At 67.4% G+C, this 45,627-nt stretch carries 50 protein-coding genes and 1 tRNA gene; 34 read left to right on the top strand and 17 right to left on the bottom strand.

Annotated features, from left to right (window positions below; translation table 11 throughout):
* Positions 1-197 precede the first annotated feature (197 nt).
* On the top strand, positions 198-881 hold the full coding sequence (locus AC3WTD_RS15830; RefSeq protein ID WP_492614353.1) for a rhomboid family intramembrane serine protease: 684 nt from the start codon (positions 198-200) through the stop codon (positions 879-881).
* A 3-nt stretch (positions 882-884) separates the two neighbouring features.
* Here AC3WTD_RS15830 and AC3WTD_RS15825 read toward each other — a convergent pair whose 3' ends face one another.
* Both AC3WTD_RS15825 and tfpB read right to left on the bottom strand, forming a co-directional pair.
* Positions 885-1,613 (bottom strand): glutamine amidotransferase, encoded by a 729-nt coding sequence (locus AC3WTD_RS15825; protein ID WP_027491099.1) that lies wholly within the window; start codon positions 1,611-1,613, stop codon positions 885-887.
* A gap of 31 nt (positions 1,614-1,644) precedes the next feature.
* Entirely contained in the window at positions 1,645-3,465 is a 1,821-nt protein-coding gene (gene tfpB, locus AC3WTD_RS15820; protein ID WP_492614352.1) for a type IV pilus assembly ATPase TfpB, read from the bottom strand.
* Positions 3,466-3,561: 96 nt separating this feature from the next.
* Here tfpB and glyQ point away from each other — a divergent pair, with 96 nt between their 5' ends.
* Positions 3,562-4,473 (top strand): glycine--tRNA ligase subunit alpha, encoded by a 912-nt coding sequence (gene glyQ / locus AC3WTD_RS15815; protein WP_027491101.1) that lies wholly within the window; start codon positions 3,562-3,564, stop codon positions 4,471-4,473.
* Positions 4,470-6,617, top strand: a complete 2,148-nt coding sequence (gene glyS, locus AC3WTD_RS15810; RefSeq protein WP_492614351.1) for a glycine--tRNA ligase subunit beta — start codon at positions 4,470-4,472, stop codon at positions 6,615-6,617. The genes glyQ and glyS overlap by 4 nt, the downstream gene beginning before the upstream one ends.
* Positions 6,618-6,692: 75 nt before the next feature.
* Here glyS and AC3WTD_RS15805 read toward each other — a convergent pair whose 3' ends face one another.
* On the bottom strand, positions 6,693-7,241 hold the full coding sequence (locus AC3WTD_RS15805; protein ID WP_081666502.1) for a helix-turn-helix domain-containing protein: 549 nt from the start codon (positions 7,239-7,241) through the stop codon (positions 6,693-6,695).
* 301 nt (positions 7,242-7,542) lie between these two features.
* On the opposite strand from AC3WTD_RS15805, the gene AC3WTD_RS15800 reads away from it, so the two are divergent.
* On the top strand, positions 7,543-10,563 hold the full coding sequence (locus AC3WTD_RS15800; protein ID WP_425504546.1) for a TonB-dependent receptor domain-containing protein: 3,021 nt from the start codon (positions 7,543-7,545) through the stop codon (positions 10,561-10,563).
* Positions 10,564-10,746: 183 nt separating this feature from the next.
* The gene (locus tag AC3WTD_RS15795) at positions 10,747-12,621 is read left to right on the top strand and encodes an MFS transporter (RefSeq protein ID WP_492614350.1); all 1,875 of its coding nucleotides are present in this window, start codon (positions 10,747-10,749) and stop codon (positions 12,619-12,621) included.
* Between the two features lie 9 nt (positions 12,622-12,630).
* Here AC3WTD_RS15795 and AC3WTD_RS15790 read toward each other — a convergent pair whose 3' ends face one another.
* From AC3WTD_RS15790 to AC3WTD_RS15750, 9 genes are all read right to left on the bottom strand, one after another.
* On the bottom strand, positions 12,631-13,500 hold the full coding sequence (locus tag AC3WTD_RS15790) for a regulatory signaling modulator protein AmpE (protein WP_027491106.1): 870 nt from the start codon (positions 13,498-13,500) through the stop codon (positions 12,631-12,633).
* 139 nt (positions 13,501-13,639) lie between these two features.
* Positions 13,640-13,957: a hypothetical protein gene (locus AC3WTD_RS15785; protein ID WP_492614349.1), complete on the bottom strand. Its 318-nt coding sequence runs from the start codon at positions 13,955-13,957 to the stop codon at positions 13,640-13,642.
* Positions 13,958-14,342: 385 nt separating this feature from the next.
* Positions 14,343-15,314, bottom strand: a complete 972-nt coding sequence (nudC, locus tag AC3WTD_RS15780; RefSeq protein ID WP_492614348.1) for an NAD(+) diphosphatase — start codon at positions 15,312-15,314, stop codon at positions 14,343-14,345.
* An 11-nt stretch (positions 15,315-15,325) separates the two neighbouring features.
* Positions 15,326-15,700, bottom strand: a complete 375-nt coding sequence (gene erpA, locus AC3WTD_RS15775; RefSeq protein ID WP_492614355.1) for an iron-sulfur cluster insertion protein ErpA — start codon at positions 15,698-15,700, stop codon at positions 15,326-15,328.
* 40 nt (positions 15,701-15,740) lie between these two features.
* Complete coding sequence (locus AC3WTD_RS15770) at positions 15,741-16,169, bottom strand: bactofilin family protein (protein ID WP_492614347.1); 429 nt, start codon at positions 16,167-16,169, stop codon at positions 15,741-15,743.
* Entirely contained in the window at positions 16,156-16,911 is a 756-nt protein-coding gene (locus AC3WTD_RS15765; protein ID WP_492614346.1) for a DUF6776 family protein, read from the bottom strand. The genes AC3WTD_RS15770 and AC3WTD_RS15765 overlap by 14 nt, the downstream gene beginning before the upstream one ends.
* Positions 16,912-17,028: 117 nt before the next feature.
* A complete protein-coding gene (gene bfr / locus AC3WTD_RS15760; protein ID WP_027491112.1) occupies positions 17,029-17,499 on the bottom strand; it encodes a bacterioferritin in 471 nt (156 codons plus the stop codon).
* Between the two features lie 125 nt (positions 17,500-17,624).
* Positions 17,625-17,831 carry a (2Fe-2S)-binding protein gene (locus tag AC3WTD_RS15755; protein WP_492614345.1) on the bottom strand — a complete coding sequence of 69 codons (207 nt, stop codon included), beginning with the start codon at positions 17,829-17,831 and terminating at the stop codon, positions 17,625-17,627.
* 56 nt (positions 17,832-17,887) lie between these two features.
* The gene (locus tag AC3WTD_RS15750) at positions 17,888-18,448 is read right to left on the bottom strand and encodes an RNA pyrophosphohydrolase (protein ID WP_027491113.1); all 561 of its coding nucleotides are present in this window, start codon (positions 18,446-18,448) and stop codon (positions 17,888-17,890) included.
* Positions 18,449-18,629: 181 nt separating this feature from the next.
* Between AC3WTD_RS15750 and AC3WTD_RS15745 the strand changes: the two genes are divergently transcribed.
* The 3 genes from AC3WTD_RS15745 to AC3WTD_RS15735 all read left to right on the top strand — a co-directional run bounded on the left by AC3WTD_RS15745 (position 18,630) and on the right by AC3WTD_RS15735 (position 20,509).
* Positions 18,630-18,706: transfer RNA gene (locus AC3WTD_RS15745), tRNA-Met, on the top strand.
* 205 nt (positions 18,707-18,911) lie between these two features.
* Entirely contained in the window at positions 18,912-20,156 is a 1,245-nt protein-coding gene (locus tag AC3WTD_RS15740) for a tyrosine-type recombinase/integrase (RefSeq protein ID WP_492614344.1), read from the top strand.
* A 134-nt stretch (positions 20,157-20,290) separates the two neighbouring features.
* On the top strand, positions 20,291-20,509 hold the full coding sequence (locus tag AC3WTD_RS15735) for a hypothetical protein (RefSeq protein WP_492614343.1): 219 nt from the start codon (positions 20,291-20,293) through the stop codon (positions 20,507-20,509).
* 255 nt (positions 20,510-20,764) lie between these two features.
* Here AC3WTD_RS15735 and AC3WTD_RS15730 read toward each other — a convergent pair whose 3' ends face one another.
* Entirely contained in the window at positions 20,765-20,920 is a 156-nt protein-coding gene (locus AC3WTD_RS15730; RefSeq protein ID WP_492614354.1) for a M48 metallopeptidase family protein, read from the bottom strand.
* A gap of 230 nt (positions 20,921-21,150) precedes the next feature.
* On the opposite strand from AC3WTD_RS15730, the gene AC3WTD_RS15725 reads away from it, so the two are divergent.
* The 15 genes from AC3WTD_RS15725 (at position 21,151) to glmU (ending at position 32,720) form a co-directional block, all read left to right on the top strand.
* Positions 21,151-21,411 carry a YlcI/YnfO family protein gene (locus AC3WTD_RS15725; protein WP_492614342.1) on the top strand — a complete coding sequence of 87 codons (261 nt, stop codon included), beginning with the start codon at positions 21,151-21,153 and terminating at the stop codon, positions 21,409-21,411.
* A complete protein-coding gene (locus AC3WTD_RS15720; RefSeq protein WP_492614341.1) occupies positions 21,408-21,707 on the top strand; it encodes a type II toxin-antitoxin system RelE/ParE family toxin in 300 nt (99 codons plus the stop codon). Before AC3WTD_RS15725 ends, AC3WTD_RS15720 begins: the two co-directional genes overlap by 4 nt.
* Before the next feature lie 227 nt (positions 21,708-21,934).
* The gene (queD, locus tag AC3WTD_RS15715) at positions 21,935-22,297 is read left to right on the top strand and encodes a 6-carboxytetrahydropterin synthase QueD (RefSeq protein WP_027491146.1); all 363 of its coding nucleotides are present in this window, start codon (positions 21,935-21,937) and stop codon (positions 22,295-22,297) included.
* Between the two features lie 152 nt (positions 22,298-22,449).
* Positions 22,450-22,839: a phasin family protein gene (locus tag AC3WTD_RS15710; protein ID WP_492614340.1), complete on the top strand. Its 390-nt coding sequence runs from the start codon at positions 22,450-22,452 to the stop codon at positions 22,837-22,839.
* Between the two features lie 246 nt (positions 22,840-23,085).
* Positions 23,086-23,451 carry a hypothetical protein gene (locus tag AC3WTD_RS15705; protein WP_027491148.1) on the top strand — a complete coding sequence of 122 codons (366 nt, stop codon included), beginning with the start codon at positions 23,086-23,088 and terminating at the stop codon, positions 23,449-23,451.
* A gap of 3 nt (positions 23,452-23,454) precedes the next feature.
* A complete protein-coding gene (gene atpB / locus AC3WTD_RS15700) occupies positions 23,455-24,273 on the top strand; it encodes a F0F1 ATP synthase subunit A (protein ID WP_027491149.1) in 819 nt (272 codons plus the stop codon).
* A 68-nt stretch (positions 24,274-24,341) separates the two neighbouring features.
* Positions 24,342-24,620: a F0F1 ATP synthase subunit C gene (gene atpE / locus AC3WTD_RS15695; protein WP_027491150.1), complete on the top strand. Its 279-nt coding sequence runs from the start codon at positions 24,342-24,344 to the stop codon at positions 24,618-24,620.
* A gap of 93 nt (positions 24,621-24,713) precedes the next feature.
* Positions 24,714-25,184 (top strand): F0F1 ATP synthase subunit B, encoded by a 471-nt coding sequence (locus tag AC3WTD_RS15690; protein ID WP_027491151.1) that lies wholly within the window; start codon positions 24,714-24,716, stop codon positions 25,182-25,184.
* A gap of 3 nt (positions 25,185-25,187) precedes the next feature.
* Complete coding sequence (locus tag AC3WTD_RS15685; protein ID WP_027491152.1) at positions 25,188-25,721, top strand: F0F1 ATP synthase subunit delta; 534 nt, start codon at positions 25,188-25,190, stop codon at positions 25,719-25,721.
* 148 nt (positions 25,722-25,869) lie between these two features.
* Positions 25,870-27,420 (top strand): F0F1 ATP synthase subunit alpha, encoded by a 1,551-nt coding sequence (gene atpA, locus AC3WTD_RS15680; RefSeq protein ID WP_027491153.1) that lies wholly within the window; start codon positions 25,870-25,872, stop codon positions 27,418-27,420.
* 105 nt (positions 27,421-27,525) lie between these two features.
* Complete coding sequence (gene atpG, locus AC3WTD_RS15675; protein WP_027491154.1) at positions 27,526-28,443, top strand: F0F1 ATP synthase subunit gamma; 918 nt, start codon at positions 27,526-27,528, stop codon at positions 28,441-28,443.
* Between the two features lie 81 nt (positions 28,444-28,524).
* Positions 28,525-29,937: a F0F1 ATP synthase subunit beta gene (gene atpD, locus AC3WTD_RS15670; RefSeq protein WP_027491155.1), complete on the top strand. Its 1,413-nt coding sequence runs from the start codon at positions 28,525-28,527 to the stop codon at positions 29,935-29,937.
* A 121-nt stretch (positions 29,938-30,058) separates the two neighbouring features.
* On the top strand, positions 30,059-30,484 hold the full coding sequence (locus AC3WTD_RS15665; protein ID WP_027491156.1) for a F0F1 ATP synthase subunit epsilon: 426 nt from the start codon (positions 30,059-30,061) through the stop codon (positions 30,482-30,484).
* A 227-nt stretch (positions 30,485-30,711) separates the two neighbouring features.
* Positions 30,712-31,248, top strand: a complete 537-nt coding sequence (locus tag AC3WTD_RS15660) for a hypothetical protein (protein ID WP_492614339.1) — start codon at positions 30,712-30,714, stop codon at positions 31,246-31,248.
* Between the two features lie 77 nt (positions 31,249-31,325).
* Complete coding sequence (gene glmU / locus AC3WTD_RS15655) at positions 31,326-32,720, top strand: bifunctional UDP-N-acetylglucosamine diphosphorylase/glucosamine-1-phosphate N-acetyltransferase GlmU (RefSeq protein ID WP_492614338.1); 1,395 nt, start codon at positions 31,326-31,328, stop codon at positions 32,718-32,720.
* A 91-nt stretch (positions 32,721-32,811) separates the two neighbouring features.
* Here the strand turns inward: glmU and AC3WTD_RS15650 are convergent, their stop codons facing one another.
* Complete coding sequence (locus AC3WTD_RS15650; protein WP_492614337.1) at positions 32,812-33,801, bottom strand: chorismate transformation FkbO/Hyg5 family protein; 990 nt, start codon at positions 33,799-33,801, stop codon at positions 32,812-32,814.
* A gap of 94 nt (positions 33,802-33,895) precedes the next feature.
* On the opposite strand from AC3WTD_RS15650, the gene AC3WTD_RS15645 reads away from it, so the two are divergent.
* The 8 genes from AC3WTD_RS15645 to fabG all read left to right on the top strand — a co-directional run bounded on the left by AC3WTD_RS15645 (position 33,896) and on the right by fabG (position 40,319).
* Positions 33,896-34,165: a phosphopantetheine-binding protein gene (locus AC3WTD_RS15645; RefSeq protein ID WP_027491160.1), complete on the top strand. Its 270-nt coding sequence runs from the start codon at positions 33,896-33,898 to the stop codon at positions 34,163-34,165.
* Positions 34,166-34,268: 103 nt separating this feature from the next.
* Positions 34,269-34,988: a COG4648 family protein gene (locus tag AC3WTD_RS15640; RefSeq protein ID WP_492614336.1), complete on the top strand. Its 720-nt coding sequence runs from the start codon at positions 34,269-34,271 to the stop codon at positions 34,986-34,988.
* A complete protein-coding gene (locus AC3WTD_RS15635; RefSeq protein WP_492614335.1) occupies positions 34,985-35,284 on the top strand; it encodes an ApeI family dehydratase in 300 nt (99 codons plus the stop codon). The genes AC3WTD_RS15640 and AC3WTD_RS15635 overlap by 4 nt, the downstream gene beginning before the upstream one ends.
* The gene (locus AC3WTD_RS15630) at positions 35,281-36,243 is read left to right on the top strand and encodes a lysophospholipid acyltransferase family protein (RefSeq protein WP_235642469.1); all 963 of its coding nucleotides are present in this window, start codon (positions 35,281-35,283) and stop codon (positions 36,241-36,243) included. The genes AC3WTD_RS15635 and AC3WTD_RS15630 overlap by 4 nt, the downstream gene beginning before the upstream one ends.
* Positions 36,164-36,823 carry a LolA-related protein gene (locus AC3WTD_RS15625; protein ID WP_027491643.1) on the top strand — a complete coding sequence of 220 codons (660 nt, stop codon included), beginning with the start codon at positions 36,164-36,166 and terminating at the stop codon, positions 36,821-36,823. The genes AC3WTD_RS15630 and AC3WTD_RS15625 overlap by 80 nt, the downstream gene beginning before the upstream one ends.
* A 2-nt stretch (positions 36,824-36,825) precedes the next feature.
* The gene (locus AC3WTD_RS15620; protein WP_492614334.1) at positions 36,826-39,144 is read left to right on the top strand and encodes an MMPL family transporter; all 2,319 of its coding nucleotides are present in this window, start codon (positions 36,826-36,828) and stop codon (positions 39,142-39,144) included.
* Positions 39,128-39,562, top strand: a complete 435-nt coding sequence (locus tag AC3WTD_RS15615) for a hotdog family protein (RefSeq protein WP_027491645.1) — start codon at positions 39,128-39,130, stop codon at positions 39,560-39,562. Before AC3WTD_RS15620 ends, AC3WTD_RS15615 begins: the two co-directional genes overlap by 17 nt.
* Positions 39,563-39,581: 19 nt before the next feature.
* A complete protein-coding gene (fabG, locus tag AC3WTD_RS15610; protein WP_492614333.1) occupies positions 39,582-40,319 on the top strand; it encodes a 3-oxoacyl-ACP reductase FabG in 738 nt (245 codons plus the stop codon).
* A 148-nt stretch (positions 40,320-40,467) separates the two neighbouring features.
* Here fabG and AC3WTD_RS15605 read toward each other — a convergent pair whose 3' ends face one another.
* Genes AC3WTD_RS15605 through AC3WTD_RS15595 form a run of 3 tightly spaced genes read right to left on the bottom strand, consistent with a single transcriptional unit; the run spans position 40,468 to position 43,234 of the window.
* Positions 40,468-41,253, bottom strand: a complete 786-nt coding sequence (locus AC3WTD_RS15605) for a glycosyltransferase family 2 protein (RefSeq protein WP_492614332.1) — start codon at positions 41,251-41,253, stop codon at positions 40,468-40,470.
* Complete coding sequence (locus tag AC3WTD_RS15600) at positions 41,250-42,044, bottom strand: beta-ketoacyl synthase chain length factor (RefSeq protein ID WP_027491648.1); 795 nt, start codon at positions 42,042-42,044, stop codon at positions 41,250-41,252. The genes AC3WTD_RS15605 and AC3WTD_RS15600 overlap by 4 nt, the downstream gene beginning before the upstream one ends.
* The gene (locus tag AC3WTD_RS15595; RefSeq protein ID WP_492614331.1) at positions 42,041-43,234 is read right to left on the bottom strand and encodes a beta-ketoacyl-[acyl-carrier-protein] synthase family protein; all 1,194 of its coding nucleotides are present in this window, start codon (positions 43,232-43,234) and stop codon (positions 42,041-42,043) included. Before AC3WTD_RS15595 ends, AC3WTD_RS15600 begins: the two co-directional genes overlap by 4 nt.
* 103 nt (positions 43,235-43,337) lie before the next feature.
* Between AC3WTD_RS15595 and AC3WTD_RS15590 the strand changes: the two genes are divergently transcribed.
* The 3 genes from AC3WTD_RS15590 (at position 43,338) to hemF (ending at position 45,555) form a co-directional block, all read left to right on the top strand.
* Positions 43,338-44,075: a YdcF family protein gene (locus AC3WTD_RS15590; protein ID WP_235642470.1), complete on the top strand. Its 738-nt coding sequence runs from the start codon at positions 43,338-43,340 to the stop codon at positions 44,073-44,075.
* Positions 44,076-44,188: 113 nt separating this feature from the next.
* Entirely contained in the window at positions 44,189-44,656 is a 468-nt protein-coding gene (locus AC3WTD_RS15585; protein WP_492614330.1) for a hypothetical protein, read from the top strand.
* On the top strand, positions 44,653-45,555 hold the full coding sequence (gene hemF / locus AC3WTD_RS15580; RefSeq protein WP_027491651.1) for an oxygen-dependent coproporphyrinogen oxidase: 903 nt from the start codon (positions 44,653-44,655) through the stop codon (positions 45,553-45,555). Before AC3WTD_RS15585 ends, hemF begins: the two co-directional genes overlap by 4 nt.
* Positions 45,556-45,627: the final 72 nt, after the last annotated feature.

The following is a 45,627-nucleotide window of genomic DNA, read 5'->3' as shown; positions in this document are numbered from 1 at the left end:
TGCGACCTGCAACAGCTCGCTGCCTGGGGCTTTTTCCTGGAAGGCCTCCCCCTCCGGGGTGGCCTTCGCTTTTTGGGCGGGCGGTGAACCTTCGACGCCTCAGCTTCACCGTGTCTTGATTGCCGACCATGGGCGCATTCCCTTATCGCCTATGATGTCGGAACGCCGCGATCCGGCGCATGCCTGGGGAGCGGCCCTTGTTTGTCCACGTCGAAACGCGTCGCCGACCCCGATGGCACTGGGCAACCCTGTTGGTGGTGACGGTCTGCGTGGCCTGCTTCGTGGGCCTGGCGCTGATACCGGTCACGCAGCGGGTTTCCCTGTTGCTGGAATGGGGCACGGTGCCGGCGAATATTTTCGATCCGCATGAGGCGCTGTTGCCGCAGCTGACTGATCCGGCCCTGCTGCGTCTGTTCACGGCGCTGTTCATCCACGTGACCTGGCTGCATCTGCTGAGCAACCTGCTGTTCCTGGTGATTTTTGGCCTGCCGGGCGAGCGCGCGCTGGGGTCGTTGCGGTTCCTGCTGCTGTTTGTGGTCGGCGGGGTCGTGGCGAACCTGATCGGCGCGTTGTCCCTGACGGGCGTGCGCCTGCCCATCATCGGCTGCAGCGGCGCGGTATCGGCGGTGGTCGGTACGTACGTGGCGTTGTTTCCGCGTGCACGGCTCGGCCTGGTGCTGCCGCTGGGGCTTTACCTGGAATTCGTGCGGGTGCCGGCCTTCCTGCTGATCGGGCTGTGGGTACTGCTGCAGTTGCTGTTCAGTTATGCAGGGCCGAGCTACGGCGCCTATGTGTGGTGGGCACACATCGGCGGCTTTCTGTTCGGCGTGGTGTTCGCGCTGTTTTCTCGCGATGCGATTGCCCGGCGCCTGAGCGGTTGAAGCTCAGCCCGCGATAGTGGTCCAGCGGTGGTCGCGCGAGAAGTGGCGCAGCAGCCGGCGGGCGGTGGGCGTGGCGGCAACCGCGCCGAAGATTTCCTGCGGGTTCGCGCCTTCGCGCTGCAGGTCGGCATGCTTGCGCCGGATGTAGGCGCGCATCACCTCGGCGTTGAACTCCGGGTGGAACTGTGCGCTGACTGCATGCGGCCCGTAGCGCAGCAGCTGGTGCGGATCCCGCGCCGAGCGGGCCAGTACCGTGGCCTCCGCCGGCGGTTCGATCACGCTTTGCTCGTGGGTGGTGTGCGCGCGAAAACTGGCTGACAGTGCGGGCGCTAGCGGGTCGTGTGCGGCGAGGGCCGTCAGCGCAATCGTCTGGGTGCCGATCTCGCGCCCGCCCGGCAGGTAGTCGACGCGCCCGCCAAGCGCATGAGCCATCAGCTGGTGGCCGTAGCAGACGCCGAAAAGCGGCAGCTCCGCATCCATCGCATCGCGGATCCACCCGGCCGTGTGCTCGCTCCACGACTCGCGCGCGGTGACCATGGCGGCCGAACCGGTGATGATGGCGCCGGCCACTTCGTGGGGCGGCGGCAGCGCTTCACCGACCGCGACGTCGACGATCCGCAGCTGCTGCGGATGCAGCCCGGCACCGAGGCGGAACCAGTGCGGGAAATCGCCATGGCGGGCGCGGATGGGTTCCGGCGCACGGCCGGTGCGGATGATCAGGACGGGTTTCATGCGGAGGGTCAATGGCGGCATCGGGACGTCTTTACGGCTGTGCATCGTCGAGCGCGTCGATCGGTGGAAGCACGGTGAGGACTTCCTGTGCGGTGGTCAGTCCGGCGGCGACCTGGTCGGCAGCCGAGATGCGCAGCGGGCGCATGCCTTCGGACAGCGCTGCCTGCCCGAACCGGCCGAGGTCGAGCTGGGCCGAAACCATGCCGCGCAGGCGTGGCGAGAGCTTCAGCATCTCGTAGATGCCGGTGCGTCCGAGAAAGCCGGTATGGCGGCACTCCAGGCAGCCGACCGGCTGGAATACCTTCTGTGGCACCGGCACGTCCCAGCCATGGGTGAGTACGGTCCAGGCCTGCGGATCCTGCCTGGCCACCTGCTTGCAGTGCGGGCACAGCGTGCGCACCAGCCGCTGCGCCACCACGCCGGTCAGGGTGGACTGGATCAGGTAGTGCGGCACGCCAAGGTCGAGCAGGCGGGTGACCGCACTCGGGGCATCGTTGGTATGCAGCGTCGACAGCACCAGGTGGCCGGTGAGCGAGGCTTGCACCGCCACCTGCGCGGTTTCCAGGTCGCGGATCTCGCCGATCATGATGATGTCCGGGTCCTGCCGCAGCAACGTGCGCACGCCGGCGGCGAAATCCAGCTCGATCGCTGCGTGCACCTGCATCTGGTTGAACTCCGGTGAGACCATCTCGATCGGGTCTTCCACCGTGCACACGTTGAGCTCCGGCGTGGCCAGGTGCTTCAGCGTGGAGTACAGCGTGGTGGTCTTGCCTGAGCCGGTGGGCCCGGTAACCAGCACGATGCCGTGCGGGCGCTCGACCATGCCGCGCCAGTGGGCGGCTTCGTTGGCGGAGAAGCCGAGCTGGGCGAAATCCTTCACCACCAGGTCGGGGTCGAAGATACGCATCACCACCTTCTCGCCGAACGCGGTGGGCATGTTGGAGATGCGCAGTTCCACCTCGCGCCCGCCGGAGGAGCGGGTCTTGATGCGGCCGTCCTGCGGGCGACGTTTCTCGGCCACGTCCATGCGGGCGAGGATCTTGATGCGCGCGGTCACCGCCGTCATCACCGGCGAGGGCAGTTCGAACACCTTCTGCATGGCGCCGTCGATGCGGAAGCGGATGTGCCCGGTCTCGCGGCGTGGCTCCAGGTGGATGTCCGAGGCGCGCTGCTCGAATGCGTACTGCAGCAGCCAGTCGACGATGTGCACCACGTGGCGATCGTCGGCGCCTACCTCGCCGCTCTTGCCCAGTTCGACCAGCTGCTCGAAGTTGAGGATGGCAGAAGACGTGTCGCCGCCGCTCTTGGCGTCCTGCGCCAGCTGGATCGAGCGCTGGACGCCGTAGAACTCCTGCAGGTAGCGGTTGATGTCGATCGGGCTGGCCACCACGCGCTTGACGTCCCGCCGCAGCATCTGCGCCAGGTCGGGCGCCCAGCCGGCCTCGAACGGCTCGCAGGTGGCGAACGTCACCTCGCCCGGGGCAGCCGCGATTGGCAGGATGCGGTGGCGCTTCGCGTAAGCATGGCTCACCACCTGGGTTGCGGCGGCCACGTTGATCTTCATCGGATCGATCTTCAGATACGGCAACCCGGCGTGGCCGGCCAGCCACTCGGTCAGGCCTTCCAGGCTCAGTGGCCGGCCCGGATCGTGCTGGTTCGCCAGCCTCGCGTTCGCGATCAGCACTAGCGGGTGCAGTTCGACCGTACTGCGGCCGGCTGGGACGCCCATGCGCACCTGCTTGGCGTCGTCGGCCAGCAGATAACCATCGACCACCAGCGTGGCCAGCAGTTCATCCAGCCCGAGCCGGCCGCGGCGGCCGAGCAGGGATGCGATTTGCGGTGAAGCGGCCATCCGGGTGTGTCCCTTCAATGCGCATTCCAGCCGGAATCCGGCGGAAAAGCACGCTGCAGCTATACTAACGCGCTTTACCCAAGGTCACGGAAAACCATGTCCGCACGCACCTTCCAGGATGTGATCCAGACCCTCAACCGCTACTGGGCGGCGCAGGGCTGTGTGCTGCTGCAGCCGCTCGACACCGAGGTCGGCGCCGGCACCTTCCACCCCGCCACCTTCCTGCGCGCGCTCGGCCCCGAGCCCTGGGCCGCCGCCTACGTGCAGCCCTCGCGCCGGCCCACCGACGGTCGCTACGGCGAGAACCCGAACCGCCTGCAGCATTACTACCAATACCAGGTGGTGATGAAGCCCAATCCCGAGAACATCCTCGATCTCTACATCGATTCGCTGAAGGAATTGGGCCTCGATCCGCTGGTGCACGACCTGCGTTTCGTCGAGGACAACTGGGAGTCGCCCACGCTCGGCGCTTGGGGTCTCGGCTGGGAGGTCTGGTTGAACGGCATGGAAGTCACCCAGTTCACCTACTTCCAGCAGGCCGGCGGCCTCGAATGCCGCCCGGTGACCGGCGAGATCACCTATGGCCTGGAGCGCCTGGCGATGTACCTGCAGAATGTGGACAACGTCTACGACCTGGTCTGGACCGAAGGCCCGTACGGCACCGTCACCTACGGCGACGTGTACCACCAGAACGAGGTGGAGCAGAGCACCTACAACTTCGAGCATGCCAACGTGCCCGAGCTGCTGCACTGGTTCGACGTGTGCGAGGCCACGGCCAACCAGTTGGTCGCGGCGAATCTGCCGCTGCCGGCGTACGAGCAGGTGATGAAGGCCAGCCATACCTTCAACCTGCTCGACGCGCGCCGCGCGATCAGCGTCACCGAGCGTCAGCGCTACATCCTGCGCGTGCGTACGCTGTCGCGCAGCGTGGCCGAGACCTACGTGGCGCAGCGCGAGAAGCTCGGTTTCCCGGGGTTGAGGAACGTTTTCAGGGAGCGGGCCGCATGAGCGCCGCCAAGTCACTGCTAGTCGAACTGGGCACCGAGGAACTACCGCCGAAGGCACTGGACGAGCTGTCCGCGGCCTTCCTGCGCGGCATCTGCGACGGCCTGGCCAAACGCGGTATCGAGGCCGGACTCGACCTGGCCCAGGCTTACGCCTCGCCGCGTCGTCTGGCCGCCTACATCCCGGCCGTGGCCGCTGCGCAGCCGCCGCAGTCGCTGGAGCGGCGAGGGCCGGCGCTGAACGCCGCGCTCGATGCCGAGGGCCGGCCGTCGAAGGCGCTGCTCGGCTTCGCGCAGTCCTGCGGCGTCAGCGTCGAACAGCTGGAGAAGCTGGAGACCGACAAGGGCGGCTGGTATGTCTGGCGCGCGGTCAAGCCGGGCCAGCCGGTGGCGGCGCTGCTACCGGAAATCGTCGACGAGGCGCTGAAGACGCTGCCGATCCCGCGGCCGATGCGCTGGGCCGACCACGACTACAGCTTCGTGCGCCCGGCGCACTGGCTGGTGATCCTGCACGGCGCCGACATCATCGACGGCAGCGTGCTGGGCCTGACCAGCGGCCGCAAGTCGCGCGGCCACCGCTTCATGCACCCGCAACCGGTGCACCTGGCCGACGCCGACGGCTGGCTGGATGCGATGCGCGCCTGCAACGTGCTGGCCGATCCGCGCGAGCGACGCCAGCGCATCCGCGAGCAGATCGGCCTGGCCGCGGCGGTCACCGGCGGCGTGCCGCGGTTCGACGAGGCGCTGCTCGACGAGCTGGCCAACCTCACCGAGTGGCCGGTGGCGATCGCCTGCACGTTCGAGCGCGAGTTCCTCGGCGTGCCGCCGGAAGCGCTGGTGACCACCATGGTGGCGAACCAGAAGTTCGTGCCGGTGTTCGACGCCGAGGGCAAGCTGACCGAGCATTTCATCGGCATCGCCAATATCGAGAGCCGGAACCCGGCCGAGATCCGCAAGGGTTACGAGCGGGTGATCCGGCCGCGCTTCGCCGACGCCAAGTTCTTCTGGGATGAAGACCTGAAGACGCCGCTGGCGAGTTATCAGGAGCAGCTCAAGGGCGTCACTTACCAGCAGGCGCTAGGCAGTCTGTGGGACAAGAGCGTGCGCGTCGCCGAACTGGCGCGGGTGGCCGCGAACCGGGTCGGCGTCGATGCCGCTGCCGCCACCCGCGCGGCGAGCCTGAGCAAGTGCGACCTGCTGACCCGCATGGTGGGCGAGTTTCCCGAATTGCAGGGCGTGATGGGCCGCTACTACGCCAGCCACGACGGCGAGATGGCGGCAGTGGCCGAGGCGTTGGACAGCTACTACCAGCCGCGCTTCGGCGGCGACGCGATCGCCGCCGACCGGCTTGGCCAGGTACTGGCCGTGGCCGAACGGCTCGACACCCTGGCCGGCATCTTCGCCGTCGGCATGAAGCCCGGCGGCAACAAGGACCCGTTCGCCCTGCGCCGTGCCGCGCTGGGCCTGGCGCGGACCCTGATCGAGGGCGGTCTGGAACTGGACTTGCGCGCCAGCTTCATCGAAGCGCTCGAGCTGCTGCCGGATACGGCACTGGCCGCGGGACTGAAGCCGGGCAAGGACGGCAAGCCGCCGGCCTTGAACGCAGGCCAGCGCCGCGCGATCCTGACCGACGAGCTGTATGACTTCGTGTTCGACCGCCTACGCGGATACTACGCCGAGCAGGGTTTCGACAACGCCCAGTTCGAGGCGGTGCTGGCGGTGCAGCCGGTCAGCCTGGCCGATTTCGACCGCCGTCTGCGCGCAGTGGCCGAATTCGGCCGCCGTCCGGAAGCCACCAGCCTGGCGGCGGCCAACAAGCGGGTCGCCAACATCCTGCGCAAGCAGGCCGAGGAGGCCGACGCGCCTCCGGTCGGGCGAACCGTCGACCCGACGCATTTCGAGGCGGATGCGGAGCGCGACCTGGCCGACGCACTGGTCTCGGCTCGGCAGGACAATGCCGCCGCGCTGGTCGCCGGCGATTACACCGCGGTGCTGGCGCGGCTGTCACAACTGCAGGCCGTGGTGGATGCCTTCTTCGACAGCGTGCTGGTGAACGCCGCCGATCCGGCCGTGCGGGCCAACCGGCTGGCCCTGCTGGGCCAGTTGAAAGCCCAGTTCGGAGCCGTCGCCGACATCGCCCTGCTTTGACTACCGGCACAAGAAAACGTGGCAACCCCGCACGGGCTGCCACGCTTTCATTGTCGCCACCGGGCGTTGGACCGGTCAGGCCGTATTGCGTTGCTGGCGGATCCGCTCGGCGAGACGCTGGTTGAAAGTCACCATGGCCAGCGGGTCCACGTGGGAGCCGCCGGGGCCGAGCATTTCGTAGAGCTGGCTGAGCAGGTCGGTGTTGTCGGACAACGAAAGGCGGCTGTCGGCCAGGCTCAGTTCCGACTGCAGCATGCGTACGGCAGTATCCAGCCGCTGTGCATCCACCGTGGTGGCGGCAGCCAGGTGGCGGTGCACCGGGGCCGGATGGGCGTGGTGGCGGTGCGGTGTAGCTTCTTCCGAGCTGTACTGCTCATCCATGCCGGTGGGCGTGGGGTCCACCTGCAGCGTGCCCTCCCCGGCCACCAGCCAGACCAGCGAGATGCCCAGCGTCTTGGCCAGTGTCACGCATCGTGCGCGCGACGGATCGGTGTTGCCATCGCGCCAGCTGCGTACCACGCCTTCCGAGAAGCCGCACATTCGGGCGATCTCGGTGGCGCTTCCCACACGCTGGATCAGCAACTTGATGCGTTCGGCGAAGGTTTCTGCGGTTTGCGGAGCCATGGGGGTTTGCATGTCCATAGGAAGTACCGCCGTGGGTGAGGGCTAGCGTAAGTTTATGCCGCAAGTCAAGCGAAGAACACCGAAACAGAATGTTAGGGAAGTGTTGACCCACGCGTTTTCTTGAACTAACGTCGCAACAACTTACGTGAGCCGTCTGCGTAGGAAACCTAGTCTAAATCATGTGTGTCGGCACGGGCTTGCATAGTTTCCTGGATGCCGCCTTTGGATGCCACGAACACACAAAAAGTTTCTTGTGCCCGGATGACTCGGGCCAAACCATGGGGAGTCACTACTGATGAATTTGCGTAGAAATTCCAAGACGGGGCAACTGCAGCGCACTGCACTCGCTCTGGCGCTGGGCTTGGGCTTCAGCGGTCTGGCCTTCGGTCAGGCGACCACCGGCAGCATCTTCGGCCAGGCGCCAGCTGCATCCGGTGAGACCGTCACGGTAAGTGGCTCCACCGGTATTACCCGCGAGGTTGCTGTTGACAGCAGCGGACGCTACCGCATCACGAATCTTCCGCTCGGCACCTACACGGTCACCCTCAAGAAGGACGGCGTGGCGGTCGACTCGCGTGACAATGTCAACCTTGTGGTTGGCGCTGGTACGGCGGTGTCCTTTGCAAGTGCGGAAAACGCTCAGAACCTGGGCGCGGTGACGGTTCAGGCCAATGCGCTTCCCGTGATCGATGTCTCCTCGGTTGATTCGCGCACGGTCATCACCGCCCAGGAACTGGCCAAGCTGCCGCTCGGCCGCACCGCCGAGTCGATCGCCCTGCTGGCTCCGGGCGCGGTCGCCGGTAACGGTGCCTTTGGTCGGACGGTTTCGTTCGGCGGTGCCGGCGTCACCGAAAATGCGTACTACATCAACGGCTTCAACACGACCGATCCGTTGAAGGCTCTGGGTGGCGTTGGCCTGCCGTATGGCTCGATCGACCAGCAGGAAACCTACACCGGTGGCTACAGCGCCATGTATGGTCGTTCGGACGGCGGCGTGATCAGCCAGGTCGGCAAGCGCGGTACCAACGAGTGGCATTTCGGTGCGCAGGTGACTTGGTCGCCCAAGTCGCTGGCCAATGATCCGGAAAGCATCTACTACCCGAACAACCAGCTGCCGTCGGGCTATGTCTATAACAACCCGAACCTGCCGGGCACGATCTACCGCAACCGCAAGAACAATACCAGCTGGGATACCACCTATTCGGTCTATGCCGGTGGTCCGCTGATCCGCGATCGCCTGTACATGTTCGTGTCGGCCGAGTCCGAAAAGCAGCAGGGTACGAGCACCTCGACCTCCGACGCTGGCGCGCCAGCGGTCAACAAGTACAAATACAGCCTGCCCAAGCTGTACACCAAGTTCGACTGGAACATCAACGACAGCAACATCCTGGAATACACCCACATCAAGAGCAACACGTCCTACAGCGGCGACCTGTATAGCTACAGCTATGCCACGGGCATGCACAGCGCCGGGATCACGGGCCATCCGACCTCGACCAAGGATGCCAACAGGTACGATATCGCCAAGTACACCGGTTACATCACCGATGACCTGACGCTGTCGGTGACTTACGGCAAGAGCAAGACCGAGAACTACACCGTCATCCCGGGGCTCAGCGCCACACTGCCGTTCCTCTCGGGCGTGACCAACCAGAATCCGGCCATCACCGGCGGTACCCCGATCCGCAACGGTGTTACGAGTTACGCGACCACCACCCCGGATGCGGGCAGCAAGACGCGCGGCCTGCGCGCCGACTTGGAATACCAGTTGGGTGATCACCACCTTGCCCTTGGTATCGACAACCAGTCTTACTTCGCCCACAACCAGGGCCGGGACATGGGTGGTCCGGGTTATATCTGGATCTACAGCAAGACCGGCAAGCCCACCAGGGCGATCAACCCAACCCTCGGCGTCGGTGCTCCGGGCGGCAATGGCTACTACGTCCAGAAGTACATCTTCAAGACCACCACCAGCATGTCGGTCAAGCAGAAGGCGTTCTATCTGGAAGATCGCTGGCAGATCAGCGACAACGTGATGCTCAGCCTGGGCGTGCGCAACGACCACTTCACCAACTACAACAGCGCAGCCAAGCCGTACGTCGATCAGAAGAACCAGTGGGCACCGCGTCTGGGCGCCAGCTGGGACGTGTTCGGGGACTCCTCGTTCAAGGTTTACGGCAATCTTGGTCGCTACTTCCTCGCGTTGCCCAACAGTGTGGCCATTCGTGGCGCCTCTGCCTCCACTTACACGCGTGAGTATTCCACCTACACCGGTATCGACCCGGTGACTGGCGCCCCGACCGGCCTGACCGCACTGGGTCCGGGCCCGGTGTCTGCCAATGGCGAATACGGTATCGCACCGGACAACAAGACCTTCGCCCCGACCGATCTGAAGTCGCAGTACCAGGATGAAGCCATTCTCGGTTTCGACAAGACGCTGGGCTCGGATTGGGCCTATGGCGCGAAGGCAACCTACCGCGAGCTGCAGTCCGCGATCGATGACATCTGCGACGGTGGCAAGATCGAAAGCAAGCTGATCGCGCAGGGCGTCAACACCTCCACGCTCGACATCCACAGCTGCTACATCTTCAACCCGGGCCGCACCAACAACTTCCTGCTCAACGACTCGAACGGCGGCTACAAGAGCGTCCAGATGTCGCAGGCTGACTGGGGCTTCAACCAGGGTGCCAAGCGCAAGTACTACGCGCTCGACATGTACCTGGAACATCCGTTCAACGGCAAGTGGCAGGCGCGTGTGGACTACACGTTCTCGCGCAGCTGGGGCAACACCGAGGGTCAGGTGCGTTCCGATCTGGGCCAGGATGACGTGTCCAAGACGGAAGACTGGGATGCAGCTGAGCTGATGATTGCCAGCGGTGGCCTGATGGCGAACAACCGTCGGCACCAGTTGAAGATCCGCGGCAGCTACCAGATCACGCCGGAATGGCTGGTCTCCGCTGCAGCGCGGATCCAGTCGGGTACGCCGAAGAACTGCCTGGGTTATTTCGGTCCGAACCAGACCGATCCGATCGGCTACGGTGGTGATTACCACTTCTGCTTCGGCAAGGCCAGCGGTCCGGGAGCTGCGGGTAATACGCCGTGGACGGAGAAGGTCGATCTGGCGGTGACTTATCGTCCGGCGTTCGCCGACCACAAGCTGGGCTTCTCGCTCAACGCCTTCAACGTGCTCAATCAGCGTCGGGTAACCAATACGGTCCCGCGGTCGCAGACCAATGTGGGCACGGTCTCGAACACCTATGGTATCGGCACCTACTTCCAGGAGCCGCGTTACGTGCGTCTCTCCATGACGTATGACTACTAAGCAATACGTACAAAGGGATGAGCATGCTGCTCTGATGCTCTGAACTTGCCTTGAAGAAATGCCACCCTTGATGGGTGGCGTTTTTTTGTGTCTGGTTGTGTCCGCAAGTCATACGCGGCAATACTTGCCGGATCCCCTCGCACGCTCCACGGTGGGCGTGACGATACCAACCCAGGCCATCGCATGAGCCAATTCGCATTGCTGGGCAAGCGCCACTTCGCGCCGTTTTTCTGGACCCAGGCGCTGGGGGCGTTCAACGACAATGCGTTCCGCAATGCGCTGGTGATGCTGGTGGCGTTCCAGATGGGGTTGGGCGATCGCACGGTATCGCTGTACACCAACCTGGCGCCGGCGCTGTTCATCATCCCGTTCTTCCTGTTCTCCGCCACCGCCGGGCAATTGGCCGAGAAGTACGAGAAGAGCCGGATCATCCGTTACGTGAAGTTGTTCGAGATCGGCGCGATGGCGCTGGCTGCGTACGGCTTCTATACCCACCACGCCACGCTGCTGCTGATCGTGTTGTTCATGATGGGCATGCACTCGGCCATGTTCGGACCGATCAAGTACGCGATCCTGCCGCAGGCGCTGAAGCCGGCCGAACTGGTCGGCGGCAACGGGCTGGTGGAGATGGGTACGCAGATGGCGATGCTGGTCGGCATGATCGCCGGCAATTCGTTGATGCTGGTGGCTGGCGTGGGGCCGCTGCTGGCGGCCGGCGCGACCATCGCGGTGGCGGTGGCTGGCTATCTGGCCTCTCGCCGCATCCCGCTGGCACCGGCCACTGCGCCGGAACTGAAGTTCAACTGGAACCCGTTCAGCGAGACCGCGCGGGTGCTGGCGATCACCCGCGCCGATCGCCCGGTGTTCAACGCGGTGCTGGGCATCTCGTGGTTCTGGTTCTTCGGCACGGTGCTGATCGCGCAGCTGCCGATCTACACGCGCGAGACGCTGGGTGGCGATGGTTCGGTCAATACCTTGGTGCTCACCCTGTTTTCGATCGGCACCGGCGTCGGCGCGCTGCTGTGCGAGAAACTGTCGGGTCGGCGGGTGGAGATCGGCCTGGTGCCACTGGGCGCGTTCGGGCTGACCGCGTTCGGGATGGACCTGTACCTCGCGCGGCACGGCGTTGCGCCGGTGCGCGGGCTGGATTGGCTGGCCTTGCTGCAGGCGGCGGGCAGCTGGCGCGTCATGCTCGACCTCACCCTGATCGGTGTGTTCGCCGGCCTCTACGTGGTGCCGCTGTTCGCCTACGTGCAGGCGCGAGCGCCGCGCGAGAAGCTGTCGCGGATCATCGCCGGCACCAACATCCTGAACGCGCTGCTGATCGTGCTGGCCGCCGGCTTCGGCCTGGGGCTGGGCGCGCTGGGGCTGGATGCGCCGCAGATCTTCCTGGCTGCCGCCCTGCTCAATGTGCTGGTGGCCTGGTACATCTTCACCCTGGTGCCCGAGTTCGTGATGCGTTTCATCACCTGGGTGCTGGTGAACACGCTGTACCGGGTGCGCGCCGACGGTGCCGAACAGATTCCCGAGGAAGGGTCGGCGCTGCTGGTCTGCAACCACGTCAGCTACATGGACCCGCTGCTGCTGATGGCGAAGCTGCGCCGGCCAGTGCGCTTCGTGATGTACTACAAGATCTTCAACATCCCGCTGCTCAGCTTCGTGTTCCGCACCGCCAGGGCGATCCCGATCGCCGGGCACAAGGAAGATCCGGCGGTGCTGCAGCAAGCCTACGACGCGATCGACGCCGCGCTGGCCGCCGGCGAGGTGGTGTGCATCTTCCCGGAAGGCGGCCTGACCACCGATGGCGAGATCGCGCCGTTCCGGCCCGGCGTGGAAAAGATCCTGGCGCGGCGGCCGGTACCGGTGGTGCCGATGGCGCTGCGCGGCCTGTGGGGCAGCGTGTGGAGTCGGCGCGATTCGATGCTTCATCGCGCGCGCCTGCCGCGCCGGTTCCGGGCGCGGGTGGAACTGGTGGTGGACGCACCGCAAGCGCCGGCGCAGGTCTCGGCGGCGACGCTGGAGGCGCGGGTGCGCGAGTTGCGCGGAGAACGGGCCTGACCGGCCGACTCAGCCGATCCAGCCGCCGACCACCACCAGCGCCACCACGCTGAGCCACGCCAGCAGCGCGCGCAGCAGGGCGCTGCGCAGGCGTCGCAATTCGGCCAGCGGATCGCTGTGCTCTTCGGCGTAACCGTCGCCGGCCTCGATGTCGATCAGCACGTCGGCCTGCGCCGCGGCGCCCAGGAAGCCCGGGCCGGTCGCGTACCAGCCGGTCGAGGCGGCCTGGTTATGCCAGCGTCGCCAGGCGCCGATCACCGCCTCCCAGTGGCCGACCACGGCCAGGGTGAAAGTCAGCAGCTGCGCGGGCAGCCAGTCCAGCGCGTTGGCCACGTAGCCGGCAGCGCGGCGGCTGTCCGCGTCAAGCCGCAGCGTGTCGTCGCGGCCCAGCGTCTGCGCCAGTCGGTACGCCAGCGCGCCGGTCGGGCCGAGCAGGAAGAACCACAACAGCACGGCAAAGCGTCGGCGCAGCGCGGCATAGGCGATCGCTTCGCCCAGCGCCGGTGCGTTCCAGGCAATCGGCTGACCGCCATCAGCCAGCGCCTGCGCCGCGGTTTCGCGGCTGGCGCCGTCCGGGGCATCCAGGATCGCCTCCAGGTCGGCCTCGAACTCGCGCGGACCGAGGCAGTACAGCAGCACCACCAGCGCAAACAGCAACGGCAGCAGTGCGCCCAGCGGCGAATGCCCAAGCAGCCACTCCAGCAACGCGCACAGCACCAGCGGCAACAGCAGGGCCAGCGCCACGCGGCCACCGCCGCTGGTATCCGCCAGTTGCGCCACCCAGCGGCGAAACAGGCCATCGCCGCGCCAGCGTGCCAGTTGCGGCATCACGTGCAACAGGCCGAGGGCGACGAGGGCAACCAGCAGACGGATGGCCATGATGAAAGGGCTCGCGGACAGTGGCTGCCATTGTAAGAGCCCGCCCGCGATCGCCAAGTGCCGGCCCGGTGTCGCGCAGCGACGTCAATCGTCGCGGGTCGCGCGGCGGGAGATCGCGTCGATGGTGGGGTCGATGGCATCATGCTCCCCCCCGCGGGCCGCAACCGTCAGCGTCGAGCGCACGTTCCACCAGCTGGCGCGTGACGAACTGGTTGGCGCTGCGCTCCATCTTCATGCGTTCGTACTTGCAGCGGCTGGCGGTGGTCATCGCTTGCACCAGCTGCCGCAGGCTCGGTGCGGTGCGCAGCGGGATGCCGGTACGTGATGGCGCGTCCGAACCCGGCAGGCGCACACGTGGCACCCACCGCATCGCGCCCGCGCCGGCGAGGGTGGTGGGGTAGTCGCCGGGACGGTTCGGCGCGATGGCTGGCGCAACGGCTGGCGCAACGGCGAGCATTGCCGCGTGCGGGCGTGGTGCGACGTCTGCAGGCAACGTGCGTGCGGGGTTTGCCGCCTGTGCCGACCGGGAATGCCTGGGTGATGGCGAACGCGGGCTCGCGGCTCGCCGCTTGCCGGGCCGCGCGAGCAAGTGGAGTTGCATCGCCGCGCAGGAGGGTAGTGGTCGGCCGATACGGCGGCGCCGGGCGCAGCAGCAGCGCCAGGGTGAACAGATGCAGCGCGGCGACGCCGCCGAGAATCGCTCCGTGGCGCCATGCGGCCCGCCAGCGGCGCGCACGCGATGGGTCACCGGTATGGGCAGTGTGCTTCCGTGCGGCATGGCCGATCCCTGGCGGCGGATACGGCAAAGACCGGTGGATCGACGTGAAGTTCGCGCCGCTGGATCAGCCTGGCGTGGCGGCGGTCAGCGCGTCCAGCTCCAGTCCGGCCCGCTGCCGCAGCCAGTGCGCGAGCAGCTGGTAGGACACCGACAAGCGCGTCGACGGCAGGAAGCTGCCGTCGGCGATGCCGTCAACGATCTGCGCCGGGGTGAACCAGCGCGCGTCTTCCAGTTCATGGTCGCGCATGCGGATCTGCCGTGACACGGCGGTGGCGATGAAGCCGACCATCAGCGAGGCGGGCATCGGCCACGGCTGCGAGGAGTGGTAGCGCACCTGGTCGACGATCACTCCGGCCTCCTCGGCCACCTCGCGGCGCACCGCGTCCTCCAGTGCCTCGCCCGGTTCGACGAAGCCGGCCAGCGTGGAGTAGCGCCCCGGCGGCCAGCCGGCCTGGCGGCCGAGCAGGCAGGCACCGTCGTGCTCGACCAGCATGATCACGGCGGCGTCGGTGCGCGGGAAGTGCAGCCGCGCGCACTCCGCATTGGTGCATTGCGCGCGGTGGCCGGCGGCAACCAGCAGCAGCGGCGCGCCGCAGTGGGTGCAGAAGCGCGTCTCGCGTTGCCAGTGCGACAGGCCCTTGGCATAGGCGAACAGGCTGGCCTCGTCGGCCGCCAGCTGCAGGCCGGCACTGCGCAGGCTCATGCGGCGGGCGTCGAGCGCGTGCTCCAGCTCGCCCATGCGGGCAGGGTCGTCCGCCACCAGCAGGAAGTGCGGGCGTTCGTACGCCATGCCGAGCAGGCTGGCGCGCAGGTCACCGAGCCATTGCTCGCGTTCGTTCGCGTCGAGCCAGCGCAGCGCGTCGCGGTCGCGGTGCAGAAAGGCCTCGCCGGCACCGTCCAGCAGCAGGTAGCGTGCCTGCGGCGAGCGCGCCTGTTCGACGATCCATGCCGATTTGTCGCGCAACTCGGCGACGCGGTCGAGCACCAGGCTGAGCCCGGCGAAAGTGTTCAGTGGAGGCTGGACGGCCCGGTCCATCGGCGCCGTCCTCAGGCCGAGAACGAGGAGCCGCAGCCGCAGGTGGTCTTGGCGTTCGGGTTGCTGATCACGAACTGCGCGCCGCTGAGGTTCTCGGCGTAGTCGATCTGCGCGCCGCCGAGGTACTGCAGCGAGAGCGGGTCGCACAGCAAGGTCACGCCGTCGCGCTCGATCGCCAGGTCGTCCTCGGCCTGGGCCTCGTCGAAGGTGAAGCCGTACTGGAAGCCCGAGCAGCCGCCGCCGGAGATGTACACGCGCAGCTTCAGCGCCGGGTTGCCTTCCTCGGCAATCAGCTCATGCACCTTGTGCGCGGCGGCGGCGGTGAACACCAGCGGGGCGCCGCTGCTGCGGTAATCGGGAATAGCGGCAAAAGTTTCCATGGGCATCTGGGTGGGGGCGAACGGAGCTGTAGTCAAGCATACCGCGTCAGGCCGACACAGCCTCATCCAGGATGGCGTCCGGCGCCGGCAATTCGCGTGGAGCCTCCCCGGCCTGACGCGAGATGCGCCCGTTGACCTGCGCGCCGGCGGCCATTTCCAGCGTGTGATAGCGCAGGTCGCCGTCGATGTGCGCCTGCGGCGCCAGCTCCAGCCGCACGCTGACGTTGACGTCGCCGGTGACGTGGCCGTTGATCACCGCTTGCGGCACGTGGATCTCGCCGTGCACCTGGCCGTGCTCGCTGAGCGTGAATACGGCATCGTCGCCTTCGCCCAGCACGCTGCCCTCGATGCGACCGTCCAGGTGCAAGGCGCCACTGAAGCGCAGGTCGCCGCGGATCACCGTGCCGCGGGCGATCAGGCTGGTTTCGTTGCTCTGTTTGCGATCGTTGCGATCGCTGCGTCTACGGTTGAGCATCGCGGTCCCCTTCGGTGTTGGTGATGTTTCCGCTCAGGGCGGCGCCCCAGGCGACGGCACGGTTGACCGGCTCGCCTTCGGCAGGTTGAAGGCTGATGCGCAGTCGCGTCGGGTGGAAATCCGCCGGCAGCACGATGGTGCCGTGCAACTGCTGGAAATAGGCGAAGCGGAATGGCAGGCCATCCTTCTGTGCGGCATCGCCCAGCACCGGCCACTCCAGCCGGGTGACCTGGTTGCCGCGCAGGCCTTCCACGCTGAGCAGCACGTTGCCGGAAATCTCCTCGCCGCGCTTCGCGTTCTGGGTCAGGCTGAGGCTGACGTTCCAGCCGCGCGAGCCCACGATCGGCAGCAACTTCACTTCCTGCAGCTTCAGACCCTGCCGCTGGGCGTCACCGCCCACCAGGCGTGAATAGAATCCGAGGTCGGCGCGCAGCCCGTTCAGCTCCTCCTCGCGTTGTGCCAGGGTGCCGCGCAGCGAGCGGGTGGCGACATCGTTGACCTGGGCCGCGCGCTGCAGGTTCGCCACCTGCTGCTTCAGAGCGTCGATCTGCGCCAGCAGGGCGTTTTGCTGACGATGGTCCACGGCGACCGGCGCGGTCGCCCGCCCCACGAGCGCACCAACGACCAGGCCCGCCACCAGCAGGCTGCCGAGCCAGGCCAGGCCCAGCCACAGCAGGCGCCGGCGCCGACCGGCGTCGTCGTGCCGGCGCACGATGAAGCGCGGAGGTGGTCGTGAAGCCATGCGGCGCGTTCCGGCGAAAGTCAGAGGTATAGCGCCGGGGTGACGAAAGCGTCAAGGAACGGCGGCACGCTTCGGCACGCCGCAGTGCGCCGGCTGAAGGCCGCCAGGCCGCGCGATTCAGCCCCCCATCTTGCTCTGCAGGTAGCGCTCGGCGCCGATGTCCTTGACCAGGCTGAACTGGGTTTCCAGCCAGTCGATGTGTTCTTCCTCGTCGTGCAGGATGTCCTTGAACAGGCTGCGGCTGACGTAGTCGGCAACGCCCTCGCTGTACGCGATCGCCTCGCGCAGATCCTTCGCCGCGGCCAGTTCCAGGTCCAGGTCACCCTGCAGCGATTCCAGCGCATTCTCGCCGATGCGCAGCTTGCCCAGGTGCTGCAGGTTCGGCAGGCCATCGAGGAACAGGATGCGCTCGATCAGGTGATCGGCGTGCTTCATCTCCTCGATCGACTCCTTGTATTCGTGCTCGGCCAGCTCGGTATAGCCCCAGTTCTTGAGCATCCGGCTGTGCAGGAAATACTGGTTGATCGCGGTCAGCTCGTTGTAGAGCACCTTGTTGAGGAACTCGATGACCTTCGCATCACCTTTCATGACTTCCACTCCGATCGAAGACAACGCGAACTATACAAACTTCGCGTGTGATCGGTGGCAACGCGCATGGCAACGATCCGCCGCTGCAGAGTCCAGGACTCTACACGGGGCAGGGGAAACGGAGCTCAGGCCGCGGCGAGCGGCAGCTGGCAGGTGACCTGCAGCAAGGCCTGGTCGAACGTGGCGCGCGCTTCCCGCTCGCAGCAGCCGCAACAGTCCGAGCAGCCGGTTCGGGCCTGCAGTTCGGCAAAGGTGCGCACGCCATCGGCCGCCTCGCGGCGGATGGTGTGATCGGTGACGGCGTTGCACATGCAGATATACATGCCGCGCATTGGAACGCGAATGCGAATGATTGTCAACAATCAGCCGGTCGGCTGCGACCATTCGCTCAGGCGGCGGCACGTCCGTCGCGGGGGCCGGTGGGCGGGTTTCCGGTCCCCTCGCGCGGCGGCAGGCTGCCCAACTGCACGCCGAACAGGTCCTCGACCAGCGGTGCGAAGTGGCGCAGCGCCCGCTCATAGACCTGCCGTTTGAAGTTGACCACGTGTGCGGCGGGGTACCAGAAGTCGACCCAGCGCCACAGGTCGAACTCCGGCTTGTCGCAGGCATCCAGGTTCAGCGCCTCCTCGTCGCCGACCAGCTTGAGCAGGAACCAGACCTGCTTCTGGCCGATGCAGGTCGGCCGCTGATGCCGGCGCACGTAGCGCTCCGGCAACCGGTAGCGCAGCCAGCCATGAGTGGCGCAGATCACCTCGACGTGGTGCGCGGCCAGCCCGGTCTCCTCTTCCAGCTCGCGGTACATCGCCTCCAGCGGCGTTTCGTCCGTGCGCATCCCGCCCTGCGGGAACTGCCAGCCGTCACGATTGACCCGGCGCGCCCAGAACAGCTGGCCGGCTGCATTGAGCAGCACGATGCCAACGTTCGGACGATAGCCATCTACATCAATCATGTCGCCTCCTGGGGCCGATCGGCGCGGTATTGCCGGCAAGACCGCAGCGAGGCCCTGGCGTCGATTCAACCACAGCGTGCGAAGCAGCGGCAAGCGGCGGGCTTGAACCGGCGAGGCTACACGACTAAACTGCCGCGCCCCGCCCGCATCGTCCCGATGCCGGCACGGCGGGTTCCCTCAAGGCTATGTAGCTCAGCCGGTTAGAGCACAGCACTCATAATGCTGGGGTCGGTGGTTCGAGTCCACCCATAGCCACCAATGACCTGTTTCAAGGCACCCCGGCAAGACCCAAGAATCCTTCAAAACCCGCATAACAGCGGGTTTTTTGTGCCTATACATCCCGGCGGTACCCATTGAAGCCCACCCGCTCTGGGGGTAGTCTCGGGGGTAGTTGACGGTTTTTGGGGTATTCCCATCCAAAAAACACCCCCAGCCATCCACTGACTCTTTTGGAGCACAGGGCATGGCCACCGGTACCAGCAAACTCACTGATCTGAAATGCAAGAGCGCCCCGCCGGGCAAGCACTTCGACGGTGGCGGATTGTTCCTGCATGTCACCGAGGCCGGTCGCTACTGGCGTTTGAAGTACCGCTATGCCGGCAAGGAGAAGCTGCTGGCGCTTGGCGTCTACCCCGAAGTCACCCTGAGCAAGGCGCGTCTTCGCCGCGACGAGGCGCGCGCGCTGGTGCTGGATTCTCGTGACCCCGGCGCCGAACGGCAGGCCGACAAGCTCCGCGCCAAGGCCGCGGCTGACAACACCTTCGAAACGGTGGCACGCGAGTGGCTAGAGCTAAAGGCTCATGAGTGGACACCGCGGCAGCATGACAAGGAGCGCGATCGGCTGGAGAACCACGCTCTACCGTGGATCGGCCGCTTGCCGATTGCGGACATCGGAGTACCGGAAATTCGACCCTTGCTGGCGCGAGTGGTCAAGCGTGGACACGTGGAGCAGTCGCATCGGTTGCGGCACCAGTTGAGCCGGATCTTCAGGTTTGCCGTGGCGACCGAACGCGCGACGCGCGACCCCGCAGCAGATCTGCGCGACACCCTGCCTGCGCGCCAGAAGAAGAACTTCCCGACGATTACCGATCCCAAGCAGGTCGCCGAGCTGCTGCGGGCCATTGATGCTTACAGCGGCACCCTTGAAGTGTCCTGTGCCCTGAAGCTGGTACCGCTGTGGTTCTGTCGACCGGGCGAGATCCGCTTGGCGGAATGGACGCACTTCGATATGGACGGCGAACATCCGACCTACACCGTGCCACCTTCGAACCGGAAGCTGCGCAAGGCCGAAAAGGAAAACCCGAACACCCCGCCACACATCGTGCCGCTGTCCAGGCAGGCGCTCGCCGTGCTGCGGGATCTGCATCCGCTTACCGGCCGTGGTCGTTACCTGTTCCCCGGCGCACGGACCCCCAGTCGGCCGATGTCCGACGGCGCGGTGAACATGGCGCTGGCGCGCATGGGCTACAAAGGCGTGCTCACTGGCCACGGTTTCCGCCACATGGCGCGCACGCTGCTCGGCGAGCTGGGCTGGAATCCCGAAGCACTGGAACGGCAGCTCTCACACAAGGAGCCTGGCGTCGCGGGCATCTACAACAAGGCGCAGCACCTGCCCGAGCGGCGGAAGATCATGCAGGCCTGGGCTGACTATCTTGATGGACTTCGCGCTGGCGACGAGGTGGTGCCGATCAGACGCGAGCGCGCTTGACTCGAAGCGCACGAAGCCCGCCAGGAAGGCCCTGCAGAGCAGGATTGAGCGGGCACCCGAACAGGACCGGAATGCCCCACGAGCGGGCTTCGCGCCGACCGATGTTATCAGCGACTGCTCACTCGGAGACACTCATGCCTGTTTCAATTGATCCGAAGCGCTCGCAACCACCTCTTGCAAAGAGGGAGGTTTATCGCCTGACCGATGCCGAAATCGGGGAGCTGCGGGAAAAATCCCGGAAGTCGGGCGAGTGGGCTAGGGAGCAGCTGGCGATCGACCCGGAACTGAAGCATCTGGGGCCACCAGGCGGCTGGCCGGATACTGAAGCCATGGACGAGCAGTCGCAGAGCTAAGGGAACCTGAGCCTCCGCACCCATCAGCCGGCTAGATTGGTCGCCGCATCCTCAAGCGCTACGCTGCCCACACGGTGCCATCGCGCACCAGAGGGTGACTTCCGGTATGCGACCGATAATGAACGTTGCGAGCTATGGGCATCATGTCGCGTAACATGAAAATTGATGTCAAGGCCGTGCTTGCGCGCGTGCTGCAAGAAGGCCCCGACGGCCTGCTTACGCGTGGCGAAGCCGCGGCACTGATCGCTTCGCGCATTAGGGATTCGCGTGATTCAGAGAGAGCAGCTTGTTGTTCAAGCTGATACGACCGCGAACGCTGCAACTGCCCCAGCGGGTACGCTGGCCCTTGATCGCTGCATCGGTGTAGCGCAGACCGGTATCGTTCGATAAGCGCGCCCATGGATCCGCGATGCATGGAAGTGCGTTCCATCGTGGGCGGCAACCCGATCGGAAGGATCAGGCTAGGGCTATTCCAGCAATCCTCCGCTGACGCCTGTCCGCTGCATTCGACTGGGCGAGCTGGAACTCCTAGCCTGAGCTTGGCTGGAAACATCTGCCGCGGAGGGGTGAAGCTTGTGCCCGATGGTTGCTCGGGTTTGTGTTAGCTTTTGCATCGCAAATGCAATGCAAGAGGTGTGCCCATGAAAACCGCGTCCATGCCATCGCTGCGAGTCGAGCCTGAACTGCGCCAGGCGGCCGAGGCCGTGCTGCGCGAGGGGGAGAGCCTGTCCAGCTTCATGGAACAATCCCTGCGTGATGAGGTGAGCCGGCGCCAGCAACAGCGTGAGTTCGTTGCGCGGGGGCTGGCCGCGCGCGACGAGGCGCGCCGCACGGGCGAGTATTTTGAGGCCGACGCGGTGCATGCCGAACTGCGCGAGATGCTGGCCAAGGCCAGGTCGTGAGTTGGCGCGTCCGCTATACGCGGGCAGCGCGCGACGACCTCAGGCGGCTGTACGGCTTCCTGGTGGAACAGGATGTCGAGGCGGCGGAGCGGGCGCTGGAGGCCATCGATCAAGCGATGGGGTTGTTGTGCTTGTTTCCCTTCACGTGCCGCAAGGCCGGCCCGGACAACCCTTTCTTGCGCGAGCTGCTGGTGTCGTTCGGTGCATCCGGTTACGTGGCTTTGTACGAGATAGAGGGGGACCAGATCGTGACCATCCTTGCTGTCCGCCACCAGCGCGAGGACGACTATCACTGAGCGCATGCATCGCCGCTGGATGCGGCCTTCCGAAGGTATCGGATACAATGATCAAGTGCGGCGAGGCAGCAAGCACCACCTGGGGGTATTTCTGGGGGTAGTTTTTGAATCGCCGAGCTATAGGTCAAGCATTCACAAGGCTTGGCGGCATCTATTCGGATGCGCCCATGACCAGGTCGTGTGTTTTCCCGCCGGTCCACCATCGTCACCACGCGCAGGCGTCCGCCATGCATATCTTCAAGGTGTTCCAGATCGAGGCGGCGCACCGGCTACCGAATGTGCCGGCGGGACACAAGTGCGCGCGGCTGCACGGGCATTCGTTTCGGGTCGAGATCCACGTAACCGGGGAGCCGGACCCGCAGTTGGGCTGGGTGATGGACTTTGCCGACGTGAAGGCGGCCTTCGCGCCGCTGTTCGACCAGCTCGATCATCACTACCTCAACGAGATCGAAGGGCTTGAGAACCCGACCAGCGAGATGCTGGCGCGCTGGATCTGGCGGCGGCTGCAGCCGCGCCTGACGGGGCTGGACAAGGTGGTAGTGCATGAAACCTGCACTTCCGGGGCGAGTTGCAGTCGCGACAGCTTTTGACGCGTCGCAGTGTGTCAGGGAATAGACATAAGCCGGTGTTTACAAATGAATATTTGCTTACACACCTATTCGATCACCAGAAATATATTGCAATGCACAAAAGTTGCTGCTAGAGTGCCTGCCACTACCCCATCCTCAACGAGGACTACGTCATGACGCAGCAACTCAACACCCAGTTTTTTGCTTTCACCAAGCAGTTCACCGACAGTGCCTTCAAGGCCCAGTCGGTGGCTCTGAAGGGGCTGGAGACGGTCGCCGAGCTGCAGCTCAAGGCGCTTGAGGAGCAGACCAAGGCTTCCACCGAATTCGTCGCCGAGGCGCTGGAAACCCGTGACATCAATGGCCTGCGCGGCCTGTGGGAAAAGGGCGCCAACCTGGGCCGCGAAAACGCCGAGCGTGCCGTGGCGGTTTCGCAGGAAGTGCTCGCGGTGACCCAGAAGACCGCCGAGTCGCTGAATGCGCTGGTGCAGGAGCAGCGCCAGGCCGCCAACGACGCCGTGGCGGCGCCGGTCGCCGCCGCCAAGAAGGCGGCCGCCAAGTAATTCCGCCGTACTGTCGCGCTTGGATGTGATGGAACAGGGCCGAACCTCGTGTTCGGCCCTGTTCGTGTGTGGGCTCGCCACCATGTATGAGGCGGTCGACCAGATCACGGATTCCGGCAACCGGACGTCATGCCGCAGCCTGCATGGCTTGTCGCTGCAATTGACGCACTGATATACTTTTACGGATTGGATCGTGGCCCGCAGCTGTGTCGGTGCCGCCTGGTGCAGGCCGCGCGGAGACGTTACGTGCTCAACAGTCCAGCCTCTGGTCGACGCCTCGCCTTGCGCATCATCCTGCTGCAGCTTGCTGTGGCGGTACTGGTCGGCCTGGTTTTCCTGGCGCTGGGGTATCGCGAAGCGATGGCGGCAGCGGCAGGCGCGACGATGGTGGCGCTGGGTACCGCGCTGATGTCGGCGCGGTTCTTCAGTGGCGTTAGCGGCGCTGGCGTGGTGTTGGGCCGTCTGCTGACGGGCATGCTCCTGAAATGGATCGTGATCGTCGGGGGGCTGGTCGTGATCCTGTTCCAATTCAAGTTGCCACCGCTGGCCGCCATCACGGGGTTGGCGGCGGCTTACGCGGTTTATCTGCTGGCGTTCAGATTCAAGGGTTGATCCATGGCAAGCGAGCCGACTGGCGGTCTTACCGAGTACATCCAGCACCATCTGCAGCACCTGACCCCGCATGCGAGCAAGGAAGGCTTCTGGGCGGTGCATGTCGACTCGGTCACCGTGTCGCTGGTGCTGGGCGTGCTGTTCTGCCTGTGGTTCTGGCTGAAGGCGCGCAAGGCCACCGCCGGCGTGCCGGGCAAGGGCCAGGCCTTCGTGGAGATCGTGCTGGAGTTCGTCGACGGCCAGGTCAAGGATGTGTTCCACGGCGACCGCCGCGTGCTGGGCCCGCTGGCGCTGACCGTGTTCGTCTGGGTATTCCTGATGAACGCGATGGACCTGCTGCCGGTCGATCTGCTGCCGTGGATCACCGAGAAGTTCGGCATCGGCCATTTCCGTGCCGTGCCTACCGCCGACATCAACATGACCTTCGCGATGTCGCTGACGGTGTTCGTGCTGATCATCTTCTACAGCTTCAAGGCCAAGGGCGCCGGCGGCTACATGCACGAGCTGTTCACCGCGCCGTTCGGCAAGCACCCGCTGCTGTGGATCCCGAACTTCCTGCTCAACATGGTCGAGCTGGCGTCCAAGCCGGTGAGCCTGGCGATGCGACTGTTCGGCAACATGTACGCGGGCGAGCTGGTGTTCATGCTGATCGCTGGCCTGTTCAGCGCCGGTGCGGGCCTGGCCGGCTGGGCACTGTACGGCGCCGGCATCATTGGCTACACGGTGTGGGGCATCTTCCACATCCTGATCATCTCGATCCAGGCCTTCATCTTCATGGTGCTGACGATCGTGTACATCTCGATGGCACACGATCACCACTGATCGGCGTTGTCGAAACCATCTGTTCAACCGCTTTGCCTCTTCCAGTTTGATTTTCTCAGGAGACCGTCGTGGAACTCATCACTCACATTGCTCAAGTCCAGTCCTTCACCGCCATCGCGCTGGGCCTGATCATCGGCCTCGGCGCGCTGGGTGCCTGTATCGGCATTGGCGTCATGGGTTCGAAGTTCCTTGAGGCCGCCGCCCGCCAGCCGGAGCTGGTGCCGCTGCTGCAGGGCCGCATGTTCCTGCTGGCCGGCCTGATCGACGCCGCGTTCCTGATCGGCGTGGCCCTGGCGATGTACTTCGCCGTGGCGAACCCGCTGCTGTCGAAGCTGGCGGGCGCGTAAGTCCCCCGGTGACGCCGCGGCGTCGCCGCTGCAGCCCGGGTGTCGTGACGCCCGGGCCTGTTTCAACCCGTATTTTTTGCAGGTAACGCAGCGATGAATTTCAACGCGACCTTGATTGGCGAAATGATTTCGTTCGCCATCCTGATCTGGTTCAGCGTCCACTTCATCTGGCCGTATATCAATAAGGCCATCGAAGACCGGCAGGTCAAGATCGCCGAAGGCCTGAATGCCGCCGAGCGCGCCCACGCCGAGCTGAAGAGCGCGGACGTGAAGGTGGCCGGCGAGATCAAGCAGGCCCGCCTGCAGGCCTCGGAGATTATCGACAAGGCCCAGCAGCAGGCGAACCAGATCATCGACAAGGCCCGCGCCGAGGCGATCGCCGAGATCAACCGGTTGAAGGCGGCCGCGCAGGACGACATCGCCTCGATGGCGCAGCGCGCCCGCGACCAGCTGCGTGAGCAGGTCGGTGCGCTGGCCGTGCAGGGCGCCAGCAAGATCGTGCAGCGCGAGGTCGATGCCTCGATGCACAAGGCCCTGCTCGACCAGCTTGCGGCAGGTCTTTGATCCATGGCCCAGGCAATCACCCTCGCCCGCCCGTACGCCCGCGCCGCGTTTGAAGTGGCGCATGCGGCCGGCTCGCTGGCCGCATGGTCGCAGGCGCTGGCGTTCGCCGCCGCAGTGGCGAACGATCCTCGCGTGGCCGGCTTCGGCAACGATCCGCGGGTGCTGCCGGCGCAACTGGTAGGCCTGCATCTGCCCGCCGGCGTGACGGCCGACAGCCCGTTCGGGCATTTCCTCGCCGAGATGGCCGAGCAGCGCCGACTGGCGTTGCTGCCGGAAGTGGCTGAGCTGTTCGAGGCGTTCAAGCGCGAGTCCGAGTCGCAGCTGCTGGTCAAGGTGACCAGCGCGATGGCGCTGGACGCGGCGCAGGCCGAACAGCTCAAGGCCTCGCTGAAGCGCCGCTTCAAGCGCGAGATCGAACTGGACACCCGGGTCGACGCCTCGCTGCTGGCCGGCGTGGTGATCGATACCGGCAGCGAAGTGATCGACGGCTCGGCCCGCGGGCGTCTCGCGCAGCTTTCCAGCGCTTTGGCAAATTGATTTAACGCGAAGTCCATTTCGCGAAGAGCAAAACCGGCCATCCAGGGCCGGGTAGAAAATTTAACGCGAAGTCCGTTTCGCGGAGAGCAAAACCGGCCGTCCGGGCCGGACTCTTCAAAAGAGCATTCAATTCCCGGGATAGATGACCATGTCCAGCACTACTTTGAATCCGTCCGAGATCAGCGAACTGATCAAGAGCCGTATCGAGCAGTTCAAGCTCGGCGCGGAAGCGCGCAACGAGGGCACCATCATCAGCGTGTCCGACGGCATCGTGCGTATCCACGGCCTGGCCGACGTGATGCAGGGCGAGATGATCGAGCTGCCGGGCAACGCGTACGCGCTGGCGCTCAACCTCGAGCGCGACTCGGTCGGCGCGGTGGTGCTGGGCGAGTATCAGCACCTGCGCGAGGGCGACACTGCCAAGACCACCGGCCGCATCCTCGAAGTGCCGGTTGGCCCGGAGCTGCTCGGCCGTGTGGTCGACGCGCTGGGCAACCCGATCGACGGCAAGGGCCCGGTCAACGCCAAGCTCAACGCGCCGATCGAGAAGGTCGCGCCCGGCGTGATCTGGCGCAAGTCGGTCGACCAGCCGCTGCAGACCGGCTACAAGTCGGTCGACGCGATGATCCCGGTCGGCCGTGGCCAGCGCGAGCTGATCATCGGCGACCGCCAGACCGGCAAGACCGCGCTGGCGATCGACGCGATCATCGCGCAGAAGGATTCCGGCATTAAGTGCATCTACGTCGCGATCGGCCAGAAGCGTTCGTCGATCGCCAACGTGGTGCGCAAGCTCGACGAGAACGGCGCGCTGGCCAACACCATCATCGTGGTCGCCTCGGCGTCCGAGTCGGCCGCGCTGCAGTACGTCGCGCCATATTCCGGCTGCGCGATGGGTGAGTACTTCCGCGACCGCGGCCAGGACGCGCTGATCGTCTACGACGACCTGTCCAAGCAGGCCGTGGCCTACCGTCAGATCTCGCTGCTGCTGAAGCGCCCGCCGGGCCGTGAGGCGTACCCGGGCGACGTGTTCTACCTGCACTCGCGCCTGCTCGAGCGTGCCTCGCGCGTGTCCGAGGAGTATGTCGAGAAGTTCACCAGCGGCGAAGTGAAGGGCAAGACCGGTTCGCTGACCGCGCTGCCGATCATCGAGACCCAGGGCGGCGACGTCTCCGCGTTCGTGCCGACCAACGTGATCTCGATCACCGACGGCCAGATCTTCCTGGAGACCGACCTGTTCAACGCCGGCATCCGTCCGGCCGTGAACGCCGGCATCTCGGTGTCCCGCGTCGGCGGCGCCGCGCAGACCAAGATCGTGAAGAAGCTGTCCGGCGGCGTGAAGCTGGCGCTGGCGCAGTTCCGCGAGCTGGCCGCGTTCGCGCAGTTCGCCTCGGACCTGGACCCAGCCACCCGCGCGCAGCTGGACCGCGGCCAGCGCGTCACCGAGCTGATGAAGCAGAAGCAGTACGCGCCGCTGTCGATCGCCGAGCTGGCGCTGTCGGTGTACGCCGCCGAGCACGGCTACCTGGACGACCTGCCGGTGAACCAGGTGCTGCCGTTCGAGAAGGGCCTGCACGCGTTCATGCACCAGAACCACGGCGACCTGATGAAGACCATCGTGGCCACCGGCAACTGGGACAAGGACATCGAGGCCGTATTCAAGGCGTCGCTGGACGAATACAAGAAGACCGGCAGCTGGTAAGAGAGCCGGGATTCGGGATTTGAGATTCGGGATTCGGTAAGAGCTTGAGTGTGCGGCTTCTACAAATCCCGAATCCCACGAGTGAGCAAAACGAGCGAGTAGAGCATGGCCAGCGGACGCGAAATCAAAACCAAGATCAAGAGCACGCAGAACATGCGCAAGGTGACGCGCGCGCTCGAGATGGTCTCGGCCTCGAAGATCCGCAAGGCGCAGGATCTGATGAAGGCCTCGCGCCCGTATGCGCGCTCCATGCGCAAGGTGATCGCCCACGTGGCGCAGGCCAGCACCGATTTCAGCCATCCGTTCCTGGTCCAGCGCGACCACGTGGCGCGGGTCGGCTACATCGTGGTGTCGACCGATCGCGGCCTGTGTGGCGGCCTCAACTCCAACCTGTTCCGCCGCCTGCTGCCGGCGATCGCCGACTGGCAGCAGCAGGGCGTGCAGGTGGACGTGGTAGCGATCGGCCAGAAGGCCGTGGCGCTCTTCCGCCGCATCAAGGGCGTCAACCTGGTCGGCAGCGTCAGCCACCTCGGCGAGAAGCCGAAGCTGGAGCAACTGGTCGGCGTGATCAAGGTGATGATGGACGCCTACCAGGCCAACGGCCTGGATCGCGTGTTCCTCGCCTACAACGACTTCGTCAACACCATGACGCAGAAGCCGACCATCGATGCGCTGCTGCCGCTGCCACTGGTGGCCGCGGAGATGGAAGAACACCAGGCGGCCGGCGAATCGGCCTACGCCGGCGTCAAGCTGGAGTCGAGCCACGACTGGGACTACCTCTACGAGCCGGACGCGCAGACCGTGCTGGAGCATGTGCTGACCCGCTACATCGAGTCGGTGGTGTACCAGGCGGCGTTGGAGAATCTCGCCAGCGAGCACGCCGCACGCATGGTGGCGATGAAGAGCGCGTCGGACAACGCGAACAAGGTGATCGGCGAACTGACCCTGGTCTACAACAAGGCCCGCCAGGCCGCGATCACCCAGGAAATTTCGGAAATCGTCGGAGGAGCCGCTGCGGTGTAACCGCGGTAGGTCCCCAAACATTCATGGCGACGCGAAGCGGCGCCGCAACAAACCTAAAGAGATTCATCCGGAGCTATCAGCATGAGCCAGGGCAAAGTTGTTCAGATCATCGGCGCGGTCATCGACGTGGAGTTCCCGCGTGACCAGGTGCCGCAGGTGTATGACGCGCTGAAGATCGACGGCACCGAGATCACGCTGGAAGTGCAGCAGGTGCTGGGCGACGGCATCGTCCGCACCATCGCGCTCGGTTCCACCGAAGGCCTGAAGCGCGGCCTCGTGGCCCGCAACACCGGCGAAGGCATCAAGGTGCCGGTCGGCAAGCAGACCCTCGGTCGCATCATGGACGTGCTCGGCAACCCGATCGACGAAGCCGGCCCGATCGGCGAGCAGGACCGCTGGGTGATCCATCGCGAGGCGCCGAGCTACGCCGACCAGGCCGCGGCCAACGACCTGCTGGAAACCGGCATCAAGGTGATCGACCTGGTCTGCCCGTTCGCCAAGGGCGGCAAGGTCGGCCTGTTCGGCGGCGCCGGCGTCGGCAAGACCGTGAACATGATGGAGCTGATCAACAACATCGCCAAGGCGCACGCGGGCCTGTCCGTGTTCGCCGGCGTGGGCGAGCGTACCCGCGAGGGCAACGACTTCTACCATGAGATGAAGGACTCCAACGTCCTGGACAAGGTGGCGATGGTCTACGGCCAGATGAACGAGCCGCCGGGCAACCGCCTGCGGGTGGCGCTGACCGGCCTGACCATGGCCGAGTACTTCCGTGACGAGAAGGACGAGACCGGCAAGGGCAAGGACGTGCTGCTGTTCATCGACAACATCTACCGCTACACGCTGGCCGGCACCGAGGTATCCGCACTGCTCGGCCGCATGCCGTCGGCAGTGGGCTACCAGCCGACCCTGGCCGAGGAAATGGGCGTGCTGCAGGAGCGCATCACCTCGACCAAGACCGGCTCGATCACCTCGATCCAGGCCGTGTACGTGCCCGCGGACGACCTGACCGACCCGTCACCGGCCACCACCTTCGCCCATCTGGACGCGACCGTGGTGCTCTCGCGCAACATCGCCAGCCTGGGCATCTACCCGGCAGTGGACCCGCTCGACTCGACCAGCCGCCAGCTCGATCCGAACGTGATCGGCCAGGAGCACTACGACGTGGCCCGCAAGGTGCAGGGCACGCTGCAGCGCTACAAGGAGCTGAAGGACATCATCGCGATCCTCGGCATGGATGAGCTCAGCGAAGAAGACAAGCAGGCGGTGGCCCGCGCGCGCAAGTGCGAGCGCTTCTTCTCGCAGCCGTTCCACGTGGCCGAGGTGTTCACCGGCTCGCCGGGCAAGTACGTGTCGCTGAAGGAAACCATCCGCGGCTTCAAGATGATCGTCGATGGCGACGTCGACCACCTGCCGGAGCAGGCGTTCTACATGGTCGGCGGCATCGACGAGGCGATCAAGAAGGCCGAAGAGATGGGCGCCAAGAAAGCCGCCTGACCCTGAAGCCGGGATTCGGGGTTTGCGATTCGGGATTCGTTGAGCTGCGTCATCGCGCTTTTGACGAATCCCCAATCCCGAATCTCGAATCCCGTTCGACCGAGCGTAGCGAGAGAGAACCATGACCCACACCATTCGCGTCGACATCGTCAGTGCCGAAGCCGAGATCTTTTCCGGCGACGCGACGATGGTCGTTGCCACCGGCGAAGTCGGCGAGCTCGGCATCACGCCGCGCCATGCACCGCTGATCACCCGTCTCAAGCCGGGCCACGTCGACGTGCTGCTGGCCAGCGGCGAGCGCCAGCAGTTCTGGATTTCCGGCGGCATGCTGGAAGTGCAGCCGCAGGTGGTCACCGTGCTGGCCGACACCGCCGCGCGCGCCGCCGATCTGGACGAGGCCTCCGCGCAGCGCGCCAAGAAAGAAGCCGAGGACGCGCTGGCCAAGCGCAGCGACGCGATGGAAATCGCCGAGGCGCAGGTCAAGCTGGCCGAGGCGATCACCCAGCTGCAGGCGCTGGAGCGGCTGCGCAAGAGCCTCAAGCACTAGGCTTTTGCGTTCATCCCTGATCGCGAAGATCAAACGGGTGGCCATCCCTGGAAATGAGATTCGTGCACTCATCCATGAGTGCAGAGCGAGATCAAAAGGCGGCCGTCCATGGCCGCACTTCCAACAGAAGCGGTTGCCTCGATGGACATTGCGGAATAGGACGCCGGCCTTGTGCCGGCGTTTTTGCATCGGCACGATACAGTCTGGGCAGCGCAGGGAAGATGCCGATGACAGGATCGATGTTCACTATCCGCCAGGGCGGCTGCGTGCTGTTGCTGCTGTTGGCCGGTTGCGCCGCGCCGCGCCAGCAGCCATCGCCGCCGGCCATCGGTGATGCGTCATGGCGGATGGTGGTGCCGCCCGACACGGTGCGCTACCCGCTGGCGCTGGGCGAGGTGTCCAGCGGCGCCACACCGTTTCGGCGCGTGGCGCCGGTGTATCCGCCCGATCGGCTGGCCAGCTGTCCGCCGCCGCAGGAAGTGCCGGCATTGCTGATCGTCGATGGGCAGGGCAAGGTCGGCGAAGTGCGCGTGACTGGCGAGCCGCAGGCCGATGCGGGCCGCCAGGCATTCATCAACGCCGTGCGCGCGGCCGCGCTGCAGTGGCAGTTCAGTCCGCTGACGATCAACCGCTGGGCCGCCGATGCCGATGGCAACAGCCACGTGGTGGACAGCGAGACGAAACCGTTCAGCCTGGCCTACGTGTTCCGCTTCGAATGCCATGCCGGCAAACCCACGGTGTCGACCGCGGCGACGAAGCCCTGAGTCAGCTGTCTGCCATCGTCCGCGCCGCGCGGGCTGCTATGCTTTTTTTCGATCAGGACGCGTCAAGGCCTTATTCCATGAACCGAGCTCCGCTCCACGTCGTCATCCTCGCTGCCGGCGCCGGCACGCGGATGAAATCGAACCGGGCCAAGGTGCTGATGCCGCTGGCCGGCCGGCCGCTGCTGGCGCACGTGATCGACGCCGCGCGCGCGCTGCGGCCGGCGGCCATCCACGTCGTCTACGGCCATGGCGGCGAGCAGGTGCAGGCTGCGTTCTCCGGCCAGGCCGACCCCGGATCAGGTCCGGGGCAGGCTCTGCGCTGGGTGCTGCAAGCGGAGCGGCTGGGTACCGGCCACGCGGTGGAGCAGGCGCTGGCCGGCGTGCCCGATGGCGTGGGCGTGCTGGTGCTGTATGGCGACGTGCCGCTGACCCGGGCCGAGACCCTGCAGCAGCTGGCGGCGGTGGAAGGCGGCTTCGGCCTGCTCACCACCCGGCTGGCCGATCCGCACGGCTACGGCCGCGTGCTGTGCGACGGCAACGGCCGCGTATGCGCGGTGGTCGAGGAGAAGGACGCCGACGACGGCCAGCGCGCGGTGAACCTGGTCAACACCGGTATCCTGGTGGCCGACGCGCAGGCGCTGCGCGGCTGGATCGGCCGGCTCGACCGCAACAACGCGCAGGGCGAGTATTACCTCACCGACATCTTCGGCATGGCCGCCGCCGAGCACCGGCCCGCACTCAGCGTCGAATGCGCCGACCCGGTCGAGGCCGCCGGCGCCAACAACGCGCTGCAACTGAGCGAACTGGAAGCAGCGTATCGCCGTCGCGCCACGCACGCGCTGATGGCGGCCGGCGTGCGGCTGGCGGATCCCTTGCGCATCGACGTGCGTGGCACGGTCGAGGCGGGACGCGACGTCGAGCTGGATATCGACGTGATCCTCGAAGGCCGCGTGTCACTCGGCGACGAGGTGCGCGTCGGCGCGTTCACCCGGCTGAAGGACGTGCAGCTGGCCGCTGGCACGGTGGTGCTGCCGCACTGCGACCTGGACGGCGTGGTCACCCATGGCCCGTGCACCATCGGTCCGTTCGCGCGGCTGCGCCCCGGCACCGAGCTCGATGCCGGCGTACACGTCGGCAACTTCGTCGAAACCAAGAAGACGCACCTGGGCGAAGGCAGCAAGGCCAACCACCTCAGCTACCTCGGCGATACCGTGGTGGGCCGCGGCGTCAACATCGGCGCCGGCACCATCACCTGCAACTACGACGGCGTGAACAAGTTCGCCACGCACATCGGCGACGGCGCCTTCATCGGCTCCAACAGTGCGCTGGTGGCTCCGGTGACGATCGGCGCGCAGGCCACCATCGGCGCCGGCTCGGTGATCACCCGCGATGCGCCGGACGGGGAACTCACCGTGGCGCGCGGCACGCAGCAGACGTTTCCCGGCTGGAAGCGGCCGGTGAAGCGGGAGTGAGCGAAGAGGAGTGAGCGAAGAGGAGTGAGCGAAGAGGAGTGAGCGAAGGCAGCGGCGGAGCGCGCTTCGGGCTTTTCTCTCACTCCTCGCTCTACGCGTAACGCCAGCCGTCGATCTCCACCAGCAGCTCGCGGCGGCAGATGTCGCCGTGCAGCAGCAGTGTCGGCACGCCGGGCAGGCGGCGTTGCACGAACGTGCGCACACGTGCGGCGTCGGCGCCGTGGCGCACGTAGATCTTCAGCGGGGACTGGCCGTCGAAGCCCGTTGCCATGCCGGCGCTGGCCAGCAGTGCCTCGAGGTTGAGCAGGGTTTCCTCCAGCTGCGCGTCGAGGTCGTCCTGGTGCGCCGACGCGTGGCCGACCACCGCGGCGGTGCCGGAGATCGCCAGCACGTCCTGCGCCGGCAGCAGCATGGCGCGGGCGAAACTGGGTGGTGTGCGGCCGTACTGCCGCGGGTAGCGCCAGGCGCTGACCTGGCGCGGGTTTTCCACGCGCATGCCGGGCTGGTCGCTGGCCAGCAGGTAGACCTGCAGGCGGCGCCCGTCGCCGTGATGGCCGATCGCGGTGGCGGCGGGGAAGCCCTCGGCGAAGAAGTCACCCATGCCGGCGACGCGGCCGTCGCAGAAGTGCTTGTAGCGCTCGGCGTCGCCTTCGCCGTGGTTGATCGCGCCGAGGTAGTTCCACACGCGCAGCACGTGTCGCGCCTCGCGCGTGGCGACGAAGCGGTGCAGCTGTTCGTAGGCCAGCCGCGCCGTGGCGGTCGGGCCGCCGTGTTCGCGTTCGTCCAGTTCGATCGCCGCGAACAGCCAGCCGCCGCCGGCGGACCAGCACAGCGCGCCGTCGCGGCCGCAGCTGACCGGTGCATCGACCTGCCACAGCTCCAGCGGAGCAGGCGCATCGAAGCTTTTCAGCGCCACCTGCAGGCAGCGCGGGTCGGTACTGGCCGGGGTGCTGACGCCGAAGCCGAACAAGGCCAGCGTACCGGGTTCGGCCAGCAGCGCGCTGGCCGCGCCGGCGCGGTAGCACACCTGCAGCGCGCGGCGCGGCAGCGGATCGATCTGGGGGTTTTCACAGCCCTGCATATGGCTTGCAACCAGGAACGACAGGGGCGCTATGTTACACTCCGCGCCCACTGCCACCGGGGGGAGGCAATGCATTCAGCGTACGGAATCGAGCATGGCGGAACAGACAGCGGCGCAGCACGAATTGGCTACCCTGGTCGTGGCATGCCTGAATCTCGACTCCGTCACCCCCGAACAGATCGACCCGGATGCACCGCTGTTCGGCGGCGAGCTGGGGCTGGATTCGATCGACGCGCTGGAAATCGCCCTGGCCGTGTCCAAGCGCTACGGCTTCCAGCTGCGCTCGGACAACCCGGACAACCGGCAGATCTTCACCAGCCTGCGCACGCTGTCCGCGCACGTCGAGCAGCACCGCGCCGGTTGACGCCGGCGGTTCGGCCCGGCCGCGTCCGCGACGCTTCCTTCAGGTGGCGTTCCATCGTCCGTGGCAGGCTCGACATTCCAGTGGAGCCAATGCGGAACCCGGCATGACGTCCTCCTCACTTTCGTCCGATCACGCCATGCGGCGCTACGGCCTGCTGTTGCTGCCGGCCTATCCGCTGCTGGCGATCGCCGGTGCGGTGACCCAGCGGCAGGTCTTCGCGTTGCTGGCGCTGACCCTGCTGCTGACCGTGCTGCTGCTGCCGCAGCTGCTGGCACGCCGTGCCGCGTCGTGGCTGCTGTGGTCGGGCATGCTGGCCGGTTTGCTGCTGGCCTGGCGGTACGGTTTCGCCGAGCTGTTGCTGGAGGCGGTGCCAGTGCTCATCAATGCGCTGCTGGCGTATTGGTTCGGCCGCACGCTGGGTACCGCCGAGCCGTTGGTGCAGCGCTTCATCGTCGCCATCGAAGGCGCCGAGCGCCTGCAGCAGCCGGGAGTGGTCGCCTACGCGCGCCAGGTCACCGGGTTCTGGACAGCGCTGCTCGGCGCCCAGGCGCTGCTGCTGGCCGTGCTGCTGCTGTGCGCCGACCAGAGCGGGCTGCTGGCACGCGCCGGCGTCGCCTCGCTGCTGCCGGTGCCCGAGCGCTGGGCCGCGACGTGGCTGCACCTGGGGGGTTACCTGCTGCTGGGCGCGGCGTTCCTGCTGGAATACCTCTATCGCCGCTGGCGACTGCGCCATCTGCCGCATCCCGGCCTGCACGACATGCTGCTGCAGCTGGCGTTGCACTGGCCCCGGTTGCTGCGCGGCAAGCGCGCGGTGACGCGATGAACGCCGGCTTCGAGCAGGTGCTGCGCGTCGGTGCAGGGCATCCGGCGTTGCCCGGCCACTTCCCCGGCGCGCCGCTGGTGCCGGGGGTGCTGCTGCTGGAGCAGGTGGCGCTGGCCCTGCGCGCCTGGCGTGGCCAGCGACTGGGCCGCGTGCTGGAGGCGAAGTTCGCGGCACCGCTGCTGGCGGAGGAAACCGCCACGCTGCGGCTGAGCGCCGCCGACGGATCGCGCATCCGTTTCGAGATCCGGCATGACGGCATGCTGCTGGCGCGCGGCCTGGTCGAGGGAGCGACGTGAGCACACATGGACACTGGCAAAGCCGGCCCGAAGGCGGCGGCCGTTTTGCGCTGTGGCTGATCCGCACGATTGCGCTGCACGGCGGGCGCCGCCTGGGGCGGTTCTGCCTGTACCCGATCACGCTGTACTTCTTCCTGCGCCGCGGGCCGGAACGACGCGCCTCGCGCCAGTACCTGCAGCGCGTGTTCGGCCGGCCGGCCACGGTGTGGCAGGTGCTCAGGCACATCCACTGCTTCGCCGCCACCACCCTGGACCGGATCTTCCTGCTGGCGCACGGCGAGCGACCGTTCCGGATCGAGACCGAAGGCCTGGAGCTGCTCGACGAACGGATCGCCCAGGGCCGCGGCGTGCTGCTGTTCGGCTCGCACCAGGGCAGCTTCGAGGCGTTGCGCGCGATCGGTGCGCGCCGGCCGCAGATGGCCTTGCGGGTGGTGCTGGACAAACAGAAGACGCCGGCAATGACCGAGCTGCTCGAGGCGCTGGCGCCGGAGGTGGGCGCCTGCGTGATCGACGCGGCGCAGGACGGCACCTCCATCGCGCTGGCGATGGCCGAGGCCTGCCACGCCGGTGCGCTGGTGGCGATGCTGGCCGATCGCGGCCGCGGCCACGAGGTGCTGCGGCGTACCAACCTGCTCGGTTCCCCCGCGCCGTTTCCAATCAGCCCGTGGCTGCTGGCGCATACGCTGCAGGTGCCGGTGGTGCTTTGCTTCGGCCTGTACTTGGGCGGCAACCGCTACCGGCTGGTGTTCGAGCCGTTCTGCGAGCGGGTGGAGGTGCCGCGGCGGGATCGCGGTCCGGCACTGGACGCCCTGATTGCCCGCTATGCGCAACGGCTGGAACACTACATCCATGTCGCTCCCTACAACTGGTTCAATTTCTATGATTTCTGGCAAGACGCGCCCGCTGCTGCTGAGCCTGCTGCTGATCCTGCTGCCGTGGGCGAGCACGTCGGCGTCTGAGCCGGCTCCGGCCGCCTCGGCGGCGGCGCTGGTTGCCGCGCTGGGCCAGCCGGCACCCGCGCATACCGCGTTCGCCGAGGCGCGCTTCCTGCAGGTGCTCGACCGGCCGCTGGTGGTCTCCGGCGAATTGTCGTGGCTGGGCGGCGACCGGTTGCGGCGGCGCGTCGAGCATCCGCAGCAGGAAACCGCCACCATCGCCGATGGCGAGGTGACCCAGCAGCGCGACGGCCGCAGTCCGCGGCACTTCTCGCTGAAACGCGCGCCGCAGCTGCAGGTGCTGCTGGACAGCTTCGTGGCGCTGCTCAGCGGCGACGCCGCGCGCCTGCAGCAGGCATTCGAGATCCGCCAGGGTGGCGACGCAGGCGGCGCGTGGACGCTGACCCTGGTGCCGCGCGAAGCCCGCGTGGCAAAAACCGTCGCCAGCATCCGCATCGACGGCTACGCGAACGCCTCGCGCTGCATGCATCTGCAGGAAGCCGATGGCGACCTCGCCGTCGACCTGCTCGGCCCGCTGGCCGCACGGATGCCGGCCGAGCCTACCCGCGAAGCGCTGCAGGCGCTGTGCCAGAGCGCGCCCTGAGCATGCGCCGGGGCGCACGCGCGGCACTGCTGATCGGATGGTTGCTGGCCCTGGCCGGGCTCGGCTGGATGGTCAGCCAGCGGCTGCACGTCAGCACCGACCTGCGCAGCTTCATGCCTGCACCGACTACGCCGGACCAGCGCCTGCTGATGGAGCAGGTCGGCGAGGGACCGGGTTCGCGCCTGCTGCTGCTCTCCATCCGTGGCCAGTCCGATGCAAGGCTGGCGGCGCTGAGCCAGGGCCTTGCCGCCGCGCTGAAAAACGACAGGCGCTACAGCCAGGTGCTCAACGGCAGCTTCGACCTCGGTGCGCTGGACGAGCGGCTGCTGCCGTACTGCTACCTGCTGTCGCCCACGCTGGACACGCAGCGGCTCGACCAGGCCTATCTCGCCGACCAGCTGCAGCAGCGGCTGGACGACCTGTCTTCGCCCGCCGCCGGCTTATTGAAAGGCCTGCTGCCGCGCGATCCCACGCTGGAGGTGCTGAAGCTGGCCGAGCGCTGGGCGCCGGCGAAATCGCCGGAGCTGCGCGAGGGCGTGTGGTTCTCGCCACGGGGCGACGCGCTGCTGCTGGTACAGACCGTCGCCGCCGGCTTCGACCCCGGCGCGCAACAGCAGGCGATCGACGGCATCCGCCGGGCGTTCGCCGCGTTGCCGGGCAGCACCGGTGCAACACTCGAGCTGAGCGGGCCAGGTTACTTCAGCGTGGTGGCCGCGGCGCAGACGCGGCACCAGGCGGACTGGATCGGGCGCATCTCCACCGTGGGCTTCATCGCGCTGCTGCTGCTGGCGTACCGCAGCGTCGGCTCGCTGCTGCTGTCGGCGCTGCCGATCGCCAGCGCCGCGCTGGCCGGTATCGCCGCGCTCACCGTGGCCTTCCCCGCGGTGCACGGCATCACCCTGGCGTTCGGCTTCACCCTGCTCGGCGTGGCGCAGGAGTACCCGATCCGCGTGCTCAGCCACCGCCGTGCGGGCGAGGATGCGCTGGCCAGCGTGCGCACGCTGTGGCCGCTGCTGCTCACCGCGATCGCCTCGGCCTGCATCGCCTACCTGGCGTTCTACGCCTCCGGCGTGAACGGGCTGAAGCAGCTGGCGCTGTTCACCATCGTCGGCCTGCTGGTGGCCGGCTTCAGCACGCGCTACCTGCTGCCGTACCTGCTGCCGCGGCGGGTGCGCGACGTGGCCGGGATGCGCTGGCTGATACAGGCGCGCACGTTCGTCGATCGCCTGCCGCGGTCGCGCTGGATTCCCGTGGTGGTCGCCGTGGCGATCGTGGCGATGCTGGCGCTGGCCCGCGGCCCGTTCTGGCAGGACAACCTTGCCGCGCTGACCCCGCTGCCGCCGGACCTGCTACAGCACGACGCGCGCCTGCGCGAGGCGCTGGGCGCGCCCGACGTGCGCTACCTGCTGGTGCTGGAGGCACCCAGCGCGCAGGGCGTGCTGGAACTGTCGGAGCGGCTGCAGCCGAAGGCGGACGCGCTGCTGGCGCGGCATGCCGCCGATGCATTGGAGCTTCCCTCGCGCTACCTGCCCAGCGTGGCCGTGCAGCGTGCGCGGCAGGCGAAGCTGCCCGACCGCGCCACGCTGCAGCACGCGCTGGATGAGGCGTTGCAGGGCCTGCCGTTCCGCGCCGACCTGTTCCGCCCGTTCGTCGACGATGTGCAGATCGCGCGCGGCTTGCCGCCGCTGACACCCGAGCGCTATGCGCAGACGCCGCTGGGTCAGCGCCTCGCCGCGATGCTGGTCGAGCGCGACGGCCACTGGCTGGGCCTGGGCACGGTCAGCGGCGTGCACGACGTGGCCGCGCTGCAGGCGCTGGGCGCGGACAGCCACGGCGCGGTGCGCCTGCTCGACCTCAAGGCCGCCTCCGAATCGCTGGTGGTCGACTACCGTTCGCGCATCCTGCAGGCGCTCGCGGCCGCCGCGCTGCTGCTGGTGCTGACCATCGCGCTCGCGCTGCGCAGCCTGCGTCGCGCCTGGCACGTGCTGGCGCCGATGACCCTGGCCACCTTCCTGGTGCTGGCGGTGGAGCGCGCGACCGGCGTCGAGATCTCGCTGTTCCACCTGGTTGCGCTGATCCTCGCTGGTGGGCTGGGCCTGCACTACGCGCTGTTCTTCGAGCGCGACACCGGCGACCCGGCCGAGCAGCGGCGCACGCTGCACGCCACCATCGTCTGCGTACTGTCCGCGCTGCTGGTGTTCGGCATGCTGGCGTGGGCGACGATCCCGGTGCTGCGCGCGATCGGGCTCACCGTGAGCCTGGGCGTGGCGTTCCACTTCTGTCTGTCGATCCTGATGGCGCCGCATGCTCGACAAGACTGACTGGGCGCAGCTGATCCCGCACGCCGGCGCGATGTGCCTGCTCGATGCGGTGCTCGCCTGGGACGAGCGCACGATTCACGCGAGCAGCGCCAGCCATGCGCGCGTGGACAACCCGCTGCGCGGCGCGCACGGCCTGCATGCGGTGCACCTGGCCGAATACGGCGCGCAGGCAGCGGCGGTGCACGGCGCGCTGCTGGCGCGTGCGCGCGGTGACGAGACGGTACGTCCCGGCCGGCTGGTCAGCCTGCGCGAGGTGCAGCTGCACGAGGAATACGTCGACGGCCTCGACGGCGCGCTGGACGTCCATGCCGAATGCCTTTACGCCGACGACGGCGGCGCGCAGTATGCGTTTCGCGTCGAGCATCGTGGCCGGCTGCTGGCCAGCGGGCGCGCCGTGGTGATCCATCCCTCCCGCTGAATCGCTTGCGAGCCACGCCATGTCCGAAGCCCCTCCCGCCCGTCGCGCCCTGGTCACCGGCGGCAGTGGCGAGCTCGGCGGCGCGATCTGCCACGCGCTGGCCGCGGCCGGCTGGCAGGTGATCGTGCACGGCCACCACAGCCTGACCCGGGCCGAGGAAACCGCCGCATCGATCGTCGCTGGCGGCGGCCGCGCGCAGGCGGTCGCGTTCGACGTCACCGACGCCGAGGTGACCCGCGCCGCGCTGGACGCGCTGCTGGCCGAAGGGCCGATCCATGCGCTGGTCAACAACGCCGGCATCCACGACGACGCGCCGATGGCCGGCATGAGCGACGCGCAGTGGCACCGGGTGATCGACGTCTCGCTGCACGGCTTCTTTCACGTCACCCAGCCGCTGCTGCTGCCGATGGCGCGCGCGCGTTTCGGCCGCATCGTCTCGATCGGCTCGGCGGCGGCGCAGCTGGGCAACCGCGGCCAGACCAACTACGCCGCGGCGAAGGCCGCGCTGGTCGGCGCCAGCAAGTCGCTATCGCGCGAGATGGCCTCGCGCGGCATCACCGTCAACGTGGTCGCACCCGGCGTGATCGAGGGGCGCATGGCCGAGGCGACGTTTCCGCCCGAGCGCATCCGCGAACTGGTGCCCGCGCAGCGCGCCGGCAAGCCGGGGGAAGTCGCCGCGCTGGTCGCCTTCCTGTGCTCCGACGCCGCCGCCTACATCAACGGCCAGGTGATCGGAGTGAACGGCGGCATGGGCTGATGCTTCTTGCGCGAGGCCCCGTGCTTCGATGACCGTGCTGTAGGAGCCCGCTGGCGGGTGATGCTCTTGCCGTTACGAATCCCGAATCCCGAATCCCGGCCCCAAAAGCATCGCCCGCCAGCGGGCTCTTACGGCGGAGTTGCGTCGATCAACCGTCCAGCGCCACCGGTTTGGCCGGCGCCGTGGCGGTGTCATCGAGCACCAGCGGTGCGCCGCGCGAGCGGCGGTAGCTGGCGACGATGTGGCCGTAGTGGACCACCCGGCCGATGGTGTAGGTGGTGATGCGGGTGACGTCGCGCACCGGCTTGAGGTGGCTGGGGCGGAACGCGCCGTGGTAGCGCGAGGCGATCGGCACCGAGACCACGCCGAGCCGTTGCTCGCGCGAGGCGGCGATCAGGATCGCCGCCTCGAACACGAAGTTCTCCGCCGGCAGGTCGACCAGCGCCAGCGCCGCCTGCGGATACCAGCGCTGCCCGCTCTGGGTGTCGGCCACCGGCTGCGCGCAGGCCCACGAGATGCCCCAGTCGGCCACTGCGTTGGCGCGCCGGCGGCCCTTCGGCTGCTGTTCGCGGTCCAGCAGGCGCGCGCCGATCACGATGTGCTGCGGGTGGCGCTGCGCAGCAGCCACGATGCGTGGGATGTCGGCGGCCAGGTGCTGGCCGTCGCCGTCCATGGTCAGCACGGCGTCATAGCCCTGGCGCAGCGCCTCGCGGAAGCCCTGGCGCAGCGCCTCGCCCTTGCCGCGGCGCGTGGCGTGGCGCAGCAGGGTCACCGGCAGCGCGGCGACGATCTCCGGCGTGCGGTCGTCCGAGCCGTCGTCGACCACGATCACCGGCGCGCCCAGCGCCAGCACGGATTCGACCACCGCGCGGATCGCGGCTTCCTCGTTGAGGCAGGGAATCAGCACACACCAGCGTGCGGCGGCAGTGTTCAAGCGACGTGCTCCATGTCGATACACAATCCCAGTGTAGCGGCGGCGGGCAGCACGCCGCGGCTGCCGTGGTCGGCAAGCAGGGTCAGCAGCGACAGGCTCGCCGCCGAGGGGCTGCCGGTGCGCCAGCCGTCCAGCGGTTCGGGCAACGGCATGTCGATGACCGCGCCCGGCTGCAGCGCGAGATCGAGCCGGGCCAGCGTGGCCGGGCCTGCCTGCGGCGCCAGCACCAGCGCGCAGCCGAACGACTGGCGGCATTCGGTGACTTCACTGAGCGGGCCGCTGCCGGCGGTGTCGCTGCACACCAGCAGCACCGCGCGCTGCTCGGCCAGCACCTGGCTGGCCGCTTCCAGCAGGCCGGCGCCGAAACTGGCGCGCTGCGCGCTGACCGCGGTGGACGGCGCGTGGCAGCCGGTGGCGATGGTCCAGTAGCCGACCGCGGCGTTGTGCACCGAGTTGTGGAAGCGGGTCGGCGACAGCTCGGCCGGCGCCTGGGCGAGGGTGGCGCACATGTAGTCGGTGATTGGCTGGTCGCCGTGCGAGGAGGCGAACACGCAGGCCAGCGCGGCGGCATCGCGTCCGCTCATCGCCAGCGCCTGGCCGGCCGCCTCGACCGCCAGCAGCACGCTCTCCGGCGCGCGGCGGCGTTCGTTCGGCGGCAGCATGGCGGCAGCCGGACGCGGCGGTGGCGGCGCCGGCGTGGCGCCGGCCAGCAGCGCGCGCAGCGCGGCGAAGTCGGCCAGCTGCGGCGACCACAGGCCGACGCCTTCCACCCATACGCGCAGCGCACTCATGCGGCGAACCCGGCGCGGGCGAACGCGAGGCAGGCGTTGTTGCCGCCGAAGCCGAACGAGTTGCTCAGCGCCACGTTCACTTGCTGGCGTTCGTTGCGCCAGGCGAAATGCGCGCCGCAGCCCGGGTCGGGCGCATCGCCGCCGAGGTTGCCGGGGATCAGGCCGTGCTCGATCGCCTGCAGCGCGACGGTCGCCTCGAGGATGCCGGCGGCGCCCAGCGTGTGGCCGGTGAAACCCTTGGTCGAACTGGCCCGCGTGCTGCTCGGGAACGTGCGCGCCACCAGCGCCGCTTCCACCTCGTCGTTCTTCTGGCTGGCGGTACCGTGCAGGTTGATGTAGTCCACCAGCGCCGCGTCGAGGCCGGCGCGCGCCAGCGCGTCGTTGAGCGCCAGTTCGGCGCCGAGGCCGTCCGGGTGCGGCGTGGACATGTGGTAGGCGTCGCTGGATTCGCCGTAGCCGAGCAGCCGCGGTGCATCCGGCGCCGCCTCGATGCGCTCCAGCAAGGCGAAGCCGGCGGCCTCGCCGATCGAGATGCCGTTGCGTGCGGCGTCGAACGGGCGGCACGGCTCAGGCGAGACCAGTTCCAGCGCGTTGAAGCCGAACAGCACGCTGTCGCACAAGGTGTCCACGCCGCCGACCAGTGCCGCGTCGACCAGGCCGAGGCGAAGCATCCGCTCGGCGCTGGCGAACACCTTGGCGCTGGACGAGCAGGCGGTGGAGACGGTCAGGCACGGCCCTTCCAGGGCGAGCGCGGCGGCGACGAAGCCGGCCAGCGAATGCGGCGCGTGGATCGCCGGGCGCAGCATGTCGTCGGGCATGCCGCCGTCGGCATCGAGCCGGCGGTAGGCTTCCTCGGTGGCGCCAATGCTGGCGGTGGAGGTGCCCAGCAGCAGCGCCACGCGGGCCGCGCCGTAGCGTGCGCGCGCCGCGCGCACGCGGTCGAGCAGGCCGTCCTGCTGCAGGCCCAGCCAGGCCAGGCGGTTGTTGCGGCAATCCCAGGCGGCCAGCGCGGCGGGCAGGGCGACGTCTTCCACGCCATCGACGCGGCCGATCCAGCACGCCAGCGGCGCGCTGCTGAAGTCGTTCGGACGCAGGCCGCTGCGGGCGTGCGCGAGCGCATCGAGCTGCGCCGCCAGGCCGCTGCCCATGGCGGAGGTGGCGGTGTAGGCGGTGACCGCGAGGGGAGTCATCGGGGAAGGCATCCGGAAAGCGTAGCCGCCGCCCCGGTGAATGCCTAGTCTGCAAGCGACGCACGTTCAGCCGCCGAAGTGCCGCGGAAGGCGCGCGGCGACTATGCTGGCGCGTCCCGACTGCCACGCCTGCTCCGTGCCGCCGAATCCGTCTCCAACCCGCACTCCCTGGCGCTACCTGCGCGACCGTGACGTGCAGTACGCCGCGCTGGTCACCGCGCTGGCGCTGCTGCTCAGCGCGGGCCTGGTCTGGCTGGGCTATCTGATCCACGTCTGCCGGGTCGCCGCGCGCAGCCCGCTGGCGCCGCCGCGGCGCATGGTGGCGCTGGTGTTCGGCCGCCGGCTCGAGCGCGATGCGCCGGAGCACGACTACCAGCAGCGGCTGCGCCGTGCGCTGGCGCTGGCCGAGCAGCAGCACACCGGCCACCTGCTGCTGCTCGGCGGCTGCAGCGGCAGCCAGTGCAGCGAGGCCGCCGCCGGCCAGGCCTGGCTGCGGCAACACGGCCTGGCCGACACGGTGCGGCTGGAGCTGGAGCAGGATTCGGTCGATTCGCTGGAGAACCTGCGCCACGCGCGGCGCCTGCTGCTGGCCGAGGCGGGCGACGGCGGCCTGCCGCCGGTGGCGCTGGTGACCAGCCGTTATCACCTGGCCCGCTGTCTGCTGCTGGCGCGCCGGCTCGGCTTCGACGGCAGCCCGGTCGCCGCCGAACCGGCGTTGCCGCGGCAGCGGCGCTATCTCGGCCTGCTGCTGGTCGAGGCCAGCTACCTGATGTGGATCGATCTGGGCCTGCGCTGGGCGCAGCTGATCGGACACCGGCGGATGCGCGCGCGGATCAGCTGAGCGCCGCCTTGTGCGCCGCGCTGCCGCCTGGCAGGCGGCAAGGGCCGTGCGCCTTGCGGCGGCTGACCATGGCGTTCCGCCAGACGCTGCTGGTCGACCCACGGCCGATCAGCATGCCCGCCGGCCTGACCGCGGTGCAGGTGAGCAAGGCGGTCAACGGCGCGCTGGTCGGTCGTACCTGGGTCGTTACCGCCGAGCATGCCGACGGCATCGACGCGGCGCTGAACGGCAACGATTACCAGGCGAAGAGCCACGTCGCCTTCGACACGCACCAGGTCAAGATCAGCTATGTCGACAGCACCAACCTCAAGTACAAGGTGAAGAAGGACGGCACCCGCCTGATCCACACCGGCTACATGAACTGGATGCGTCAGTGGCGACATCGGCCGGGATCTGCAGTTGATTTCCGCCGGCGCCGAATCGATGCCGATGGCTTCGCTGGGCGGCTGATTTCCTGGCCATCCGCGATGACGACGGCCCTGCGCGGGGCCATCATCGTTTCCGCGCGACGCCACGTCGCATCCACCGCAGCGCTCGCCTTGCTAAGCTCGCCGCACCGAACCGACGACGCCAGACGATGAGCGAGCAAGCCAACCAGGCCGAAATCTTCCTGCGCGAACTGCAGGACCGCATCTGCACTGCGATCGAGCAGGCCGATGGCGGCGCGCGGTTCACCGAGGACGCGTGGACGCGCGAGGCCGGCGGCGGCGGGCGCACCCGCGTGCTGCGCGACGGCGCGGTGTTCGAGCAGGCCGGGGTGAATTTCTCGCGCGTGCACGGCCACCCGCTGCCGCCCAGCGCCACCGCGCACCGGCCCGAGCTGGCCGGCGGCAGCTTCATCGCCACCGGCGTGTCGCTGGTGCTGCACCCGAAGAACCCGCACGTGCCCACCACCCACGCCAACGTGCGCTATTTCGAAGCGCACAAGGAAGGCGTGGAGCCGGTGTGGTGGTTCGGCGGCGGTTTCGATCTCACCCCGTTCTACCCGGTGGACGAGGACGTACGGCACTGGCATGCGGTGGCGCGCGAGCTGTGCGCCCCGTACGGCGCGGATGTCTATCCGCGCTACAAGCAGTGGTGCGACGAATACTTCTACCTCAAGCACCGCGACGAGACGCGCGGTGTGGGCGGGCTGTTCTACGACGACCTCAACGAAGGCGGCTTCGAACGCTGCTTCGCCTTCACCCGCGACGTGGGCCAGGGTTTTCTCGATGCCTATCTGCCGATCGTCGAACGCCGCAAGGCCTCACCGTACGGCGAGCGCGAGCGCGAGTTCCAGCTGTACCGGCGCGGCCGCTACGTGGAGTTCAACCTGGTCTACGACCGCGGCACGCTGTTCGGCCTGCAGTCGGGCGGGCGCACCGAGTCGATCCTGATGAGCCTGCCGCCGCGCGTGCGCTTCGAGTACGCGTACCAGCCGGAAGCCGGCTCCGCCGAGGCGAAGCTTACCGATTACCTGCAGCCGCGCGACTGGGTGTAGGAGATTCTATGTTGTTGGTCAAGCCATCTGATGCGCCTTGGCGCGGTAGTTGGACTGGTTTTTGAGCAGCGC

The organism is Rhodanobacter sp. FW106-PBR-R2A-1-15 (assembly GCF_058789735.1).
The sequence above is the reverse complement of the archived record's forward strand: the minus strand, read 5'-3'. Positions and strand labels throughout refer to the sequence as shown.

Excerpts from the sequence above, each read along its gene's own strand:
- AC3WTD_RS15825 (WP_027491099.1), bottom strand. The coding sequence starts at position 1,613 with ATGAAACCCGTCCTGATCATCCGCACCGGCCGTGCGCCGGAACCCATC.
- tfpB (WP_492614352.1), bottom strand. The coding sequence starts at position 3,465 with ATGGCCGCTTCACCGCAAATCGCATCCCTGCTCGGCCGCCGCGGCCGG.
- glyQ (WP_027491101.1), top strand. The coding sequence starts at position 3,562 with ATGTCCGCACGCACCTTCCAGGATGTGATCCAGACCCTCAACCGCTAC.
- glyS (WP_492614351.1), top strand. The coding sequence starts at position 4,470 with ATGAGCGCCGCCAAGTCACTGCTAGTCGAACTGGGCACCGAGGAACTA.
- AC3WTD_RS15805 (WP_081666502.1), bottom strand. The coding sequence starts at position 7,241 with ATGGCTCCGCAAACCGCAGAAACCTTCGCCGAACGCATCAAGTTGCTG.
- AC3WTD_RS15795 (WP_492614350.1), top strand. The coding sequence starts at position 10,747 with ATGAGCCAATTCGCATTGCTGGGCAAGCGCCACTTCGCGCCGTTTTTC.
- AC3WTD_RS15790 (WP_027491106.1), bottom strand. The coding sequence starts at position 13,500 with ATGGCCATCCGTCTGCTGGTTGCCCTCGTCGCCCTCGGCCTGTTGCAC.
- AC3WTD_RS15785 (WP_492614349.1), bottom strand. The coding sequence starts at position 13,957 with ATGCTCGCCGTTGCGCCAGCCGTTGCGCCAGCCATCGCGCCGAACCGT.
- nudC (WP_492614348.1), bottom strand. The coding sequence starts at position 15,314 with ATGGACCGGGCCGTCCAGCCTCCACTGAACACTTTCGCCGGGCTCAGC.
- erpA (WP_492614355.1), bottom strand. The coding sequence starts at position 15,700 with ATGCCCATGGAAACTTTTGCCGCTATTCCCGATTACCGCAGCAGCGGC.
- AC3WTD_RS15770 (WP_492614347.1), bottom strand. The coding sequence starts at position 16,169 with ATGCTCAACCGTAGACGCAGCGATCGCAACGATCGCAAACAGAGCAAC.
- AC3WTD_RS15765 (WP_492614346.1), bottom strand. The coding sequence starts at position 16,911 with ATGGCTTCACGACCACCTCCGCGCTTCATCGTGCGCCGGCACGACGAC.
- bfr (WP_027491112.1), bottom strand. The coding sequence starts at position 17,499 with ATGAAAGGTGATGCGAAGGTCATCGAGTTCCTCAACAAGGTGCTCTAC.
- AC3WTD_RS15755 (WP_492614345.1), bottom strand. The coding sequence starts at position 17,831 with ATGCGCGGCATGTATATCTGCATGTGCAACGCCGTCACCGATCACACC.
- AC3WTD_RS15750 (WP_027491113.1), bottom strand. The coding sequence starts at position 18,448 with ATGATTGATGTAGATGGCTATCGTCCGAACGTTGGCATCGTGCTGCTC.
- AC3WTD_RS15740 (WP_492614344.1), top strand. The coding sequence starts at position 18,912 with ATGGCCACCGGTACCAGCAAACTCACTGATCTGAAATGCAAGAGCGCC.
- AC3WTD_RS15735 (WP_492614343.1), top strand. The coding sequence starts at position 20,291 with ATGCCTGTTTCAATTGATCCGAAGCGCTCGCAACCACCTCTTGCAAAG.
- AC3WTD_RS15725 (WP_492614342.1), top strand. The coding sequence starts at position 21,151 with ATGAAAACCGCGTCCATGCCATCGCTGCGAGTCGAGCCTGAACTGCGC.
- queD (WP_027491146.1), top strand. The coding sequence starts at position 21,935 with ATGCATATCTTCAAGGTGTTCCAGATCGAGGCGGCGCACCGGCTACCG.
- AC3WTD_RS15710 (WP_492614340.1), top strand. The coding sequence starts at position 22,450 with ATGACGCAGCAACTCAACACCCAGTTTTTTGCTTTCACCAAGCAGTTC.
- atpB (WP_027491149.1), top strand. The coding sequence starts at position 23,455 with ATGGCAAGCGAGCCGACTGGCGGTCTTACCGAGTACATCCAGCACCAT.
- AC3WTD_RS15690 (WP_027491151.1), top strand. The coding sequence starts at position 24,714 with ATGAATTTCAACGCGACCTTGATTGGCGAAATGATTTCGTTCGCCATC.
- AC3WTD_RS15685 (WP_027491152.1), top strand. The coding sequence starts at position 25,188 with ATGGCCCAGGCAATCACCCTCGCCCGCCCGTACGCCCGCGCCGCGTTT.
- atpA (WP_027491153.1), top strand. The coding sequence starts at position 25,870 with ATGTCCAGCACTACTTTGAATCCGTCCGAGATCAGCGAACTGATCAAG.
- atpG (WP_027491154.1), top strand. The coding sequence starts at position 27,526 with ATGGCCAGCGGACGCGAAATCAAAACCAAGATCAAGAGCACGCAGAAC.
- atpD (WP_027491155.1), top strand. The coding sequence starts at position 28,525 with ATGAGCCAGGGCAAAGTTGTTCAGATCATCGGCGCGGTCATCGACGTG.
- AC3WTD_RS15665 (WP_027491156.1), top strand. The coding sequence starts at position 30,059 with ATGACCCACACCATTCGCGTCGACATCGTCAGTGCCGAAGCCGAGATC.
- AC3WTD_RS15660 (WP_492614339.1), top strand. The coding sequence starts at position 30,712 with ATGACAGGATCGATGTTCACTATCCGCCAGGGCGGCTGCGTGCTGTTG.
- glmU (WP_492614338.1), top strand. The coding sequence starts at position 31,326 with ATGAACCGAGCTCCGCTCCACGTCGTCATCCTCGCTGCCGGCGCCGGC.
- AC3WTD_RS15650 (WP_492614337.1), bottom strand. The coding sequence starts at position 33,801 with ATGCAGGGCTGTGAAAACCCCCAGATCGATCCGCTGCCGCGCCGCGCG.
- AC3WTD_RS15645 (WP_027491160.1), top strand. The coding sequence starts at position 33,896 with ATGGCGGAACAGACAGCGGCGCAGCACGAATTGGCTACCCTGGTCGTG.
- AC3WTD_RS15640 (WP_492614336.1), top strand. The coding sequence starts at position 34,269 with ATGACGTCCTCCTCACTTTCGTCCGATCACGCCATGCGGCGCTACGGC.
- AC3WTD_RS15635 (WP_492614335.1), top strand. The coding sequence starts at position 34,985 with ATGAACGCCGGCTTCGAGCAGGTGCTGCGCGTCGGTGCAGGGCATCCG.
- AC3WTD_RS15625 (WP_027491643.1), top strand. The coding sequence starts at position 36,164 with ATGATTTCTGGCAAGACGCGCCCGCTGCTGCTGAGCCTGCTGCTGATC.
- AC3WTD_RS15620 (WP_492614334.1), top strand. The coding sequence starts at position 36,826 with ATGCGCCGGGGCGCACGCGCGGCACTGCTGATCGGATGGTTGCTGGCC.
- AC3WTD_RS15615 (WP_027491645.1), top strand. The coding sequence starts at position 39,128 with ATGCTCGACAAGACTGACTGGGCGCAGCTGATCCCGCACGCCGGCGCG.
- fabG (WP_492614333.1), top strand. The coding sequence starts at position 39,582 with ATGTCCGAAGCCCCTCCCGCCCGTCGCGCCCTGGTCACCGGCGGCAGT.
- AC3WTD_RS15600 (WP_027491648.1), bottom strand. The coding sequence starts at position 42,044 with ATGAGTGCGCTGCGCGTATGGGTGGAAGGCGTCGGCCTGTGGTCGCCG.
- AC3WTD_RS15595 (WP_492614331.1), bottom strand. The coding sequence starts at position 43,234 with ATGACTCCCCTCGCGGTCACCGCCTACACCGCCACCTCCGCCATGGGC.
- AC3WTD_RS15590 (WP_235642470.1), top strand. The coding sequence starts at position 43,338 with ATGCTGGCGCGTCCCGACTGCCACGCCTGCTCCGTGCCGCCGAATCCG.
- AC3WTD_RS15585 (WP_492614330.1), top strand. The coding sequence starts at position 44,189 with ATGCCCGCCGGCCTGACCGCGGTGCAGGTGAGCAAGGCGGTCAACGGC.
- hemF (WP_027491651.1), top strand. The coding sequence starts at position 44,653 with ATGAGCGAGCAAGCCAACCAGGCCGAAATCTTCCTGCGCGAACTGCAG.